The sequence below is a fragment of the Streptomyces sp. NPDC056948 genome (assembly GCF_042674225.1).
Lineage (GTDB): Bacteria > Actinomycetota > Actinomycetes > Streptomycetales > Streptomycetaceae > Streptomyces > Streptomyces purpurascens.
In genome coordinates this window covers 1-55,826 of sequence record NZ_JBHUQX010000005.1, presented here as the reverse complement: position 1 = coordinate 55,826, position 55,826 = coordinate 1, and the positions used below count along the sequence as shown (strand labels likewise).

Genomic DNA, 55,826 nt, shown 5'->3' with positions numbered 1-55,826 from the left:
GTGAAGGAGGCTCCGCCCCCGCCGTGGTTGTGGAGGTCGACGAAACCGGGGACCACGTAGTGGCCGGTCACGTCGATGACCTGGGCGTTTTCCGGGGTGGTGCGGCTGATGCGGGTGCCGTCGATGGTCAGTCGGCCGTTGTGGACGGAACCTGTGGGGAGGACCACGGTTGCGCCGGCCAGGACCGTGGGGGTTCCTGACGTTGCGGGGTGCGGGTTGTGTTGGGCTGGTCGCGCAGTTCCCCGCGCCCCTGGGGCCGTTGCCATCAGGTCGTTACCTCCGAACGGTCGGTGGATGCGAGGAGATCCCAGGCCAGCAGGCCCGCCCCGAGACAACCGGCACCGTCGCCCAGGGCCGCGGGGACGAGGGTCGGCTGTTTCTGGAAGGTGATGCGTTGGCGGACGGCCTCCCGCAGAGGCGCGAACAGCGTCTCTCCCGCCTCGGCCAGGCCGCCGCCGATGATCAGGGTGCGCGGGTCCAGCAGGGTGAGGGCCGTGACCAGGCCGTCGGCGAGGGCGTCGACGGCCTCCTGCCAGACCGCCCGGGCCCGCGGGTCGCCGGATTCGACGGCCTTCGCGCAGTCGGCCGCGTCCGCGTCCGGGTCGCCCGAGGCCGCGGCCCAGGCCTCGGTCACCGCCGCCGCCGACGCGAAGCGCTCCAGGCAGCCGCGCTGCCCGCACGGGCAGGGGGCTCCTGAGGGCCGTACGACGATGTGGCCGATCTCGCCCGCGAAGCCGTGCGCGCCCGACTCGACCCGGCCCTCGACGCCGATGCCGCCCGCGATGCCGGTGCCCAGCGCCACGAACAGGAACCGGTCGGCACCGCGGCCCGCGCCGACCCGGCCCTCGGCGAGAGCGCCGGTGCGCACGTCGTGGCCCAGGGCGACCGGGACGCCCAGCCGCTTCGCGAGCGCGTCGCGCAGGGGGACGTCGCGCCAGCCGAGGTTCGCCGAGTAGACGGCGACGCCCTCCGCCTCGTCGACGATGCCGGGCACGGCCACGCCGGCGGCGGCCGCGGGCGTGCCGAAGTGCTCGGCGCCGTGGGCGTGCAGCTCGGCGGCGAAGTCGAGGATGCCCGCGACGACGGCGTCCGGACCCTGGTCGCGTCCGGTGGCACGGCGGGCCCGGTGCAGCACCTCGCCCCCTGGCCCGGCCAGGGCGGCCTTCATTCCGGTGCCGCCCACGTCGAGGGCGATGACATGTCTCACGGAACACAGTGTGACCCGGGGACCCGCAAGAGGTCTAGTCCACTCACGTGGTGTAGACCTTATTCCGAATATCGAAAGTTTTCGGTGGCGGTGACGCCAGGGTTGGGGAAGTGCAGCGGTGCAGCGGCGGCGGATGGCAGGAACGATCGCGGTGGTGTCCGCACTGGGCATGACGGCGGTCCTCGGCGGCTGCGGCGTGACGGGCGGCTCGGGCGACGTGACCCTGAAGCTGGTCGCCGCCGAGTACGGCGACAGCAAGGCCAACAGCTCGAAGAAGTACTGGGACGAGCTCGTCGAGGAGTACGAGGCCGAGCACCCCGGTGTGCGGATCGACGTCAGCGTCTACTCCTGGAACGACGTCGACCGCAAGGTCCGGGAGATGGTCGCCGCCGGTGACCCGCCGGACATGGCGCAGATCGGCTCGTACGCCGGTTACGCGGCGCAGAACCAGCTCTACAAGGCCGACGAGCTGCTCTCCATACCCGTGCAGGCCGACTTCGTCGGGCAGCTCGCCTCCGCCGGGCAGGTGAAGGGCGTGCAGTACGGCATGCCGTTCGCCTCCTCCACGCGCGTGCTCTTCTACAACAAGACCCTCTTCGCCGAGGCCGGCATCACCCCGCCCAAGACCTGGGACGACCTGGCCGGCGATGCCGAGGCGCTCAAGGCGGAGGGCGTGACCTACCCGTACGCGCTGCCCCTCGGTCCGGAGGAGGCGCCGGCCGAGAGCATGCAGTGGATGCTCAGCGGCGGGGGCGGCTACACCGACACCGTCGACAGCTACGGCATCGACTCCCCGGAGAACGTCGACACCTTCTCCTGGTTGAAGGACGAACTGGTCGGCAAGGGCCTGAACGGGCCGGTCGCGCCCGGGGAGCTCAACCGGGCCGATGCGTACGCCGCCTTCGCCAAGGGCGAGGTCGGCATGGTCAACGGGCACCCGTCGCTGATGAACATCGCCGCGAAGAAGGGCGTCAAGTACGGCATGGTGCCGACGCCGGGCAAGGAAGGCACGAGCAAGTCCACGCTCGGTGTCGCCGACTGGATGACGGCCTTCCGCAAGAACGGCCACCGTGACCAGGTCGGCGACTTCCTCGACTTCGTCTACAGCGAGAAGAACGTGCTGGCCTTCTCCCGCGAGTACGACCTGCTGCCGGTCACCACCTCCGCGTCCGGGACCATGTCCGTCTCCGACCAGGACAAGCACCTCAGGCCGTTCCTGGAGGAACTGCTGACGTCCGAGCTCTACCCGGTCGGCAAGACCTCCTGGGCCGACGTCAGCGCCGAGATCAAGCAGCGGATCGGCAAAGCCGTCGCCCCCGGCGGCAGCCCCTCGGCCGTCCTGGGCCAGCTCCAGGCGGAGGCGTCCCGGGCGGAGAACGCCGAGTAGGCGCTGTCGGTGGCGGGCGCTACGGTGCCGGGCATGGACGAGGACACGGGTGAGCAGGGGCTCGGGCGCCGGGAGCGGGACATCCTCGCGCTCGAACGCCGGAGCTTTCCCGGCCCGGGCGCGAAGGAACGGGCCGTGCGGGAGGAGCTGGGGCTCGCCCCGGTGCGCTACTTCCAGCTCCTCAACGCCCTGCTGGACGATCCCAGGGCCCTTGCCCACGACCCGGTGACGGTAAATCGGCTGCGGCGGGTCCGGGATCGGCGGCGGGCTGAACGCTGAGGGCCGTGGGGTGTTCGACCGTTGCGGGGTGCGGGTGCGCTGTGGTCGCTCGCGCCCACGCGGCGGAGCCGCACATCGATACAGCCCCGCGCCCCTATGGGGCGCCTCTAGCCGAGCCGGTCCGCCAGTGCTGCCAGCAGCCGTACGACGCCCTCCGGGCCGGCCACCACCAGGTCCGCACGCTCCCGGAGCTCGGTCACCTCGTCGCTGCCGCTGCAGACCAGCAGGCCCGGGGTGCCGTCCGCGCGGAGGCGGTCGACTGCGGAGTAGGCGGGCAGATCGCCCAGGTCGTCACCGCCGTAGAGGACGGACCCCGCGCCGATCTCCCGGGCGAACTCGGTGAGGGCGACGCCCTTGTCCATGCCGGGCGGGCGCAGTTCGAGGACCATGCGGCCGGGCTCCACGATGAGGCCGTGGCGGCCCGCCAGGCCGGTGAGCGGCCCGCGCAGCAGTTCCAGGGTGGCCTGGGGGTCGGCGGCCCGGCGCGTGTGCACGGCCAAGGCCCGGCCCTTCTCCTCGATCCAGGTCCCCTGCGACGCTCCGAGCCGTTCGAGCAGTTCGGGCAGCTCCGTGCGGACGCCCGCGACTCCGGGATGCGGGGGCGGGGCGCTGATCTCGCCGGTACGGGCGTCCCACCGCTCGGCGCCGTAGTGCCCCAGCACGACGAGGTGCTCAAGTCCGGGAACGTCGGCGAAGCCGCCGTTGCGCACCGCCACCTCGGCGGGCCGGCCGGTGATCACCGCGACGGCGGCGACCTTCGGCGCGAGCGCGGCCAGCGCGGGCACCGCCTCGGGGTGGGCCCGGGCCTTCTCGGGATCGGCGACGATCGGCGCGAGCGTCCCGTCGAGGTCGAGACCGATCAACGCCTTGTCCGGGTGGGCGAGGAGAGCGTCCAGACCCTCCTGCCCGGCGTTGGTGGCGGGTGTCGGCAGTGCCTGCGGGCTCGTCACCGCTCAGCCCCTCAACGCGTCGAGCTGGTCCACGAACCACTGCGCCGGTGGCAGCGCGGTCGCCGCCGCCGCCAGCCGCTTGGCGCGCTCGGCGCGTTCCTCAGGGCGCATCGAGAGCGCCTCGTGCAGGGCCGCCGCCGTGCCGGTCACGTCGTACGGGTTCACCGTGATCGCGTCCTCGCCCAGCTCCTCGTACGCCCCGGCCTCCCGCGACAGCACCAGCGCGCAGCCGGTGTCGGAGACGACCGGGACCTCCTTGGCGACGAGGTTCATGCCGTCGCGGATGGGGTTGACGAGCGCCACGTCGGCCAGCCGGTACGCGGCCAGGGAGCGCGCGAAGTCGTCCTTGACGTGCAGTACGACCGGCGTCCAGCCCGGCGTCCCGTACCGCTCGTTGATCTCGTCCGCCAGCCGCTGCACCTCGGCCGTGTAGTCGCGGTACACCGCGAGGTCCTGCCGTGACGGGTACGCGAAGGCCACGTGCACCACGCGCTCGCGCCACTCGGCGTGGGAGTCGAGGAGCGTGCGGTAGGCCAGGAGACCGCGCACGATGTTCTTCGAGAGCTCGGTGCGGTCGACCCGGACGATGGTGCGGCGGCCCTCGCCGATCTGCTCCCGCAGCGCGGCCATCCGCTCCTCGACGTCCTTCTCGTGCGACCGCTGCCGCAGGAAGTCCGCGTCGGCCCCCAGCCCGTGCACGCCGACCCGGGTGCCCCCGAGCCCGCCGGCGAACCGCTCGGCACACGTGACGAACGCGTCCGCCCAGCGCTGTGTGAGAAAGCCCAGCCGGTCCGCGCCCAGCATGCCGCGCAGCACCTGCCCGGCCACATCGTCGGGCAGCATCCGGAAGTACTCGGGCGGCGCCCACGGCGTGTGCGAGAAGTGCCCGATCCTCAGGTCCGGCCGCAGCTCGCGGAGCATGCCAGGCACCAACGTCAGGTGATAGTCCTGCACGACCACGGCCGCACCCTGCGCCGCCTCCTCGGCCAGCGCCTGAGCGAACGCCCGGTTGTACCTCTCGTACGACGTCCACTGCCGCCGGAACTCCGCGTCGAAGACCGGCTCCAGCGGCGTCTGGTACAGCATGTGGTGGACGAACCACAGCACCGAGTTGGCGATGCCGTTGTACGCGTCGGCGTGCACGTCGGCCGGGATGTCCAGCATCCGCACGCCGTCCTCGCCGACGCCGCGCCGAACGGCCTCGCGGTCGCCGTCGGACAGCGCCGAGCAGACCCAGAGCGCGTCAGCGTCCGAGCCGATCGCGGAGAGCCCCGAGACCAGTCCGCCGCCGCCCCGCTTGGCGTTCAGCGAACCGTCCTCGCCCACCGCGTACGAGACCGGGCCGCGGTTGGAGGCCACCAGCACCTGTGCAGCACCGTACGTTGAAGCCATAGCCCTCAACCTAGCCCGGCCCGGAAACGCTCAAACGTACGGACCTGCCGTACCCGGCCGAAAACTGTCCCGGTCAGGCGGCCTTCCGCGCCTGGTACTCGGCGATCTCCACCATCGGCGGACGCTCCTCGGTGTCCACGGAGTACGTCCGCGGCTCGAAGCCGTCCCCGCCCCGCTCGAACTGCGTCAGGGACGGCCGGATCAGATGCCCGCGGGCCAGCCGTAGCTGGGCCGTGCGGTAGATCGCGGCGGCCATCCGGCCCAGCGCCTGCCCGTCCTGGTGCCGGTGCTTGCGCACCCCGACATCGACCTGGGCGAGGGCGTCGAGCCCCGCCAGATGCAGGGCGTCGACCAGCATGCCCAGCTCGACGCCGTACCCGACGGGGAACGGAAGCTGCTCCAGCAGCGAGCGGCGGGCCGCGTACTCGCCGCCGAGCGGCTGCACGAAGCCGGCGAGCTGTGGCCAGTGCATGTTGAGCAGCGGCCTGGCCATCAGCTCGGTGACCCGGCCGCCCTGCCCGGCGGCGGCGCCGAGCGGACGGTCGTACATGGCCTTCACCAGATCCACGCCCGGGTCGGTGAGCAGCGGGCCCACGATCCCGGAGACGAAGTCGGACGAGAAGTCCCGCAGGTCCGCGTCGACGAAGCAGACGATGTCCCCGCGGGTGACGAGCAGCGAGCGCCACAGCACCTCGCCCTTGCCGGGCACCGCGGGCAGCCGCGGAAGTATCCCGTCCCGGTGCACCACGGTCGCGCCCGCGGCCGCGGCCACCTCCGACGTACGGTCACTCGAGCCGGAGTCGACGACGACGAGCTCGTCGACGAGCGGCACCTGCCGCATCAGGTCGTGGCGGATGACGGCGGCGATGTCCCCGACCGTCTCCTCCTCGTTGAGCGCGGGCAGCACGACACTGACCGTCTGGCCCGTGCGCTGCTTGGCGGCGAGTATCTGGTGGAGGGGGCGATCGGTCGCGGACCAGGAACGGGTGCTCAGCCAGCGCTCGACTTCTTCCAGCACCGTGGCGGCTCCTCTGCGTACTCTCGGCGGGACGGACTGTGAGCCATCTCGCGGTTCGGACGACTATCTCAACTGTCCTGGTCGTCGGTTACAGTCTTGAACAACGCGGGTGACCATCGCATGTCCGGGGTCAACCCACGTCGACAACCGAATACAGCTCATCCAGAGGGGCAGAGGGATACGGCCCGTTGAAGCCCCGGCAACCCTCCAGTCGGTACTCGTAGGTCACTGTCGACCACATGCGCGAGGCTCCCGGCTCGGGAAGGTGCCAAATCCGTCTCACGGCGAGATGCGTCGTGAGGAAGATGAGGAGAAAGGGCCTCGCCTCACATGGCTGCGCAGACTGTTGCAAGCACCACCGAATCCACCGTAGACCTTGGCCCCGCCGCCGCGCTGAGCTGCCGCGAGTGCGGTCACCGCGTACCCCTCGGCCCGGTCTTCGCGTGCGAGGAGTGTTTCGGCCCGCTGGAGATCGCCTACGACTTCTCGGCCTACGACACCGAAGAGCTCCGCAAGCGCATCGAAGCGGGCCCCGCGAACATCTGGCGCTACGCCCCGCTGCTGCCGGTCCCGGCCGACGTGGCGGACAAGCCGAACATCAACCCCGGCTGGACCAAGCTCGTCAAGGCCGACAACCTGGCCCGTGAGCTCGGCGTCGACGCCGGCAAGCTCTTCGTCAAGGACGACTCCGGCAACCCGACGCACTCCTTCAAGGACCGCGTCGTCGCCCAGGCCATCGAGGCCGCCCGCGCCTTCGGCTTCACCACCCTGTCCTGCTCCTCCACCGGCAACCTCGCCGGTGCGGTGGGTGCCGCAGCGGCCCGCGCCGGCTTCCGCTCCTGCGTGTTCATCCCGCACGACCTGGAGCAGGGCAAGGTCGTCATGGCCGCGATCTACGGCGGCGAGCTCGTCGGCATCGAGGGCAACTACGACGATGTGAACCGCTTCTGCTCCGAGCTGATCGGCGACCCGGCCGGCGAGGGCTGGGGCTTCGTCAACGTCAACCTGCGGCCGTACTACGCCGAGGGCTCCAAGACGCTGGCGTACGAGATCTGCGAGCAGCTCGGCTGGCAGCTCCCGGACCAGCTCGTGGTGCCGATCGCCTCCGGCTCACAGCTCACGAAGATCGACAAGGGTCTGCAGGAGCTGATCAAGCTCGGTCTGGTCGAGGACAAGCCGTACAAGATCTTCGGTGCGCAGGCCGAGGGCTGCTCGCCGGTGTCGACGGCGTACAAGGCCGGTCACGACGTCGTACGTCCCCAGAAGCCGGACACCATCGCCAAGTCGCTGGCGATCGGCAACCCGGCGGACGGTCCGTACGTGCTGGACATCGCCCGCCGTACGGGTGGTGCGGTGGAGGACGTGAACGACGAGCAGGTCGTCGAGGCGATCAAGCTGCTCGCGAAGACCGAGGGTGTGTTCGCGGAGACCGCCGGTGGTGTGACGGTGGGTGTGACGAAGAAGCTGCTCGAGAGCGGCGCCCTCGACCCTGCGAAGACCACGGTCGTCCTGAACACTGGGGACGGTCTCAAGACGCTGGATGCGGTGGCCGGGACCGGGCTGACCGCGACGATTCGTCCCAACCTTGATTCGTTCCGGGACGCCGGACTCGTCTGACCGTTGTTCGCTGCGGGCCGGTGGGGGCTGGTCGCGCAGTTCCCCGCGCCCCTATAGGCCTGCTCTCCCACCGGAGGTTCAAAGCATGAGCGTGACCGTTCGCATCCCCACCATCCTGCGTACCTACACCGGCGGCCAGGCTGAGGTCGCCGCCGAGGGCGCGAACCTCGGTGAGGTCATCTCCGATCTGGAGAAGAACCACACCGGGATCGCCGCCCGGGTGCTGGACGACCAGGGCAAGCTGCGCCGGTTCGTCAACGTGTACGTCAATGACGACGACGTGCGGTTCGAGCAGGGTCTCGAGACGGCGACGCCGGACGGTGCCGGTGTGTCGATCATTCCGGCCGTCGCCGGCGGCTGAACCGGTCGACCGGCTTGATTATTACCATCGGTAACGGCCGTCACTGAGCGTTCATCGAATTGCCCCCTCCGTGAGAGAAGCGGAGGGGGCAATTCTGTGTGATTGAGCGCGGTACAGTTGGGGAACGCGATCCCGATCCCCTGATCGGGCACCCTGAATTCCTGCCGCGAGCCCGACAAGATGTAGCCAAAGTGTGTGCGTCTTTCGCCGCTTTTGTTCCCTTTGCGTGGCCCGACTTGCCCTGAAGTCAGGTGAATTCTCCCCACATTCCGGATCCCGCGCGTCCGGAATTCTCGTCCGATTGACCTGTTGCAGAGGGCAGTTGGACAGATACATTCGGCCGCGGTCGACGCGTTCCGGCGCACGCCCCCAATCCGTGGGGGGTGAGGTCTGACCCGGATCCGCGAAGTGCGGATCTGTGCAAGGGCCAGTAATAGGGGAGTTAGGCATGGCTCAGGGCACCGTCAAGTGGTTCAACGCGGAGAAGGGGTACGGCTTCATCGCGGTCGACGGTGGTGCGGATGTTTTCGTCCACTACAGCGCGATTCAGATGGACGGCTACCGCACCCTTGAAGAGGGTCAGCGGGTCGAGTTCGAGATCTCGCAGGGCCAGAAGGGTCCACAGGCCGACATGGTTCGCGTGGCTGCCTGAACGCGCGACCACGACAAACCGCAAGCGGCAGGTCTTCTCTGAAGGGCCCGTACCCCCCGGGGTGCGGGCCCTTCGGTCTGTCCGAGGGGCCCGCCGGACGCCGTTCGCGGGCGGCTGAGCGGCCCGCCCGATCCCTGGGAGGCGCTTGCACTCGCCATGCCCGAGTGCTAATCATTGCGTTAGCACTCTGAAGGTGAGAGTGACAACGTAAGGACCGGGTCGGTGAGGCCCGCAGGCCGGGTGGGGAAGGAACCACGAGGCTGGCGAGCCGTCCGTCGCGGGCGCGGGCGCGGTCCGAAGTAATCACCCCCAGTCCTGGAGGGACCACTTCACATGGCCAAGATCATCGCGTTCGACGAGGAGGCGCGGCGCGGCCTCGAGCGCGGCATGAACCAGCTCGCGGACGCCGTGAAGGTGACGCTCGGCCCCAAGGGCCGCAACGTCGTCCTCGAGAAGAAGTGGGGCGCCCCCACGATCACCAACGATGGTGTCTCCATCGCCAAGGAGATCGAGCTCGAGGACCCGTACGAGAAGATCGGCGCCGAGCTGGTCAAGGAAGTCGCCAAGAAGACGGACGACGTCGCCGGTGACGGTACGACCACCGCGACCGTTCTCGCCCAGGCCCTGGTCAAGGAGGGCCTGCGCAACGTAGCCGCCGGCGCCAACCCGATGGCCCTCAAGCGTGGCATCGAGCGCGCCGTCGAGGCCGTCTCCGCCGCCCTGCTGGAGCAGGCGAAGGATGTCGAGACCAAGGAGCAGATCGCTTCCACGGCCTCCATCTCCGCCGCCGACACCCAGATCGGCGAGCTCATCGCCGAGGCCATGGACAAGGTCGGCAAGGAAGGCGTCATCACCGTCGAGGAGTCCCAGACCTTCGGTCTGGAGCTGGAACTCACCGAGGGTATGCGCTTCGACAAGGGCTACATCTCGGCGTACTTCGCGACCGACATGGAGCGTATGGAGGCCGTCCTCGACGACCCGTACATCCTGATCGCGAACTCCAAGATCTCGAACGTCAAGGACCTGCTCCCGCTCCTCGAGAAGGTCATGCAGTCGGGCAAGCCGCTGCTGATCATCGCCGAGGACGTCGAGGGCGAGGCCCTGTCGACCCTGGTCGTCAACAAGATCCGCGGCACCTTCAAGTCCGTCGCCGTCAAGGCCCCGGGCTTCGGTGACCGCCGCAAGGCGATGCTGCAGGACATCGGCATCCTCACCGGCGGCGAGGTGATCTCCGAGGAGGTCGGCCTCAAGCTGGAGAACGCCACGGTCGACCTGCTGGGCAAGGCCCGCAAGGTGGTCATCACCAAGGACGAGACGACCATCGTCGACGGTGCCGGTTCGACCGACCAGGTCAACGGCCGCGTCAACCAGATCCGCGCCGAGATCGAGAACAGCGACTCGGACTACGACCGCGAGAAGCTGCAGGAGCGCCTGGCGAAGCTCGCCGGCGGTGTCGCGGTCATCAAGGCCGGTGCCGCCACCGAGGTGGAGCTCAAGGAGCGCAAGCACCGCATCGAGGACGCCGTGCGCAACGCCAAGGCGGCCGTCGAGGAGGGCATCGTCGCCGGTGGTGGCGTGGCGCTCATCCAGGCTGCTTCCGTCTTCGAGAAGCTGGACCTCGAGGGTGACGAGGCGACCGGCGCCAACGCCGTGAAGCTCGCGCTCGAGGCCCCGCTGAAGCAGATCGCCGTCAACGGTGGTCTCGAGGGTGGCGTCGTCGTGGAGAAGGTCCGCAACCTTCAGGTCGGCCACGGCCTGAACGCCGCGACCGGTGAGTACGTCGACATGATCGCCGAAGGCATCATCGACCCGGCGAAGGTGACCCGTTCCGCGCTGCAGAACGCCGCCTCCATCGCCGCGCTGTTCCTCACCACCGAGGCCGTCATCGCCGACAAGCCGGAGAAGGCCGCCGCGCCCGCCGGTGGCGGTATGCCGGGCGGTGACATGGACTTCTGATCGACCCCCTGGGATTTCCCTGGGTTGATCAACGGTCTTGCCGAGGGCGGCACTTCCTGTTCCGACAGGGAGTGCCGCCCTCGGGCGTGTGCGGGATCACAGTGCGGGCGGGATGCGGGGGCGGGGTCGGGTGGTTGCAACGTACGTCCCATGCGTATGCACATACTGTCCGGTATCCGAAGGAGCCCCTGAGTGACCGTCGCCGCCTCCCGCGCCGCCGAAATCCTGTCCCGGCCCGTCACGCTCAACGGCCTGACCGTCCCGAACCGCATCGCCATGGCGCCGATGACCCGCATGTTCTCCCCGGGCGGTGTCCCCGGCGAGGACGTCGTCTCGTACTACTCCCGCCGTGCCGCCGCCGGAGTCGGCCTGATCGTCACCGAGGGCACCTACGTCGGGCACGAGTCGGCCGGGCAGAGCGACAGCGTGCCGCGGTTCCACGGCGAGGAGCAGCTCGCGGGCTGGGCGAAGGTCGCCGAGGCGGTGCACGCCGCGGGCGGCACGATCGTGCCGCAGCTCTGGCACATCGGCATGGTCCGCAACCAGGGTGAGCCGCCGGTCGCGGACGCCCCGGCCGTCGGCCCCTCCGGTCTGCGCATCGGCGCTTCGGAGCCCACCGGCAAGGCCATGACCCAGGCCGACATCGACGCCGTCATCGGCGCGTTCGCCGAGGCCGCGGCCGCCGCCGAGCGCATCGGCTTCGACGGTGTGGAGATCCACGGCGCCCACGGCTACCTGCTCGACCAGTTCCTCTGGGAGGGCACCAACCGCCGCACCGACGCCTACGGCGGCACCTCGGTCGCCCGCGCCAAGCTCTCGGAGGAGATCGTCGCGGCGGTCCGCGAGACCGTCTCCGCCGACTTCCCCGTCATCTTCCGCTACTCGCAGTGGAAGCAGGAGGCCTACGACGCCCGCCTCGCCGAGACGCCCGAGGAGCTGGAGGCCATCCTGGCCCCGCTCGCGGCCGCCGGTGTCGACGCCTTCCACGCCTCCACCCGCCGCTACTGGGTGCCCGAGTTCGACGACTCCGACCTCAACCTGGCCGGCTGGACCAAGAAGCTGACCGGCAAGCCCGCCATCACCGTCGGTTCGGTCGGCCTGAACGGCGTCGACTTCCTCAAGTCCTTCCAGGGCCACGGCGCCGAGGTCAACGACCTCGACAACCTCCTGGACCGCTTCGAGCGCGACGAGTTCGACATGGTCGCCGTCGGCCGGGCGCTGCTCCAGGACCCGCAGTGGGCGGCCAAGGTGCTGGACGGCCGCTTCGAGGACACGGCCCCCTACGACCCGGCCGCGCTGAAGACCCTCAGCTGACCTCGTCACCTGAGGCTCTGGATCTGCTTGCGTCAGTCAAGGACACTGGCCGAGCGCCTGTTCACCGGCATTCCGTGAGGAGATCCAGATGACGACGACCGAGTCCCGCCCGCCGCACGACGGCCCCTCCGAACAGCCCGCACCGGTGGTGCGCACCACCGCCGGTGCGGTGAGGGGCCGCAGGGAGGAGGGACTCGCCGTCTTCCGCGGCATCCCCTTCGCCGCGCCCCCGGTGGGCGAGGCCCGCTTCATGGCACCGCGCCCCGCCCACGCCTGGGACGGCATACGCGACGCCCACGCCTTCGGCCCGCCGCCCCCGCAGGACGTCGGCAGCCTGGGCGGCCCGGGCCTGCTCGACGTACCCGAGGGCGACGAGTGGCTGACGGTCAACGTCTGGACCCCCGAAGCCGACCCGGCGGCGCGCCGCCCGGTGATGGTGTGGATCTACGGCGGTGCCTACAAGCTCGGCCACTCCGGCAGCCCCGGCTACGACGCCCGGCGCATCGCGGCCGACGGCGACGTGGTGGTCGTGTCCCTCAACTACCGCTTGGGCATGGAGGGGTTCGCGTTCATCGAGGGCGCGCCCGCCAACCGCGGCCTGCTCGACCAGGTGGCAGCCCTGGAGTGGGTCCGCGACAACATCGAGGCGTTCGGCGGCGACCCGGACCAGGTCACGGTCTTCGGCGAATCGGCCGGCGCGGGTTCGGTCGCCTCGCTGCTCGCCATGCCACGAGCGGCCGGCCTGTTCCGGCGGGCGATCGCGCAGAGCGTGCCGGGGACGTTCTTCTCCGGCGAACTCGCCCGTGACATCGGTCTCGCGCTCGCCGCCGAGGTGGGGCTGCGCCCCACGGTCGCCGATCTCTCGACGATCGCCCCGCACCGGCTGACGTCGGCGGGCGAGACGCTGAGCGCCAAGATGCTCCAGTACATCGACCGCTGGGGCCAGGCGGCGCCCACGGTCACGCCCTTCTCCCCGGTGGTCGACGGCGAGGTGCTGCCGACCACGCCGTGGCAGGCGCTGGCGGCCGGTTCGGCGAAGGACATCGACCTGCTCGTCGGCCACAACCGCGACGAGTTCCGCCTCTTCATCGCCATGTCGGGCCGACTGGGCCAGATCACCGACGAGCAGGCGACCTCCGCCCTGCGCCTGCTCGCCCCGGGCCCGGACGGAGAGCAGGCCTACCGCGCCGCCTTCCCCGACGCCTCCCCGGGCGAGCTCTACGAACGTGTCCAGACGGACTGGCTGTTCAACATGCCGTCCCTGCACCTGGCCGGGGCGCAGCGCGCCGGCGGCGGCAGCGCGCACGTCTACGAACTGACCTGGCCGGCCCCCGGGAACGGCGGCGCGCTGGGCGCCTGCCACGGCCTGGACATCCCCCTGCTGTTCGGCACGTACGGCGCGGACCTGGGGCTTCTGCTGTTCGCGGGCGTGGAACCGTCCGCCGAGGCGCTCTCGCTGTCGTCCCGTTTCCGTGCGTCCTGGACGTCCTTCGCGCGGTCGGGGGACCCGGGCTGGCCGGCGTACGACGAGCAGGAGCGGCTGGTGCGGGTGCTGGACGCGGAGCCTGAGGTGAGGGCGTACCCGGAGGAGGCGTCGCGGCGCCTGTGGGAGGGCTACGACTTCCAGGCCCTGCCCCTGCTGTGAACTACAGGTTGCCCATCGGCTCGATGTCGACCTTGACCGGCGTACCCCACACCCGCAGCACCTCGTAGTCGGTGAACTCGTGCACCAGCCGGTACGCCATGGCCGACCTGGGCGCCTTGCGCTGGGCGGCGATGTACAGCTCGGCCTCGCGGCGGTCCCGTCGCGGGGTGCCGCAGAGCTGCCACGTCTGGCCGGTCCACAGCTCCGGCAGCCAGCGCTGCTGGGGCTGGGGGCGGTCACCGCTCACGCCGTAGCGGGACTGGACCGGCTCGGTGGGCTGGTGATGCGGGGCGGGCCCGTTGAACTCGTTCCGGCGGGCGGTCCTGCGGCGGGTCTCGCAGAGCAGGCACAGGTCGGGGGCGTTCTCGTCGACCGGGCCGTTCGGGTGCTCGGGGCAGCGGGTGCTGGGCGCGGCGCCCGCGACGCTGTCGTCCAGCAGGTCCAGGGCGCGCTTCAGGTCGGCCTTGACCTCGTGCAGCTTGGCGTCCGGGGTGTCGGAGGTGAGGGCTTCCCCGTGCTCACCGAGGAGACGGAGGGCACGGCCTAGGGCGGTGAGCTGGGCGTGGTTCATGGGTCCCATTGTCGTCAGTCGGCGTAGTCCTTGAGTTCTTCGGTGTCCAGAGTGAAGCCGAGAGGATCGGGCAGTTCGACCGGGGTGCCCCAGGAGTGAGAGGCCTTTTGCTGGTACCGGCCGTCTTCGGGCTCGCTGTACACGACGACCGTGTTGTTGTCGCGGTCGATGAGCAGGTAGACGGGGATCTCGACGGCCGCGTACCCGACGGGCTTGTCGATGCGGTCCCGCTGGTTGGTGTCACGGTCGTGGGAGGTGATCTCGACGACCATGAGGACGCCGTTGGCCGCGGACCACTCACCGTGTCCCTTGAAGTGCCCCCGTCGTACGAGAGCCCCGTCGGCCCGGGCACGGCCCTTGCGGTAGGCCTCGGTCCGGACGCCTCGCTCGTGGTGGAGGCGCAGGTCGGGCCGGTGCTGCAGGCACTGCTCAAGCAGCCACATGTGGATTTCGCTGTGGTTGCCGTCCGGCATGGCCTTGACCTCTAGTTTTCCGTTGATGTACTCGAGCCGCACGGTCTCCGGGGCGCGGCGTTCCAGTTCCTCGAAGTCCTCGACGCTGAGCGGGTCCTTCGTACGGACGCGACCGTCGACGTACTCGAGCCGCACGTGGGCCGGGGCAGCCTCGGCCAGATCCTCGAAGTCCTCGATGGGCATCAGCGGGCGGTCAGCGGTACCAGGGGTCATGGTGCCTCCTTCCTTCCATCGTGCCCTGAGGGAGTGACGTCGCACCGTAGGAGCTGTCATGTCTGTGCCTTCGCCTGGCGTCGTTGGGACATCGCGGCGCGGATCTCGGCCGCGCGGTCGTGGATCGTGGGGGCGGAGAGGGGCGCTGGGGGTTGTGCGGGGGCACGTTCGCCCCGGCAGGCGTTGCAACGTCCCCCTGGCAGGGACTCTGGACGCCCCGGAGCACCGCAGTTCGCGCACTCCAGAACCCGTAGGGGCGGTCGTGGGGGCGGGAGTTTGCCGGTCAGGCGGTTGCGGACCAGGGCGGCCGGGTGATGGACGGGGGTCGGGAGGCCGGCCGTGAGCGCACGCAGTACGTCGTCCTCCGAAGCGCCCCGCTCGAACCACTCCGCCACCAGTGGGGCGAGCATCGCGCAGTCGGCCTGGGAGAGGGACAGGACGGGTGCGGTACGACCGAGGGCGGCGAGGAGGAGGTGGGCCCGGGAGCGGGTGGGACGCTGTTGCTTCGGTACGTCGCCGCGGGTGAAGGCCGCCCACCAGTCGTCGTCCCGGGCGGTGCGGGAGAACCACGAACGGGTGATCCAGCGGGAGCTGCCGTCGTCAGCCGTCACGCACTCCCGGCCTCGGCGCAGGTGACCCGCCTGCTGCATGCGGTTGAGGGCGGTGCCAAGGGCGCACTGGCCGTAGGGGAGCTGTTTGGCCAGTGTCTTTACGGAGATGTCCGCGCCGTCGGGGAGCCGGTCGAGGTAGGCGGCGATGGCGGCTTCGCGGGGTGGGAGGTGTGCGAAGTCGTTTTTGGCGCGGGTGAGTTGGTCTGGGGCGGAGCGCTTGCCGTAGCCGGGGTTCGCCATTGGGTGCGCGGACGGGGTGGCAGCACTAAGCTGGGTCTCAGCCATGGGATCGAACTTTTCCTTCGATCTCGTTTGGTTAAGCCCCCGCAGGTGTTGGCGCACCGGGCGGGGGCTGTTGCGTATGCGAGCACGTTAGAGGCACGTCACTGTGCGTGGCAAGCCGAATGCGTCAAGTCAACACGCGGGGTGGGAGGGCGGGTTGAGGCCCGATACCCGTTCCTTGAAAAGAGAGCTCGAAGCCCGGATCCCGAAGCTCAGGCGGTGCCGTCCTTGAGGTTCGCGATAAAAGCGGCCCACGCCGTGGTCCGGAACACGAGCTTCGGGCCGTGAGGGGTCTTGGAGTCGCGTACAGGTACGAGGGTGGGCTGGTCACCTGCTATTTCCAGGCAGTCGCCGCCGCTGCCGCCGCTGTAGCTGGACTTGTGCCAGGCCGCGGCGTCCAGGCTGTGCTCAGGGATGCTCCACATGGTCGTAATGCTGCGCGATGTCCTCGATGAGGGCCAAGGAGTCGTCCGGGGAGAGGGCGCACGCTGTGAGGAGTTGGAAGGTATGCCGCTGATGCCGGACGGTTGACGGATCGTCCTCCAGACGTCCCGTGCCGACCCCCTCGAAGTAGAGCAGCGGAGGGGCGTCCTCGAAATCCATCAGCTTCAGGGAGCCCTCCATTGACGCATGGGCGCCCGCGCGCAGCGGCAGCACCTGCACGATGACCCGGTTCCGGCGCATCAGGGCGGTGACGTGGCGCAAGGCCTCTGCCATGACCTGCCGGCCACCGGTCTGCCGACGCAGTGCGGCCTCGTCAAGCACGGTCCACAACAGCGGTCTTGTTGGATCGTCGAGGATGCGGCTCCTGTCCACACGTGCCGTCACCAGCTCCTCGATCACGTCCGCCGGTGCTGTGGGCCGGTAGGCGCGGAACACGGCCCGTGCATAGGCGGGAGTCTGCAGCAGCCCGGGAATCAGGAGAGGCGAGTACTGCCGGATCTCCGTAGCCAGCGCCTCTGCTTCCACCGCCTCCGCAAAGTGCTCCGGATACCTGGACTTCGCCGCCGCCCCGCAATTCCGCTGGAAGAAGTCCCCCGTCCCCAACGCCTCGTCCAGCAACCGTGCGTACTCGGCCTGCATCCGCCGCGTACCCGCCTCCAACTGCCCGATGAACGACCCGCTGACAAACAGCCGTTGCCCCAGTTCCTCCTGGCTGAGGCCGGCTTTCTCGCGGGCATGGCGGAGTTCCGCGCCCAGGAGGGCCCGAGGGGAGGAGGACGGGTCGAGGTCCCTGGATCCGGGCATGGGCAACTCCCTGTCGTACACATCGGGTTGTTGGGTCGCCGTATCCGGCCAGGTTAGAGGCGTGTCGGCCACGCTGTGTGGTGAATCGCAAACTCAGCGTGGAGGTAGGCGATCGTGCGCTCGACCGAAGAGCCGTTCGCCCTGGTCGATCTGGGGCGGTGCAACGTACGGACGGCCGAGCATCTGACCGACGTACTGCGCTCGCTGCCCGTGAAAGAGACGCTGCGCGCTCGCGTGAGGCAGGTCGACCGGGAGCCGAAGTCACGGTGAAGTAATGGTGGCCGGCAGGTGTACAACCATTCACCCGGCATCGCCGTCGAACTGGCGTATCGCGCATACAGCGGCGTACGCCCCACCGCACGCCACCCCACAAGACACGTCTTTTCCCCAGAGGAAGCCTCTTCATGACGTTCCGTTGGTGGTGCGGTGTCCTGCGCGTGCGCGGGAAGACCGACCTTTTGCTTGTGTTCCTGTTCGCCGCTGGTTTCGCGGCGTTGCCTGTGTTCGCGTTGATGCCGTCGCTATGGGGTTTCGTGGCCGCCTCGGCCGTGACGTACGCCGTGGACGAGGTGCTGCACACGCGCTCGCCCGCCTTCGTGCGGCGGCTGGCCGCGTTGCAACTGACCCGCACGATGCGGTTCGCCGTGCGCACGGTGATGCTGCTCGCCCTCGCCGACCGGATGAACGCGCCGGCCGCGGTGCTGGTGGCCGCGCTGGCCGTGTTCAGCGCCCACTTCACCCTGGTGATCCTGTACACGGCGGTGCATCACGCCATCCGGCGGCGGCGCACGCTCCCGGTGGTGGTGCGCAACCTCGACATGAGCGGGGCGGGCATCCCGCAGTCCCCGCCCGCCTTCCTCTACCGGCGTTTCCTGCGCAAGCTGCTGCATCTCGACGTGCCCGCGCACGCGGGGCTGCTCGTCGCGCTGGCGGCCGGGGAATGGGTCGCGGCGGGCGTCGGCTTCGCGCTCACGGCCGGGCTGGCCGCGGCGGCTGTGGTGGCGCTGCTGGGGCAGTTGCGCCGGGCCCGCCGGATGCCGTCCGGGGGCGAGGTGATCGGCGAGGTGAACCGGCAGCTCGCCGGGTACCGGCCCGAGGTGGCGCTGTACTTCAGCTTCGCGTCCGTGTCCCGGGACTTCATGTACCAGGTCAACATGTGGATCGAGACGCTGGAGCGGCTCGACCGACGGCCGTTGATCATCCTGCGGGAGCGGGCCTCGTTCCGTTATCTGAGCCGTACGTCGATTCCGGTGCTGTGCGTACCGAAGGCGGACGACGTGGCGCAGCTCGAGATGCCCGAGCTCCGGGTCGTGCTGTATCCCGGCAACGCCGGCAAGAACGTGCACATGCTGCGCGTCGCCGAGGCCAAGCACGTCTTCATCGGGCACGGCGACAGCGACAAGCTCGCCAGCAGCAACCGGGTGAGCAAGGTGTACGACGAGATCTGGGTGGCGGGGAAGGCCGGGCGGGACCGCTACCAGCGGGTGCGGCACGCCATCAGCGACGAGGCGATCGTCGAGGTGGGCCGTCCGCAGCTGTCGTCGATCCGGCTGCACGCGGACCATGTGCCCGGGCCGCTGCCGACCGTCCTGTACGCGCCGACCTGGGAGGGCTGGAGCGACGACGACTGCCACACGTCACTGATCCCGATGGGCGTGACACTGGTGGAGAAGCTCCTCGCGGAGAACATACGGGTCGTCTACAAGCCGCATCCCCTCACCGGCAAGCGCTCCCGCGCGGCGGCCGAAGCCGACCGGGCCGTACGCGAGTTGCTGCGCGCCGACAACGAGCGACGGGACGCCGAGCTCGCCGAGGCCGCGATCGCCGCCGCCCGGCCGCGGCTCGCGGAGATCCAGGCCCGGCTCGGCGAACTGTCCGGGCGGCTCGCCGGCGACGACGCCCAGCAGACCCGTGAGGCGCGTGTGCCCGATGGGGACGGGGAGACCGAGTGGCACGAGCTGCGCGCCGAGTGGCACCGGATCTTCCGGGAGAGCCGGGGCGCTGTCCGGCACCACGTGGTTCTGAAGCAACTGCCCACGCTGTACGAGTGCTTCGACCAGGCCGACATCCTCATCAGCGATGTCTCGTCCGTGGTCGCGGACTTCGTGGCGAGCCTCAAGCCGTACGTCCTGACCAACGCGCACGACCTGCCCGACGAGGACTTCCGGGCCGCGTACACCACTGCGGGCGGTGCCTACCTCCTCGACCGGGACTGCGCCCGGCTCCCGGAGATCCTGCGCTCGGTCCGCGACCCGCGTCATGACCCGATGGCCCCCGAACGCCGGGTCCTGAAGGAGTACGTCCTGGGCCCGGACCACCCCACGTCCATGGAACGGTTCAACGCAGCCGTCAACGCCTTGGCCGACAAGGGTGCGGCGGAGCGGTTCGAGGAGGAGGCTGCCGTCCAGTTCTCCGGCTGATCCGGGTAGATCCAGTATCCCGTAGGTGAAGTGGAGCCTCTTGTAAGGGCGGTGTTCTGCCCCCCGACAGCGCGCGGGCGTGCAAGCATGGAGGCATGCAGCCGGAACGAGCACGGGTGCGCGGAAAGCAGGGCCACTTGGTCGCCCTGCTTGGGTGTCTCATCGTCGTCGCGGCGGGGGACACTGCCACGCCCGGTCCTTCTCCAACTGGACGTCTCTCCTCATCACTGCCCCCTTCATTGACCGCGGATCCGGATGATCGTCATCTCTGGTGAAGCAGTCGCAAACCAAGTCGGCACGGCGCATGGTGATCATTCGCGGTCCGGCCGTGGGCGGGTCTCATTTACTCGGACTATCGTGAGGGTGTCGTGATCGATCAGCAGGAAACAGCCGCAAAGCGCGCGGCACTGCTCGCACTCAAGGTCTTTGGTGGAACTTGCTGGGTCGCAGCGTATCGCGAGGCGATCGCGGAGACCGAGGAAGAAGGTACGGAACTGCTCCCCGAAGCCGCTCTCGCCTTCAATCTGGCATGGGAGGCAATCTATTCCGCCGGGGGCATCTGGACATGGCGGAAACTATCGCTGGAAGATCGCGTTCAGACTGTCATCAACATCTCGTGGTTGGCACATGATGTGAAATGGGCGCAGGCGATTCGTAAGTCTGGCGCCACTGTGCGTCCGGCGCTGATCGCGCTGGCCGTCTCCTATCAGCTTGCTTTCCTTGCCAGGCTCCCCCCGGGTGAGGCGGCCCGGATCTCGGCCCTTTGGCAGAATCTTGGGTTTTCTGCGTATTGCGCACTTACAGACTCACAGAGCAAGGCCAATGAGAGGGTTAGCAGGTTCACCCTGCTCCGCGCCGTCGGAACAGCCGTACCCACGATGACCTCTGGCGTCCTACGCGGAGTGGAGCTCAGATATCTGGTCCCCGGGATGGGGTGCGTCGCCTTCGACCTGATGCGTCTTGTCAAGCATGGGAAGGGGCTGAAGTGGCGGCCCTCTCGATAGTCATTCCGACCCTCAACGAGGAGACCTACCTCGGGCCGCTGCTGGAGTCCCTGGCCGGAGAATCCGGGGATCTGGCCGTCGAGGTGATCGTCGTCGACGCGAGCTTGAATGACTTGACGGCAGAAGTGGCCAGGCGTTATTCGGAGCGGCTTGCCATTACGATCACCAAGTCGCCGACCGCTGACATCGGCACCCAAAGAAATATCGGAGCCGCCTTGGCGAGGTATGAGTATCTGCTCTTCCTCGATGCGGACGTGGTGCTGGGGCCGCAGGTGATCCAACGATGTCTGCGCAGAATGGACCCGCGGGAACTGTGCATGGTTTCGGTACGCCATTCCCCGGACAGAAGTAATGCAGGAATACGCGCCACGCTCCTGCTCATCTATCTGCTGATTCTTCTGGCGCGGCTGTTCGGCTATCCGGTCACGAACGGTGACTTCATGATGACCAACAAACGGACCTTTCGCGCGTTGGACGGCTTTAAAGAAGGGTTCCTTCTCGGAGAGGATACGGATTTCGGGGTCCGCGCCCGAGGGATGGGAGCACGGCACTCCATCGAATGGCGTTCCTATGTCACTGCCAGCTCGCGGCGTCTCAGTGTGGTGCCGGCTCCGAGGCTGGCGTTCATCTGGGCGGCTGCTTATCTGCGCGTCGTGCGAGGGAAAGGGCCGGTGGGAACGCGCGCGAACGACCGTCGATACCCCTACGGGAAGTGGTCCATCAGGCCGCCCTGACAGCGATGCCGTTCAGAGAGACGCGGCTATCCGGCGACGGGCGCGACTCTCCAAGGGGGCGAGGACGAAGAGTTGAACAAGCATCAGAAGCAGCATGATGGCGCTCCACTCGACTCGCACGTAATGCACCGGCGGCACGAAGAACAAGATCCAGAATATGAATGACGTCTGGACGGCGCCCCGTATCACCCAGATGGTGCGAAGCCTGGAGCTGAGTACCGGTCCGATGGCGATGGGGAATATGGCGTCAGTGAATAGAATGCCGGATATCAAGAGGAGTTGATTCACGGACGGGCTGCCGATGGTGGCAGCAAGAAAGTAAAACTGCGCCAATGCCGCAGTCAATGTCATATGGGCCAGAGCTCGTCTGATGGATCTCCCCACAGGGATGAGGAAGTAGAGGCGAACATTGTTGATGTAGAAGAGGCCCATCCACGTGAGAACGGCTAGGAGCTGGCACACCAGGACGACTTGATCAGATTCTATGTGCGCCTCCAAGTCTCCGGAATCAAACCGAATCCGGGGAGGCTCTGCGGTGAATTTTTGGACGCTCGTCTCGAAGGCCCTCTGTACGCAGATCGCGTAAAACGCGGCGATCGCAATCTTGTATGGCTCCCAAAACGCCTCACGTTTAGACCGGTCTGGTTCCGTTTCGGCTTCTCGTTCCGCTACTTCGGGTCGGGAGCCGGGTGTGCGCAGCACGTAGAAGGAAATGATCAGGAATACCAAGACGGCGGCACGTTTCAAGCCTGTCCGGCGGATTGACATGTCCGAAGTGTACTCGGTAATGTCGTTCCTGTAAGCCGGTAACGAGAGAACATGAGTTCCGATTTGAGCTATGATTCTCGATGGGGCGAAGTTCGCGAAGAAGTTCGCCTGAGCTTGCAGAGTCGACTTCGGGAGCTGGGTCTCCCTGAAGAGGTCTATTCCAGGATTTCGCGCAGTGGGCGCTTAAATCGAGCTGTCCTTTTCCTCATGTTGGCGAATCCCGATACAGAGAAGAGGAAGCGCCGGATCGCCGTCGATCTTGCCGTGGCACTGGAGATGATCCACAAGGCGAGTGTGATTCGCGACGATGTAGAGGACGCGGATTTTCTCCGGCGCGGGTTCCCCACCGAGCGGGCGGTCATGGGAGCCCCGGGCGCATTGGCACTTTCGGACGTTCTGCTGACGGGCGGGCTCGCCGTCATTCAACGTCTGGAGCCGGCGGCGATCAAAAGGGTTCTGAATGCGTTGGTGAACATGTCGCGTGGGCAATTCTGTGATCTGCAAGGACCTCTGGCGTCGGAGGATCCATTCGGTATAGCGGAGCTGAAGACCGGAAGCCTTGTGGCGCTGGTGTTCTGGATGGGAGCTCTGCATGCCAACCGCTCTCGACGAGACCGTAGGCTGCTGCACACCATGGGGATGCATTTGGGAACGGCCTTCCAGCTTGCAAACGACATAAATAACGTCACGCGCAACGAAGGGCGAGGAAAGCTGCCCGGATCGGACCTGGCAGAGCACAGGAATTCCGCTATCGCGCTGCTCGTCGATCGGCACGCCGGTGAATTTCCAGACGCGCTCGAGTCTTCGATCCACTTGGCTGTGGAGCGAACTTACTTGGAGATCGCCCGGCGGCTCCGTGAGGCGAAGAGGCTTAGCCTATTATTGAAGTATCCACTTCCGGAGGGAATCCGTTTGCTGGTTTCAGATGAAAAGACAGCACGTTCCTTCGTGGGTGACCAGCAATAGAGACCGGGACAGGACGGATCACCGTCTACGTCCCGAGGAACGTGAGCAGGCGCCGAGTGCCGCCCGCAAGTGCCCGTCGGACTGCTCCAGCAGCCGGGCCGCCGTCGGGCCGTCCACGTCGGCCAGGAGGGTGAGGATCGCGTTCTTCACCTCGCCGTCGGTGGCGGTCAGGGCCTGTTCGATCTCCTTGTCGCCGGCGCCGGTGGCGAGGGCGACGATGCGGTGGGAGCGCGCGCGGAGTTTGTCGTTCGACGCGCGGACGTCGACCATCAGGTTTCCGTAGGTCTTGCCCAGCCGGATCATCGTGATCGTCGAGAGCATGTTGAGGACGAGCTTCTGTGCCGTGCCGGCCTTCAGACGGGTGGAGCCGGTGAGCAGTTCGGGACCCACGACGATCTCGATGACGTGGTCGGCGGTGGCCCCGAGCGGGCTGCCGGGGTTGCAGGCGAGGCCGACGGTCAGGGAGCCGCGGGTGCGGGCGTGCGCGACCGCGCCGATGGCGTAGGGCGTACGGCCGGACGCCGAGATGCCGACCACCGTGTCGTCCGGGGTCAGGCCGAGGTTCTCCAGGTCGGCCCGGGCCAGCTCCCGGGAGTCCTCCGCGCCCTCGACCGAGGTGACCATGGCCTCGGGGCCGCCCGCGATCAGGCCGAGGACCCGGGACGGGTCGGTGTTGAACGTGGGCGGGCACTCGGAGGCGTCCAGGACGCCCAGCCGGCCCGCCGTGCCCGCGCCCGCGTAGACGAGGCGGCCGCCCCGGGCCATCCGCTCCGCCACGGCGTCGATCGCGGCGGCGATCTGGGGCAGCCGCGCCGCGACCGCCCCGGCCACGGTGGCGTCCTCGCCGTTCATCAGCCGCGCGATGTCCAGGGTGGGCAGCCGGTCGATGTCCGCGAGCTCCGGCCGGAAGGCCTCGGTGGTCAGGGACTCCAGCTCGGTTCTGAGGTCCCGGGGGTCGGAGGTGGAGGTCATGACGGCTCTTTCCGTGTCTTCCCGTGTCTTTCGGTGCCGGCCGGGGCCCGCTCAGGAACGATGCCGGTGGGCCAGCGCCTCGTACGACGCCGAGAGCGCCGGCGCCGCCGTCTCGTACGTCCGCTGCGCCACCCCTACGAACAGGCAGTCCACCACAAGGAGCTGACCGGTCCGCGACGACATCGCCGCCGGACGCAGTTCGCTCTCCCGTGCGGTGGACGTGGTGAGGATGTGGTCGGCGTACTGCGTGACCGGGCCGTCGGGGCGGCCGGTGATCGCCACCGTCGTCGCGCCGCGCTCGAAGGCGACCCGCAGCGGCTCTATGACGTCCCCGGTCGACCCCGAGTGCGTGATGGCGATCGCCACGTCACCGGCCCGCAGTTGCACCGCGTTCGTCACGGCCAGGTGCGGGTCGCTGTGAGCGTGGGCCATCAGCCCTATGCGCAGCAGCTTCTGCGTGAGGTCCTGGGCGACCAGACCGGACGCCCCGACGCCGTACACATCGGTGCGGCGGGCCGCGACCAGCGCGGAGACGGCGGCGCCGAGCTGGACGGTGTCGAGGCCGGCGGCGGTGTCGGCGAGGGTCTGCTGTTCGTCGTAGGCGAGCTTCGCGACCACGTCGGCGATCGGGTCGTCCACCGCGATGTCCGTCGTGATGGCCGGGGCCCGGCCGGACTGCTGCTGGGCGGCGAGGCCGGCGAGGGCGAGGCGCAGGTCCCGGTAACCCGGATAGCCGAGCAGACGGGCGGTGCGTACGACGGTCGCCTCGCTGGTGCCGGTGAGTTCGGCGAGGCCGGTGACCGTGAGGGCCGCGCAGCCGGCCGGGTCGCCCGCGACGGCCTCGGCGACGCGCTGCATGGAACGCGTCATGGACGGGCCCAGTGTGCGGACCTTGGCCGCGAGGGCGGCGGGGGCGGGCGGCGTGCCGAGCGTGCCGACCATGGCACTCGGGCCGCCCGTGCCACCGGTGCCGCCCTTGCCGCTCGGGCCGCCGTGTTCGCTGGCGAAAATTTCCTTCACTCTACGAGTCACCACTGAAAGATATTTTCGGCTCGGTGCCGGGGTCAAGAGTGCGCACAATGGGGGGCATGGAGCCCATCACCCCCCTGGAGCAGACGCTGCACGCCGCGCGTGCCCTCGTACTGGCCGACCTCGTCGCGGGACGCGTCGCCGAGTCGGATGTCGTGTCCCTGGTCGAGGAGTCCGTCACGCAGCGGCGGTGGTGGGTCGAGCAGTGGCCGGAGGGCGCGCCGTACGTGGCCGGTCTGGTCGCGCAGGACGTACAGGACGCCCTGCTGGAGCGGTACGGCCGCTGGCCGCTGTGCCCGGTGTGCGGCACCGGCGACCCGCACGCGCTGGACGTCGAACCGGTGCTGGGGCCCGACCCGCACTGGGTGTGCGGCGAGGCGGGCGTGAAGGTCGCGGCGGTGGGGTCGCTGGGCGAGGCCATCGGCGGGGCGTCCTCGTGAGGCCCTGGTGACGATCTACATCGACCCGCCGGCCTGGCCCGGACACGGCCGCATGTGGTCCCACCTGATCAGCGACGTCTCGTACGACGAACTGCACGGCTTCGCCGAACGCCTCGGCGTGCCCCGGCGGGCCTTCGAACGCGACCACTACGACCTCCCCGCCCAGCGGTACGCCGACGCGGTGGAAGCCGGCGCCGTGGAGGTCAGCAGCCGCGAGGTGGTGCGGCTGCTGCACGGGGCCGGGCTGCGACGGCCCAAGGGCCTTTACCGCTCGCCGGGTTCACCCAGCTCGTAGGTCACCTGGTCGGTGTCCTCCGCGACGGCCGTGAAGCCGGCGCGGGTCAGGACGCCCCGCGAGGGCGCGTTGTCCCGCTCGACGTTCGCGACCACGATCCGCACCTCGTCCCGGGCCAGGGCCCACGCCGACAGCGCGCGCAGGGCCTCGGTGGCGTAGCCGTGCCCACGGGCCGCTTCGACCAGGTCGTAGCCGATCTCGACCCGCCCCGCCTCGTCGGGAACGGCGTGGAACCCCATGGCGCCGAGCGCCTGGTCGTCCTCGCGGCGGACCAGCACGTACATGCCCCACTCCGGCCGGTGGACCCCGTCCTCGTACTGCTTGAACACCAGCCCGGCGCCCACCCGGGTGCCCTCGGCCGGGCTCCCTCCGAGCCACTCGAAGCAGCCGCCGTCACCGACCGTGGCAAGGTCGTCCGCCACCGCCGGGGTGACGCCCTCGAGGGTGAGCCGTTCGGTGCCGATCACCAGGTTGTTGTTCCACCGCCACTCGGTGACGGGCGCCCGCCCCGGCAGCTCACCCCGGCCGGTGGCCCACAGCAGGGTCTGCCAGGGGGTCGGTCCGGGCTGGACATGCGGAAAGATCCGCCTGAGGACGAAGTCGCACAGCTCGGGGTCCGCCTCGTACGCCACGCCCAGGCCCTCGGCGATGTCGTGCGTGTGCAGCAGCACCTCGGCCGTGCCCATCGCCGCGAAGCCCTCACGGTTCGCGTTGCGGAACGGATACGGATGGAAGGCCCGCACCTCCCGCGGCGTCGTCCGGATCGCGGCGGCGAACAGGGCCCCCATCGTCCTGATCACCCGCACCGCACCCGCGTTGCCGGCCCCCTCCTCCAGCGACATCTCGAACGGCGTGTACGCGTCGGGCTCCCGCCCCGCCAACTGCCCCGCGTACCCGATGAGATCCTCGGCGATGTGCACGGCCGTCTCCCGACAGCTCCACGCCACCCGCCCGGCCGGCGTCCCCTCCCAGTCCCGGTCGGTGACTTCCCCCAGCAGGCCCACGCACTCGTCGACGGCCTGCTCCACCTGTTCCGCGCCCGTTGTCCACATGGTGGGGAGGTTACGAGGGGGTGGGGGGAGAGAGCGACAGCATTTCCAGCTCGGCGGTGAGGTTGTAGCGGGCCGTCGCCTCCCACTCCTTCGTTCCGTGCGGGGTTCTGAACAGCCTCGGCAGGGCGAGGAGTTGGCGCAGGATCGTGGCGCGGCCCGTGCGGAAGGCGTCGTTCGGGACGAAGTGGTACTCCTCGCGGACGGCGGTGGTGTAAGCCGCGTACGCCGACGGGGGCGAGGCGAGGATCGCGAGGTCGGCGTCGCACAGGACCTGGCCGTCGGGGTCGTCGTCGGCGGGGTCGTGGGTGACGGTGAGGCGGACCAGGCGGGCCACCTCGGCGGTCCTGGCGGCGGGGACACCGGCCTCCGCCAGGGCGCGTTCGGCGAGGCGCGCGGAGCGTTCCTCGTTCTCGGAGCGGTCGGGCAGGTAGACCGCGTCGTGGAACCAGGCGGCCAGCCGCACCACGTCCGGGTCGTGCGCGTGCTGTTCCAGTACGTCGATGTGGTCGAGGACCGCCGTGAGGTGCGCGACCGTGTGATAGCGGCGCTGGGGCTCCTGCCAGCGGGTGAGCAGGTTGTCCGCGTACGGCGCCGGGTCGGGGCCGCCGGCCGGGCCCCGGGCTCCTTCCAGGGCGCGGGCGAAGCGGGTGCGCAGGGTGTCGGGATCGGGATCGGCCATGGAGTCATTCTCCCGCTGACCCGGGGGTGGGACCTAGCGTGGGTGCCATGACGACTCCTGCGGATGTGCACGACGTACGGGACCCCGAGCAGCCCGGCCGGCTGCTCACGATCGAGCGTGACGCGCTGATCCCGCTGCTGCGGGGCAGGGCCGAGGAGGACTTCGCACGGCCCGTGGCCGCGTGTCCGGGCTGGACGGTGCGGGACGTGCTGGCGCACTGCTCGTCCGCGCTCACCCGGGTGGCGGAGGGCCGGTTCGAGGCCGGTGTGTTCTCGCCCGAGTCGAACGACCAGGACATCGCTGAACGGGAGGACTGGAGCAACGGCCGGGTCGTCGACGAGCTGGAGCGCGGGATGAGTGAGGCCGGGCCCCTCATCGCCGGGGCGGGCGGGAAGCTGGACGGTCTCGCGCTCGGGGAGTGGGTGCACGCCGGGGATGTGCGCGAGGCACTCGGGGAGCCGGGGGCGTACGGCGGGGCCGGGCTGCCGGACGCGCTCGCGCTGCTCGCCCGGATCACCCGCGAGCGGGGCCACGTGCCGCTGCACGCCGACCTCGACGACCTGGACGAGCCGCTGCGGCTGGGCGAGAGCGACGGGGAGCGGCCCCCGGGGCGTTTCATCGGGGACGGGCCGACCCTCCTGCGGCTGTACACGGGGCGGTCGGCCGGCGAGGCGACGTACGAGCTGGCCGGGGTGGAGGTGAAGGAGCTGAACATCTTCGGATGAAGACCCCGAGAAGTCCACGAGGGGAGGGGTGAAGAGGCCGACCCACGGGAAGTAGTCTGGATTGGACTAGACCTGTGGGTGGGTTGCGGCCGCCCTCGACGCCGATGAATGCCGATGAATGGGGCCCCATGAGCAAGCGTGCAGTCCTGGAGGTGATCGCCCTCGGGGTCGAGGACGCGGTCGCCGCCCAGGCGGGAGGCGCGGACCGCCTCGAGCTGGTCACCGACATGGCGGCCGACGGGCTCACCCCGTCGGCCGGTACCGTCGCCGGGATCCGCCGGGCCGTCGACGTCTCGCTGCGGGTGATGCTCCGGCTCGCGGACGGTTTCGCGGCGGGGGACGCCGACCGGCTGGTCCGGGTGGCGGCCGAGCTGCGGGAGGCCGGGGCCGAGGAGTTCGTGCTCGGGTTCCTCGACGCGGACCGCGGGGTGGACCTGGCGGCGGTGGAGCGGGTCGTCGCGGTGCTGGACGGCTGCCCCTGGACCTTCCACCGGGCCATCGACCGGGCCGCCGACCGGGACGCCCTGCGCAAGCAGCTCGACGGGATGCCCGGGCTCGACACGTATCTCACCGCCGGGTCCGCCGACGGGGTCGACGACGGGCTTTCCGTACTGCTCGCGGAGGCGGCCCGCCGAGGAGAGCCGGGGTACGAGCAGCACCTGCTGGTGGGGGGCGGGCTGCGGCTCGATCACGTGCCGACGCTGCTGGCGGCCGGGGTCGACGGCTTCCACATCGGCGGGGCGGCCCGGCCGGAGGGCTGGGAGGCGCCGGTGTCGGCGGAGGCCGTCGCGCGGTGGCGGACCGCCCTGGACGCCGCCCCCGTGTGACCCCGGGGAAGCAGGGGATGTGCCCGTGCGTTGTGCTGTCGCATGAGCCTGCGCTTCTCACTGATGGGTCCGGTACGAGCCTGGCGCGACGAAGAGGAGATCGGACTGGGGCCGCGCCAGCAGCGGGCGGTGCTGGCGGCGTTGCTGCTGAACAACGGCATCCGGCTGAGCAACGACCAGTTGATCGGCATGGTCTGGGACGACCCGACGCCGAGCGCGGTGATGGCACTGCGGACGTACGTGTACAAGATCCGCAAGACGTTTCCGGAGCTGAACCTGAAGTCCAGAGACGGCGGGTACACGGTCCGCGCGGAGATCGTCGACGACTGCCGCGGCGAGCCGTTGGAGGGCCTCCGGAGTGCCTACTTCGATGCGCAACGGATGCGGCTCGGCGACTACCGGCTCAAGGCGCGGGAGGACTGCCTCGAACGCGAACTCGACGTGCTGGAGCTGCAGAAGCACGTCGCCGCCTTCCCGCTCAGGGAGCGACCGCGCGCCCTCCTGATGCGCGCGCTCTACCTGGAGGGCAGACAGGGCGAAGCACTCGACCACTTCCACCAGGTGCGCGCACTCCTCATCGAGGAGCTCGGCCTCGAACCAGGGCCGGAGCTGCGCAAGGTCCACGCGCAGATCCTCGACGGCGACCTCACCCTGCCGCGCAGGCCGGAGCAACTGGTGCCGGATCTGGTCGACTTCACCGGCCGCGCCGAGGAGATCGCGCAGGCTCTCCGGACGCTGCCGGGCACCGTGGGCATCACCGGTATGCGGGGCAGCGGCAAGACCGTGCTGGCCACCCGGATCGGCCACCTCGTCAAAGGACGCTTCCCGGACGGGCAGATCGTCGTCAGGGGCAGGGACGTCGCGGGCGAGCTGTTGCGCGCGGTCGGCGTGGAGAACCCCGTCGGCGACAGAGCCGCGCTGTGGCGGGAGAAGGCGCGCGGCAAGCGGTTCCTGGTCGTGGTCGACGACGTGCAGGACGCGGCGGCCGTGCACGATCTCGCCACGCCCGGCTCGGCGATGATTCTCACGAGTGTCCGCCGCTTGCACGAGCTGCCGGGCGTGACCTGGCTGAAGATCGCCGGGCTGACCGAGCGGGAGGCGCGGGAGTTCCTGCGCACGGCCGTCGGCCCGGTACGCGTGGACGCGGAACCCGAGCAGGCCGAGGTGCTGCTGGAACGCCTTTCGCGACTGCCGCACCCGATCAGGGTGGTCGGCGGCAAGCTCAGCTCGCGTCCGCACTGGACGATCGAGATGGTCTTGCGGCAGATGGAGCGGAAGAGCAGGCTCGCCGACGTGATCCCGCCCGACTGCGTCGCGATGATGGCCCCGTTGGTCGCGGCCGAGAAGCAGCTGAGCGATCCGGAACGGCACATGCTCATGTGCTTCGCGCGCCAGGACGCCGAGGTGATCGACAGTCACAAGGCGGCGGAGATGTCCGGGGCCGACGCCGGCGAGATCGAGCTGGTGCTGGAGTCGCTCGCGAGCGTGCATCTGATCGAGCCGTTCGTGCTCGGCCGCTACCGGCTGCCGCGGTTCGTGCGCCTCTGCTTCGCGCAGCGCACGGCGGCTTCCTCACGACCTGACCAGGCCGTATATGCGGAAACTATGCTCTGACGATCCGGCGCGGCCAAGTTGGCAGACATGACAACCAAGGAACTTCAGAACCAGAAGGCACTCGTCACCGGCGCCACGTCGGGCATCGGCCGCGCGATCGCGGTCAAGCTCGCGGAGGCGGGTGCCACCGTCTATGTGACCGGGCGCAGGGCCGAGCTCGGCAAGGAGACCGTCGAGCTGATCGAGCAGGCGGGCGGGACGGGCCACTTCGTCGTCGCGGACGTCGCGAACGTCGACGACGTCCGCAAGCTCGCCGAGGAGGTCGGCGACGTGGACGTGCTCGTGAACAACGCGGGCATCTTCCCGTTCTCGACGACCCTCGAGCAGCCGCTCGACAGCTACGAGCAGGTGTTCGACATCAATGTCCGTGCGACCTACTTCCTGACGGCCGCGCTCGTACCGGCCATGGTGGCCAGGAAGAAGGGCGCGATCGTCAACGTCTCGTCGGTCGCCGGGCAGGTCGGCACCCCGGTCGGCTCCGTCTACAACGCCTCCAAGGCCGCGATGGACGCGCTGACCCGGTCGTGGGCCGTCGAGTTCGGCGCGGCGGGCGTTCGCGTCAACTCCGTGGCGCCCGGCCCGATCCGCACCGAGATGGCCGTCGACACGGTGGGCGAGATGTTCGACGAGTTCAGCCGGAACACTCCGCTCACCCGCGCCGGCGAGCCCGAGGAGATCGCCGAGGCCGTGGCGTTCCTGGCCTCCGACAAGGCCAGCTACATCACCGGCGCGGTGCTCGCCGCCGACGGGGGCTACGTCGCGACCTGAGCGGTCGGGGAGACGCGGGCGCCCGGGCCCTCCCGACGCTTCAGCGAAGGGTGGTCGACGCCAGTTGCGGCGGCAGGCCGGCCGCATGCGTCACGATCAGACCCGACACCGCTCGCGTCAGCGCCACGTACAGCCGCCGCAGGCCGGTGCGTTCGTCGGGTTCGCCGTCGACCACGGCCCGTGGCTCGTCCAGGACCACGTAGTCGTACTCCAGACCCTTCGCGAGCGAGGCCGGGACCAGGGTCAGGCGGGTTTCCCGCGTGGTCTCCTCGCCCGGGCCGAGGTACGGGATCCCGGCCTCCGCCAGGGCCCGTGCCAGCTCCGGGATCCGGGCGTCCGCCGCGATCAGGCCCGTCGAGCCCTCGTTGCGCAGCAGTTCGCGGCAGGCCTCGACCACGTCGGTGGTCGCGGGGGCCGCCCTGACCTCGAAGTGGCCCGGGTTCTCGCGGATCGACACGACCGGGGTGAGACCCGGGGCGATGTCCGGCAGCAGCCGGGAGGCGTAGGTGATGACGTCCGTCGGCACACGGAAGCCTGCCGTCAGCTCCTCCACCACCGCGTCCTGCTTGCCCAAGTGGGTCAGTGCCTCCTGCCAGCTGCGGGTCGCCCAGGGCGTGGTGCCCTGCGCCAGGTCGCCGAGGACGGTCGCGCTGCCGGTGGTGCAGCGGCGGCCGACCGCCCGGTACTGCATGGGGGAGAGGTCCTGCGCCTCGTCGAGGACGACATGCCCGAGGGAGTGCGTGCGCTGGATCAGGTCGGTGGCCTCGTCGATGAGGACGGCGTCGGCCGTCGCCCACTGGGCGGACTTGACGCTGCGCGCCGGTCTCGCCCACAGGACCGCCTTCTGCTCCTCCTCGCCGAGGATCCCCTCCGCGTGTTCGGCGAGGAAGTCCGCGTCCGACAGCAGGCGCAGCACCAGTTTCGCCGGGTCGACGGCCGGCCAGATCACCTTGACCGCCGCCTTGACCGCGCTGTTGCGGGCCACCGCGTCCTGCACCCGGTCGTCCGGCGCCTCGCCCGAGCGCTCCATCTGCACCAGCACGGCGTGCGCGATGCGCTGCGGCAGGGCCTCGCGGGCGGCGCCGTAGCGGATGTCGCGGTCGAGCAACTCGCGGACGATGTCCTCCAGTTCGTACGCCGCGACGCGCCACCGGCGGGAGCCGCGTACCACCATGACCGGCTCGGTGGGCAGGGTGACGTGCGCGTAGAGGGCCCTGCGCAGCACCTGCGCCATGCGGGCGTCGCCCTTGACGACCGCGGCCGTCGCATCGTCCGTGCCCTTGATCTCGACGTGCGCCACCAGGTCCTCGACTGTGGCCTGCTGGACGGTCAACTCGCCGAGCGCGGGCAGGACTTGCTCGATGTAGTGCAGGAAGGACCGGTTGGGTCCGATGACCAGGGTGCCGGTACGGGCGAGGCGCTCGCGATGGGCGTAGAGGAGGTAGGCGACCCGGTGCAGGCCGACGGCGGTCTTCCCGGTGCCCGGGCCGCCCTGCACGCACACCGAGCCGGAGAGCCCGGAGCGCACGATCTCGTCCTGCTCGGGCTGGATCGTCGCGACGATGTCCCGCATCGGGCCGACACGAGGACGCTCGATCTCCTGCTGGAGGAGTCTGCTGGTCTTCGCCGCCTCGGCCGGGTCCGACAGGTGCTCGTCCTCGTACGCCGTGAGGTCGCCGCCCGTGTAGCCGAAGCGGCGGCGCAGCGCGATGTCCAGCGGGTCGTTCTTGGAGGCCCGGTAGAACGGCTGCGAGACCGGTGCGCGCCAGTCGATCACCATGGGGTCGCCCTCGGCGTCGTGCACATGCCGCCGCCCGATGTAGAAGCGCTCCCCGTCCGCCCCTTCGGCCTGTTCGGCGCCCGGGGTGTGCAGATAGTCGAGCCGGCCGAAGAACAGCGGGGTGTCGCTGAGGTCGGCCAGGGCCTTGATGCGCTCCTCGATCTGGTGGGCCAGCACCTCCGCGTTGACCCAGTTCGCGGTGACGTCGTTGATGTCGAGGGCCTCGACGTCCTCGCGCATGGCACGCAGGGCGGAACGGGACGAGGCGAGGTGGGAGCGCTCACGGGAGAGCGGGTCGTCGACGGGCGTGGACAAGGGGGTGCCTCCGGAGGACCTGCTGAAGAGATGGCGGTGAGATGCAGACCGGTTTCCGTCCGGTCGGCGGCACTCCGTGAGGGAGGCGGGCAAGAGCGGAGATCCTAGAGCAGCGGGCGAGACGACCGCCAACGGTTTTTCTCGCGCCTCTTCCTCGTCCCCTAGGGGACGAGGCCCTCCTTCCTGAGGGCAGGAGTCGGTCCGCAGGCGTACGGACGCGGTACGCAGGTTCGGTCCACAGACCGACGCGGGCTTTACGGGTGAAACCGCACCATGGAGACATGAGCGCAGCAACCCTCTCTCCTGCCCCCGCACCGGGCCGGCCGCCGGGTGCCACCGCCGTGACCGGCAGCCACCGCCACCGTCTCGGCGACGCCCTGCGCGCCGTCAAGGTCTTCGCGGGCGCCGCCTTCGACGTGATCGTCCTCGGACAGTACGGCGAGGAGGTCGGCGTGGTCCGCCACAAGTGAGCCGACGGACCTGCCGTTCTCAGCTGTCCGCCAGCAGCTCGTCCGCGTCGACGATCCGGTACGCGTACCCCTGCTCCGCCAGGAAGCGCTGGCGGTGGGCCGCGAAGTCCTGGTCGATGGTGTCCCGGGCGACCACGGAGTAGAAGTGGGCCTGGTGGCCGTCCGCCTTGGGGCGGAGCACGCGGCCGAGACGCTGGGCCTCCTCCTGGCGGGAGCCGAAGGTGCCCGACACCTGGATCGCGACCGTCGCCTCCGGCAGGTCGATCGAGAAGTTCGCGACCTTGGAGACCACCAGCACGCTGATCTCGCCCTCGCGGAAGGCGTCGAAGAGCTTCTCGCGCTGCGCGTTCGACGTCTCGCCCTTGATCACGGGCGCCCCGAGGTGCTCACCCAGCTCGTCGAGCTGGTCGATGTACTGGCCGATCACGAGGATCTGCTGCCCGGCGAAGCGGCGGACGATCGCCTCCGTGACCTTCCGCTTGGTCGCGGTCGTGGCGCAGAAGCGGTACTTCTCCTCCGTCTCGGCCGTGGCGTACGCGAGCCGCTCGGAGTCGGTCAGATTGACCCGGACCTCGACGCAGTCGGCGGGCGCGATATAGCCCTGTGCCTCGATCTCCTTCCACGGCGCGTCGAACCGCTTGGGCCCGATCAGGGAGAACACGTCCGACTCACGGCCGTCCTCGCGCACCAGGGTGGCCGTCAGGCCGAGGCGGCGACGGGCCTGCAGATCCGCGGTGAACTTGAAGACCGGCGCCGGCAGCAGGTGCACCTCGTCGTAGAGGACCAGGCCCCAGTCCCGCGAGTCGAACAGCTCCAGGTGCGGGTAGACGCCCTTCCGCTTGGTCGTCAGCACCTGGTACGTGGCGATCGTGACGGGCCGGATCTCCTTGCGCGTCCCGCTGTACTCGCCGATCTCGTCCTCGGTGAGCGAGGTCCGCCGCACCAGCTCGTGCTTCCACTGCCGGGCGGAGACGGTGTTCGTGACGAGGATCAGCGTCGTGGACTTCGCCTGGGCCATCGCCCCGGCCCCGACCAGCGTCTTCCCGGCGCCGCAGGGCAGGACGACGACGCCGGAGCCGCCGTGCCAGAAGTTCTCGACCGCCTGCTTCTGGTACGGCCGCAGCGCCCAGCCGTCCTCGGCCAGCTCGATCTCGTGCGCCTCGCCGTCGACGTACCCGGCGAGGTCCTCGGCCGGCCAGCCCAGCTTCAGCAGGGTCTGCTTGATCTGCCCGCGCTCGGAGGGGTGCACGGCGACGGTGTCCGGGTCGATCCGGGCGCCGACCAGCGGCGTGATCCGCTTCGACCGCAGGATCTCCTCCAGCACCGGCCGGTCGGTGCTCGTCAGGACCAGGCCGTGCGCCGGGTGCTTGGACAGGGTGAGCCGGCCGTAGCGGTCCATCGTCTCGGCGATGTCGACGAGCAGCGCGTGCGGCACCGGATAGCGGCTGTACTCCACCAGCGCGTCCACGACCTGCTCGGCGTCATGGCCCGCCGCGCGCGCGTTCCACAGACCCAGCGGGGTCACCCGGTAGGTGTGGATGTGCTCGGGCGCCCGCTCCAGCTCCGCGAAGGGGGCGATGACGCGACGGCAGTCGTCGGCCCGCTCGTGGTCGACTTCCAGGAGCAGGGTCTTGTCGGACTGGACGATCAGCGGACCATTCACACGCGGCACCTTTCTGCGGCCAAACGTCCAGTGTGCCTGATCGATGCGACCCGAGGGTGTGATCCGCGCTGCTGAAACGACGCCGGTCCTACAGAATGCCTTTTCATCCCAACGTGTGGTGTGAATTCAGTTTTTCCACCGTGGCCCCGAAGAATGGCGAACCGTGCAGAATACGCCGACGACCACGCTCGGATACGCCCTGTTCGCCACCCGCTGGCTCCAGGCCCCGCTGTACTTCGGGCTGGTTGCCGCCCAGGGCGTCTACGTCTACAAGTTCTTCAAGGAGCTGTGGACCTTAATCCTCATGTGCGTGAGCGGGCACGCCACCGAGACGTACGTGATGCTCGCCGTGCTCAAGCTCGTCGACGTCGTCATGATCGCCAACCTGCTGATCATGGTGATCGTCGGCGGCTACGAGACCTTCGTCTCGCGCATCGGCCTCCAGGGCCACCGCGACCAGCCGGAATGGCTCTCGCACGTCAACTCCAACGTACTGAAGGTCAAGCTCGCCACCGCGATCGTGGGCATCTCCTCGGTGCATCTGCTCCAGATGTTCGTGGACGTCCACCACACCTCCCACCACGCCCTGCTGTGGGGGACGGTGATCCACATGGCGTTCATCGCCTCGGCGGCGATCCTCGCGTACATGTCGGGCCCGATGGCCGCACAGAGCGACCGCGGACACGCCGACCGCGCACACGCCGACCGTGCGCCGGCCGGGCACCCCCAGGCCGTGCGCCCGCAGCCGGGCCAGGAGACCCCGGCGGTCACACTGCCCTCGCCCCGGCAACCGGAGCCGAAGCCGAAGCCGGAGCCGGTGTCCGTGTCGGAGCAGGACGCCGACGCCGAGGCCCGGATCCGCTCGGCCGGCTTCCCCTCCCGCAAGCTGCTGGAGGACTTCGACCAGCAGCATCCCCGGGGCTTCGACCGGGAGACCGTGGCCCGGCTCGGCAAGGCGGACTTCGTCGCCGCCCGGCGCAATGTCGTGTTCGTAGGCCCGACCGGCACCGGCAAGACGCATCTGGCCGTCGCCCTGGGCGTGCGGGCCTGCCAGGCCGGGCACCGGGTGCTGTTCGCGACCGCCGCCGAGTGGGCCGCCCGGCTGTCCGACGCCCGGGCCGCCGGCCGGCTCGACGCGGAGCTGGCCGCCCTCGACGAACACCCCCTCCTGATCGTCGACGAGATCGGCTACACGCCCTTCGACGCGGCCACCGCGGGCCTGTTCTTCCGGCTGGTCGCGCACCGCTACGAGCGTGGCTCGCTGATCGTGACCAGCGACCGCCCGCTCGGCCGCTGGGACGAGGTGTTCGGTACCTCCGCACCCGCGATGGTGGACCGCCTCGCCCATCACGCCGAGGTGGTCCGGCTGGAGGGCGACAGTTACCGGACGCGCCGCGCTACCGCAGCGTGGACAGACTGATGGTGTTGACCAGCGGTCCCTCGACGGAGACGCCTTCGCCCACCAGGGATTCGGCGTGGGCCGCCGGGATGGGCAGCGGCAGCGCGGGCGGGGCCGCCGCGGCCGAGGGCGCGAGCACGCCCACGAGGGCGGCGGCGGAGAGCACGACGACGGGAAGCTTTTCACGCATGGCGGCAGGGCCTTTCACGGGCTGAGCGGTGAGGGACACCGCACCCCGGGCCGGCCCGGAACGCGGGGCCGGCCCCGACGGGTGCGCGGAGACGGATCAGATCTGCGGCGTCTCGATGACGAGGCCGGCGACATCGATGCCGACCGCCGCGGCCGGGGTGGCGAGACCACCGAACATCATCAGGGCGGCGGTGGCCAGGACGGCGGTGACTCGACGGACAGCGCGCATGCTGGGACTTCCTTTCGACAGTGCTCACAGGAACACCCGGTGGCTGCCCCCGGGCACAGCGCGTGATGCGGCACGCCCGGCAAGGTCGCCCAAGGGTGGGACATCCCCGGCGTGGCGTGCATGAACGCCGGTGTGCACCCGAACGGGTGAGAAGCGCCCCCGGCCCGGGCGGGGTCAGCCGGAGTCGTCCGCCAGCTCCGCGACCCCGGTGATCCGGTGCAGCGGATACGTACGGACCTCGTCCGCCGTGTGGTCGTACGCCGTGACGAAGCCGCCCTCGACGCGGATGGGCGCGACGACCCGCTGGCTGGCGGTGCCCTCGGCGTTGACGTAGCCGATCCACAGGGCCTCGCCGGTCAGGACGGCGGCCTGCATGGTGGCGAGGGTCTCGGCGGAACCGGTGCGGGGCAGCTCGCCGTTGGCCTCCGGAGCCGTGCCGGGCTTGCGCGGGGTGGTGGAGGCGAGGTCACCGGCCCGGATGGCGCGCAGCGCCGCCGCGAGGAGGATGTCGTCGGGGACCGGCGGGCCGTCAGGCACCGGCTCGGGTGCCGTACGGGGCGGGGTGCGGTGGGCGAGGGCGCGGGTGATCAGCACATCGCCCTCGGCGGACTCGGCGGCCGGCGCGAACCCCATCGACCGCAGTCCTTCGAGAAGCCCCGCGGGGTCGGCCTGCGCGGCCAGCACGGTCGGGGCGAGCCGGCGCAGGCCCAGGCCCGCGGCCCGCTTGTCGGCGAGGATCTCGTTGAGCACCGCGTCGTCGTCGCAGCGCACATACGCCGAGGCCGCGCCGACGCGCAGATGGCCGTGCCGGCGGGCCACGTCGTCGATCAGATAGGCGAGCGGCTGCGGCACCGGCGTACGGGAGTGCTCGGCGAGGAAGGCGTGCAGGTCGGAGGCGGCCTGCCCGGCGTCGAGCGCGCGCCGCACCGAGCCGGGCGTGAACCGGTAGACGGTGGCCCCGCCCTTGGACTCGACGTCCGCCAGCACGCCGAGCATGTCGGCGAGCGGGCGTCGCAGGGGCCCGGGCGCCACCGCGGTCAGGTCGGCCTGGAGCAGCACGTGGTCCAGCGGCTCGGGGAGCTGGGGCGTGAGGAGCCGGGCCGCGGCGGCGGAGGCGACGGCCTGTTCGGCGGGGGAGAGGGGAGCGACCGGGGCGGGGCGATGGTGGTGGTGATGGACGGGGAGCTTGTCTCCCGGACCTGCCGCTCCGGAGGGCTCCGCCTCGGGGTGCTTCGCGGCCGCCGCCGGTCCCAGCAGGGCCCGGCCATGGGCCGACAGGGCGCCCCGGCCGGTGACGCCCAGTAGCTCCGCCTCGGACAGGGCCCACTGGGCGAGTCGGGTGCGCGGGTCGTCCTCACGCTGGGCGCCGCGCAGGGGCCGCTCCCAGCGCAGCCGGGCGAGCACCGACCCGTCGTCCGGAGCGGCCCCCTCCGGCAGCCCGGCCAGCAGCGCCAGCACCCGGTGCCGTACCTCGGGCGCCGCCGAACGGTCCAGGCCCGGCCCGAGCGTCGACAACGTACGGTCCTTCGCGTCCCGCCCGCCCACAAGACCGGCCGTCCGGGTCGCCGCGAGCCACGCCGTGGCCAGCCGCGACCAGCACTCGGCGGCGGGCGCCTCCAGCCACTCGTCGTAGGCCGGGGTCACCGCGTACCGCTCGTCGGCCTCCCCGTCCGAGGCGATCAGGCCCGCCGCGTACGCCAGTTCCACCCAGAACGCGGCGACCGGCTCGGGCACGTCGAGGGCGACGGCGGTCCGCTTCAGGTCCCGCACGGACAGCCCACCGGCCCGCAGCACCGCGGGCCCGCCCTCGTCCCAGTCCTTCAGCAGCTCCTCGATGGTCGCGAGCGCGGTGTACGCCTGCCCGGCCGCCGTACTGTCCACAACCTGTGGACGATGTACGGCCGTGGCCTCGACCACCGGCGGCACGGGCTCGGGCGTCCGGTGCGCCAGCCCCCGCCGCAGGTGCAGGGCGACCTCCCGCGGCAGGACGACCGTCCCCGGCGCCGTCGGCAGCAGCAGCCCCCGGTCCAGCAGCCATCGGAGCCGCGGCGCCGGGTCGGAGGTGACCTGCCCGTACGGCGGCCCCCACACCAGGCGTTCCAGCACGTCCAGGGAGTCGGCCGGGGCATCGGCGAGCAGCGCGGTCATCCGGGCCCGGTCCGTGAACAGTCCGCTGAGGGCGGTCACCGCGGAGACCGAGTCATGGGTCGAGGACAGCCCGGCGGCCGTGACGATCTCCTGGATCCGCCCCGGGGACATCCCGGCGGTGGCCTCCTGGACCGTGGGGCCGAGACCGGTCGGCGAGGGGTGCTGCGGCGCGGGCGCCAGCAGTTCACGTGCCGTGCGGACCAGCCGCAGCCGGTCGTCGCCGCCCCAGACCAGGGCCTGCTCGCGCAGGATGTCCAGGGCGTGCGGGAGGGCGGCGACGACGGCCGGGTCGGCGTCGTCCCCGGCCGTGAGCGCGAGCAGTTCGTCGTACGTCGCCGGGTCCGCCGCCACGGCCAGCGCCTCCGCCGTCTGGAGCGCGAACCGGTCCAGCCGCTCCAGGGCCCGCACGACCGAGGCACGGGTGCCGGCCCGGGTCGCGAGCTGCGTGAGGTCGGTCGGCACGGGCGTGATGAGATCCGGGCGGCTGCGCAGAAGCGCGCCCAGCGCGGCATCGCCCCGCGCGCGGAGCGCTTCCGCGAGGGAGCGGGGGGCCGGGGGCCTGTCCTCGGTGCTCATCCGGTCCACGGTAGCGGGTCGCCTCAGGCGGCCGGGCCGACTGCGGGCCGGCTCGGCCCCGATCGCAGGACGGGCTTTTGGCCGACCCGCCGGTCCTCGCGATACCGTCGTCCGACGGCGTCAGCCAACGCACCCGCCCCGGAGGGGACTTCGTGGGGATTGAGAGCGACCAGGTCGTTTACGAGTATCTGAGCCGCGTCGGCGACGTGGCCCAGCAGCGGCAGTTGTCGTCGGCCACCCGGATGCGCCTGGTCGCCGACCTGCGCAACGAGATCGACCGGCGCCGCGCGAAGGTCACCGTCGACTCGCCCGCCGCCGTCCGCCGCATCCTGACCCGCATGGGCAGCCCCGACGAGATCGTGGCGGCGGCAGCGGAAGGCACCGGCGGTGCGCAGCGGAGCGCCGCTCCCGCTCCCGCCTCCGTCCCCGTGCAGCGCGACGCCGAGCCGGAGGAGCGGGCGAAGGGGGTGCTGCGGCGTGTCGTCCCGCGGCCCCGCCCGGCGCGGCCCGCCGAGGAGTCGCACCCGGCGCCCTCCGAGGGCCCGGCCCCGCCGCACCTGGCCGCCGGGCACGAGCTCGGGGACAGCGTCGTCCAGCCCGACTGGTGGCGGGTGGACAGCAGCCCGTTCGGTGTGGGCGAGGAGGTGCCGGGCTTCGTGGGCGGCGTGGAACTGCCGGACCTGCTGAAGCCGCCGCAGCCGAGGAAGCCGGAGAAGGAGAAGCCGGCGGCCGAGGAGGACGAGCCGGCCGTCGAGGCCGTCGAGGAAGCGGCCGGGACCGGCACCCGTCGCCGCCGCCTCCCCCGTCTGCCCTCCGGTAGCTGGAGCAACCCGCTGCTCCTCGCCGCCGCGGCTCTGCTCGTCGCGGGCGCCGTGCTCGGCAACTGGTTCGTGCTCCTCCTCGGCTGGCTCATCGCGTACGCCTCGCGCCGTCTGACCCAGGCGGAGACGAAGTGGGCGGTCATGGTCCTGCCGGGTCTCGCCATCACGTCGGGCCTGGTGTGGCTCTGGGGCAGGATGAACGGCCGCTGGGGCACTCCGATCGCCGAGGGCCATATGAACGACGCGGTCTCCGAGACCTGGCCCTGGGTGGTGCGGGGCGCGGCGGTGGCGTCGGCGCTGTTCCTGGTGTGGCGCTCCCAGCGGCAGAAGTAGCCCTCACCCCGGGCACCCGGGACGCCTGCCGGCCGTACGCCCTGGGCACAATGGCCCATATGGCACTCACCGTCGGTTTCGACCTGGACATGACCCTCATCGACTCCCGTCCCGGCATCCGCGCCTGCTACCAGGCGCTGTCCGAGCGGACGGGGACGTACATCGACGCCGATCTGACGGTCACGCGGCTCGGGCCGCCGCTGGCCGAGGAGTTGATCAACTGGTTCCCGGCCGAGGAGGTCGCGGACATGGCCGTCCTGTACCGCGCGATGTACCCGTCGATCGCCATCGCCGCGACCCCGGCGATGACCGGCGCCGCCGAGGCCATCGCGGCCGTACGGGAGGCCGGCGGGCGCGCGATAGTCGTCACCGCCAAGTACGAGCCCAACGCCAAGCTGCACCTCGCCCACCTCGGCATGGAGCCAGACGCGGTGATCGGCGACCTGTGGGCCGAACAGAAGGCGGAGGCGCTGCGCGAGCACGACGCGGGCGCCTATGTCGGCGACCACGTCGGGGACGTGCGCGGCGCCCGGACGGCCGGCGCGCTGTCCGTCGCGGTGGCCACCGGCCCCTGCCCCCCGGAGGAACTGCGCGCGGCGGGCGCGGACGTCGTCCTCGGCGACCTCACCGAATTCCCCGGGTGGCTTTCGGACTACCGCCCCGCCCGCGCCTGACGCCGGCCGGCCGCCACGGAACGCAGTACTCCCGCGCCGGCCATCAGGAAACCGACCGCCATGAGCATGCTCAATCCGAACATGTACGTCGGAAAGGGCGTCGTCCCGAGGAACAGCGGGGCGACCGTGACCAGTGTGGCCACGGCGCCGATGAAGAAGACGATGGCACCGGCACGGACCAGACGGTCACCGGGCGCGGCGGAATTCGTTTGGGTTTTGTCAGGCACCGGACCAGGGTAGTTCCCTGCCCGAAGGAACAACCCGGTGACGTCTTGTCACCGGCCTGAAGAGCATTAGCCTTGGTACCGGCGGGTCCGTGCGGCCCGCCCGAGTGCTATCAAGAGCCGTTTCCAGAAGCAGTTTTCCGACGAGTACGAGGACGAGGACAGACGTGCCTACCGGCAAGGTCAAGTGGTTCAACAGCGAGAAGGGCTTCGGCTTTCTCTCCCGCGACGACGGCGGTGACGTCTTCGTCCATTCCTCGGTCCTCCCCGCCGGAGTCGAGACGCTCAAGCCCGGGCAGCGCGTGGAGTTCGGCGTGGTCGCCGGGCAGCGCGGCGACCAGGCACTGTCCCTGACGATTCTGGACCCGACCCCCTCGGTCGCCGCCGCGACGCGCAAGAAGCCGGACGAACTCGCCTCGATCGTCCAGGACCTCACGACCCTGCTGGAGAACATCACCCCGATGCTGGAGAGGGGCCGTTATCCCGAGCGGACCTCCGGCAAGCAGATCGCCGGACTGCTGCGGGCGGTCGCCGACCAACTGGACGTCTGAGGCTCTGCCTCTCAGGGGAATCGCAGCGCGTTCGGGCCGAGGGGCGGTACGAGTCCCTCGGCCGCCGCGCGTGTCAGCAGTCCGCGTACGGCCGCGTAGCCGTCCTCGCCGAGGCCGGCCGTGAACTCGTTGACGTACAGCCCGATGTGCTGGTCGGCGACGGCCGGGTCCATCTCCTGGGCGTGTTCCATGACGTACGGGCGGGACACCTCGGGGTCGTCCCAGGCGGCGCGCACGGACGTCCGGATGGAGCCGGCGAGCAGCCGCAGCCTCTGCTCGCCCAGCGACCGCTTGGCGATGATCGCGCCCAGCGGGATCGGCAGCCCGGTGGTGTGCTCCCAGTGCTCGCCCATGTCGGCGAGCTTGTGCAGGCCGTAGCCGCCGTACGTGAAGCGCGCCTCGTGGATCACGAGCCCCGCGTCGACCTTCCCGTCCCGCACGGCCGGCATGATCTCGTGGAACGGCATGACGACGATCTCGCCGACCCCGTCGGCCAGGGTGTCGGCGGCCCACAGCCGGAACAGCAGATAGGCGGTGGACCTCTCACTGGGCACGGCGACGGTGCGCCCGGCGAGATCGACATCCGCCTCCCGCGTCAGCACCAGCGGCCCGCAGCCCCGCCCCAGGGCACCCCCGCAGGGCAGCAGCGCGTACTCGTCGAGGACGTACGGCAGCACCGCGTACGACACCTTCAGTACGTCGAACTCGCCGCGCTCGGCCATGCCGTTGGTGACGTCGATGTCGGCGAAGGTCACGTCGAGGGCGGGAGCGCCGGGGACGCGGCCGTGGGCCAGGGCGTCGAAGACGAAGGTGTCGTTCGGGCAGGGGGAGTACGCGATCTGCAACTGGTCACTGGTCATGCCGGTTCCAACTCTCCAGTACGGGCACGAGCTTCCCGAAACCCTCGGTCAAAGCCGCCAGGGCGTCCCCGATGCGCCAGGCGGCGCGGTCACGCGGCCCGACGGGATTGGAGATCGCCCGGATCTCCAGCACGGGCACCCCGTGCGCGCCGGCGGCCTCGGCGACACCGAAACCCTCCATGGCCTCGGCGAGAGCGGTGGGGTGCCGCTCGCGGAGCGCGGTGGCCCTGGCGGCCGTCCCGGTCACGGTGGAGACGGTGAGCACGGCCCCGGTACGGGCCCCGGCGGCGTCGGCGACCCGCCGTACGAGGTCCGCGGGCGGGTGGTGACGTACGGTCCCGAATCCGAGTTCCGTGACCGGCAGGAACCCGTCGGGCGTCTCGGCCCCCAGATCGGCCGCGACGATCTCATCGGCGACGACGAGCGACCCCACGGGCGCCTCCGGCTGGAAGCCGCCACCGATCCCGGCGGAGACGACGAGGTCGTAGGGGGTGCCCTGGAGCGAGGCGGCGGTGAGAGCGGAGGCGACGGAGGCGGCGGCGAGGGCGGGCCCCACACCGGCGTCGATCACATCGAGGACGCCACCGCCGGCGCCGTGGGCCCCGAAGGCCTCAGCCACCGCGTCCCTCTCCACAGGAACAGCGGTGGCCACCAGCACCCGGGCGAGCCCAGCGGCAGCGATCAGGCGTCCTTCTCGAGCTTGAAGTTCCAGAGCCCGGACGTGTCCTTCTCGCCCTCCTTGATGGACACCAGCGTCGAGTCGCCCTGCGCGCCGTACTGGGCATTGAAGAACACGCTGCCCGGGATGGTGCGGTACGTCTTCGTGCTGTTGTCGGTCAGCGGCTGACCGTTCATCAGGATCGTCCAGCCCTTGTCGGCGATCTCCGGGTCGACACCGAAGCGCACGGTCTCGTCCGGGTCGACCGAGATGGTCTTGATGCCCTTGTCCTTCAGGCACTGCGTGAGGTCGGCGGGCTTCAGGGCGTCGCCCTCGCCGCCGCAGGTGGCCTCGGAGTTCACCGAGTCGCTGCCCACGGTGACCGTGGCCATCGGCGTCGGCTTGTCACAGGCCGACAGGACGAGCAGTCCGGCGGATACGACACCGGCGACAGCGACGGCGCGGCGGCGTCGCACTACGGATTGCAACGTGTTCATGGGCGAAGGTTATCCGGCACTCGGGTCGGACCGCCCACGCGGGGTACGGCTCCACGGAGATCCCTCAGGAGATCCATCAGAAGGGCCCTACGCCACACGCGGCCGCGTCGCACCGCCGCGCCGGGCCGAGCCGATCAGCCCCCGTACGGTCGTCAGCCACCCGGCGCCGACGATCGCGGCGCCCACCGCCAGCCCGACCGTGCCGTTGAGCGGCAGCGCGAGGCCGATGGCCCCGCCCAGCACCCAGGCCATCTGCAGCAGTGTCTCGGAGCGGGCGAAGGCCGAGGTCCTGACCAGTTCGGGCACGTCCCGCTGGATCAGCGCGTCCAGGGACAGCTTGGCCAGGGCCTGTGCGAAGCCGGCCATCGCGGCCAGGCAGGCCACCAGGATCGCGCTGAAGAACACCGCGGCCGTGATCGCCACGCCCAGCACACACGCCACCACCGTCACGATGATGATCTCCGGCGCCCGGGAACGCAGCCACGCCCCGACCGCCGTGCCGAGCGCGTTGCCCACGCCCGCCGAGACGCCCACGATCCCCAGGGACACGGCGGCGCTCTGGCCGGAGACCGGGTGCACGCGGAGCAGGAAGGCGAGGAAGAAGATCAGGAAGCCGGTGAGGCAGCGGATGGAGGCGTTGGCGGCCAGGGCGTGCGTGACGGCCGGGCCGACCGTGCGCAGCCCCGGGCGCTTGACGGGCCGGCGGTGCGGGCCGTGCAGATGCTGTTCGTCCGCGGCCAGCAGCGCGGTGTCCTCGCCCTTGGCGGAGTCGACCTTGTGGGGCAGCGTGAACGACAGGATCGTCCCCGCGACGAAGAGCACGAAGGCGCCGTAGAGCGGCCAGCGCGGCCCGATCTGCTGGAGCCCGGCGCCGATCGGGGCGGCGATTCCGGTGGCGAGGAGCCCGCCGAGGGTGACGCGCGAGTTGGCCTTCACGAGGGAGAAGCGAGGTGGCAGCAGCCGGGGCACGACGGCACTTCTGACCACCCCGTACGCCTTCGACGAGACGAGGACGCCGAGCGCCGCCGGGTACAGCTCGATACCGCCGGTGACGACGGCTCCGGACAGGACGATCGCGAGCAGCGCCCGGGCCAGCATCGCGCCGGCCATGGCCGCCCGGCGGCCGTGCGGGATGCGGTCGAGGAGGGGGCCGATCACAGGCGCGAGGAGCGTGAAGGGCGCCATGGTGATGGCGAGGTACAGCGCGACGCGGCCGCGGGCCTCGTCGGTGGGGACGGAGAAGAAGACGGTCGAGGCGAGGGCGACGGTGACCATGACATCGCCGGCGCCGTTCACGCCGTGCAGCTCGATCAGCTTGCCGAGGCCGGACTCGCCGGCGCCGTGCGCGTGGGTGGCCTTGCGGATGCCGCGGGCGGTTCCGGTCACCGGGAAGTGCAGGGCACGGCCGACCGCGCGGAGGGAGCCGCTCATCCGGCCCGGTCCGCTCAGTCGGCTGCTTCCCTTGACGGGCGTCTTCGCGGCTGCCACGACGTCATAGTGCCCCGAGAAGGCTGTGGGTAGTGCCATTACCGCTTGTATAGGGCCTGTGGGGTGACTGTCGTGTGACTGTCCGGTCGCCGGGTCATGGCACCGTCGGTGTACGCGAAGTGGGGCGGAAGGGTAGCGTGCATATCTCAGCCATCCCGCAAAATGGATGAAGGACGTCGACGCGGTCCCCCGGTCCGCTCCGTCCGCCCCCGCGCTGGGAGTGGCGCACTCGTCAGACGGCGTATGGAGAGAAGCGATACCTGTGAGCGCAGCGACAACGCGAAGCCGCACCCCTGACCGTCTGTGCGCCGAGGCCGTCGACCTCGCGCGCGCCGCAGCCGAGGAGGCCGCGGCACCAGGGATCGTCGGCGAGCACGTGGGAACGGTCTCCGAGGGAGACCGCGTTGTCACACACTTCTTCGAGTGCCGAGAGCTGGGGTACCGGGGCTGGCGCTGGGCCGTGACGGTGGCCCGGGCGTCCCGGGCCAAGATCGTCACGGTGGACGAGGCGGCCCTGCTGCCCGGCCCGGACGCGGTGCTCGCACCCGAGTGGGTGCCGTGGAGCGAACGGCTGCGCCCCGGCGACATGGGGCCGGGCGACCTGCTGCCCACGGACGCCGAGGATCTGCGGCTGGAGCCCGGCTACTCGGGCGAGGACGAGCCGGCGCCGAATTCCCCCGTGTCGCACGAGATGGCCGACCTGGTGGAGGCGGAGGACGCGGACGTCACCGCGGGGCCCCCGTCGGGCTTCCCGGTCACCCCGACCCGCGGCTCCATCACAGGACTGGCGGAGGAGCTCGGCATGCGCCGGGCCCGCGTCCTGTCCCGCTACGGCCTGTACACCGCGGCCGACCGCTGGGAGGAGGCGTTCGGCCCCAAGACCCCCATGGCCCAGTCGGCCCCGGCGGCCTGTGTCACCTGTGGCTTCCTCGCCCCCATCGGCGGCTCCCTCGGCCAGGCCTTCGGCGTCTGCGCCAACGAGTTCGCCCCGGCCGACGGCCGCCTCGTCTCCCTCACCTACGGCTGCGGCGGCCACTCCGAGGCCGCGGTCATGCCCCGCCCCCCGCAGCCACCCTCCCCGGTCATCGACGAGACCCGGGTGGACCCGTTCCCGCTGCGTCCTGCGCCGGACTCGGGTTCGGTCGCGGCGACGGCGGACGAGAGCACGGAGGAGCTGGGCCACTCGTAGCCGTGCCCTCGCCCGGCCCGCTGACCGGCTGCGGACCTCGGCCGGGTCGGTGATCACGGGCATGTTGTGCGGTCCCGCGACCAGGGGCCGCAGGGTGAGCAGGGGCCGCAGGGTGAGCAGGGGCCACTGGCGAGGGCCGAAGCGGACCGGGCGCGCTGCCCGTCCCGCGGTGGCGCGGTCCTGGCAGACGACCAGGAGCAGCGGCTGGAGCCGGTGGGAGTGGGGGTGCTCGCGGGAATGGCTGTGCCTCTGGCACATGCCGAGAGGGCTCTGAGTGAGCGTAGAAGCCAACTGCTCATGGGCAGAGCCCAGTTGATGACGCTCACTCGCGTGAGTGAGCGAGCCGGGGCCGGTGACCGGCCCGTTTCGTGGCGCACGCGGGCCGGGGCTGGGAGGGGCGGGCGGCGCGCGCGGCCCCGTCCCCCAAGCGGTACCGTCTCCTCACGTCGACGAGGAGAAGGAACGGCAACGTGAGCAGCAAGTTCGTGCGGCCCGCCGCCGAGGGGGCCGATCCGTTCGGTACCGCGCGTCTGCGGCGCGGTGTCCTCGACGCCTGGGCCACCAGTCCCGCCCGGTTCCGTGAGGACGCCAACGCCGAGGAGGACCTGGTCCTCGGCGGCTACCGGGACCGGCTCGTCGTCGAGCTCGCCCAGAACGCCGCCGACGCCGCGGCCCGGGCCGGAGTGCCGGGACGGCTGCGGCTCACCCTGCGGGACGGTGTTCTCGTCGCCGCCAATACCGGGGCACCCCTGGACGCGGCCGGTGTCGAGTCGCTGTCCACGCTGCGGGCGTCGGCGAAGCGGGAGAGCCAGGAGCAGGCCATCGGACGCTTCGGTGTGGGCTTCGCCGCCGTCCTGTCCGTCACCGACGAGCCCGCCGTCGTCGGCCGGCACGGCGGCGTCCGCTGGTCCCTCGCCGAGGCCCGGGACCTGGCCGCCGAGACCGCCCGGCACAGTCCCGGACTCGGGGACGAGGTCCGGCGGCGCGACGGGCACGTACCGCTGCTGCGGCTGCCGTTCGCCGCCGAGGGCACCGCCCCCGCCCCGTACGACACCGCCGTCATCCTGCCCCTGCGCGACGATCCCGCCGCCGATCTCGCCGAGCGGCTGCTGCACGCCGTCGACGACGCGCTGCTGCTCGCCCTGCCCGGCCTCGAAGAGGTCGTCGTGGAGGTCAACGGGGAGAGCCCGAGGACCATCACCCGCCGTACCGACCAGGCCTTCACCGTCGTCGACGACTCCGAGGGCGGCGTCACCCACTGGCGCACCTCCGTCGCGCACGGCCCGCTCACCCCCGAGCTGCTCGCCGACCGGCCCCTCGAGGAGCGGCTGCGGCCGCGGTGGTCCGTCACCTGGGCCGTGCCCGTCGACAGCGACGGCAGCCCGGCCCGCCCCCGCACCAGCCCGGTCGTGCACGCGCCCACCCCGAGCGACGAGCCGCTCGGTGTCCCGGCCCTGCTCATCGCCTCGTTCCCGCTGGACTCCACCCGCCGGCACGCCGCCCCGGGACCGCTGACCGACTTCCTGGTCCAGCGCGCGGCCGACGCGTACGCCGAACTCCTCGGCGACTGGCGGCCGGTGACCGCCGGGATCATCGGCCTCGTGCCCGGCCCGCTCGGCAAGGGCGAGCTGGACGGCGCCCTGCGCCAGGCGATCCTGGAGCGGCTGCCCCGTACCTCTTTCCTCCCGCCCGCCGCCGAGCCCCAAGAGCACGACGCCGACGACGACGACCTGCCCGACTCCCTCCGCCCTCGTGACGCCGAGATCGTCGAGGGCGCGGGCGCGGACACCGTGCGGGTCCTCGCCGAGGTGCTGCCCACCCTGCTGCCCGGCGGGCTGGAGCGGCGCGCGGAGCTGCGGACCCTCGGCGTCGCCCGCGTCCCGCTGACCGACGCCGTCGACCGGCTGGCCGGGCTCGAGAAGGACCCCGGCTGGTGGCGGCGGCTCTACGACAGCCTCGCCGGGGTGGACCCCGACCGGCTGTCGGGCCTCCCGGTGCCGCTGGCGGACGGCCGTACGACGATCGGCCCCCGGCAGGTCCTCCTGCCCAGCGCGGAGGCCGCCCGTATCGACCCCGAGGTGCTGGCCCGGCTCGGCCTGAAGGTCGCCCACCCGGACGCCGCGCACCCGCTCCTGGAGAAGCTCGGCGCCCTGCCCGCCTCCCCGCGTGCCGTGCTCACCACCCCGCAGGTACGGGCCGCCGTCGCCGCGTCCCTGGACGATGAGGGCGGGGTGAACTGGGAAGAGGACACCCTCGACGCCGACGAGCTGGCCGACACCGTGCTCGCACTGGTGCGGGACGCCGGCCTGGAGCCCGGCGACGAGCCCTGGCTCGGCGCCCTCGCCCTGCCCGACGAGGACGGCGAACCGGCCCCCGCCTGCGAACTCGTCTTCCCCGGCGGCCCCTTCGCCCAGGTGATGCGCGAGGGCGAACTCGCCGCCGTGGACACCGAACTGGCCGGCCGGTGGGGCGAGCAGCCGCTCGCCGCCTGCGGGGTCCTGGTGAACTTCGCGCTCGTCCGCGCCACCGACGTCGTCCTCGACCCGGACGAACTGGAGCCCCGCGAGGGCGACTTCGCCGAGCCCGACGACGCGGGTCTGCTGGACGCCGTCGACGTGTGGTGCGAGGACATCCTCGACCGCTTCCCGGACAGCCCGGTCCCGCCGGTCGCGACGGAGATCATCGCCGTACGGGACCTGGACCTGGTCGACGAGGACAAGTGGGCCCAGGCCCTGGCCCTGCTGTCGCAGCCGCCCTTCCGGGACGCCATCGTCCAGCCCGTGCGGATCCTGCTGCACGACGGGACCCACGAGGTCGTACGGCCGTACGCGGCGTGGTGGCTGCGCGGGAACCCGGTGCTCGACGGCCGTCGCCCGGCCGGTCTGCGGGCCGCCGGCGGTGACCCGCTGCTGCGCGGGCTGTACGACGAGGCCGACGCCACCGGCTTCGAGGACGAACAGGTGCTGCGCGCGCTGGGCGTACGGACGTCCGTCGCCGCGCTGCTGGACGAGCCCGGCGGGGCCGCCGAGCTGCTCGACCGGCTCGCCGAGCCCGAGCGCGAGGTGGCGGACGCCCAGCTCCACGCCCTCTACAGCGCGCTGGCCGAGCAGGACCCCGAGCAGGTGACCCTGCCGGACGAACTGCGCGCGGTCGTCGACGGCCGGGTGGAGGTCGTGGACGCGGCCGACGCCGTGGTCGTCGACTCACCTGACCTGCTGCCCTTCACCTCGGGCGTCCCGCTGCTGCCGGTCCGCCCCTCCCGGGCCGCCGATCTGGCCGAGCTGTTCCAGGTGCGGCGGCTGAGCGAGTCCGTCACCGGGGAGGTCACCTCCGAGGGCGTCGAGCACGACGTACCGGAGCCGGTGCGGGTGCTGCTCGGCCGGCTGACCCCGGCCTCCTACGTCGAGCACGAGGAACTCGTCGTCGACGGCGTGGAGATCGACTGGCGGCTGACCGACGACGGTGTCCTGCACGCCGCCACCCTGGAGGGCGTCGCGGCGGGGCTGGCCTGGGCGGCCGGGCAGTGGCCGCGACGGTTCGAGGTGGCGGCACTGCTGGAGGATCCGTCCCGGACGGAGGAGCTGGAGCGGGACCGGTGGTTCGACTGAGCCCCGAGGGGCTCCGCGGCGACTCGGCGGCTCGTGAAAACTTCCGCACAAACTTTTCACCTGTCGTACAACCAAGCGGATCCCTCGGGCATCTGATCACGTGAGTCAACAGACTCCACGATCACTTGGGCCCCAGGAGCCGACGACGAGCGCCGGGGCCCCTCTCCACCTGGAGAACGCATGCGCATCCGAGCCACCGTGGCCGCCGTCACCGGCGCCCTGGCCCTTTCCGCCTTCGCCGTGCCGGCCGCGCAGGCCGCCGAGCCGAAGGTCCCCGCGGACATCGCCGCCGCCAGCGAGGTCGTCCACGCCGACTCCGGCCGGTCGGCCCTCGCCGCCGCCGTGGACGGCGAGCCGTACGCCCTGAACGCGACCTTCTCCTCGGTCAAGGTCAACAACGGCAAGAACATCTCCGCCGGCACCACCAACGTGGTGAACGTGCCCGTCTCCTTCAAGCTGACGCACGGCGCGGACGTCGACATCCACGCGGCCGACTTCTTCGCGGGCATCGAGCTGTACCGCGGCGCCTCGTTCGAGGATTCGATCTTCTTCTTCGACAGCAACAACGCGAGCTGCACGGACTCCTCCGCGACCGTCGCCAACTGCAAGACCACCGTCTCGATCGACCCGTTCGCGCTGCTGAACGAGGACGCCGGCTCCTGGAAGGCCGCGGGCTTCGCGGTCGCGTTCAACGGCGAGGACCCGGAGAACCCGAACCTGGAGAAGGTCGGCGTCGCGGTGACGGACCCGACCAACTCCTTCAAGCTCCAGCGCTACTCCAAGCTGACGGTCAACGCCTCGCCGGAGCCGGTGAAGAAGGGCAAGACCATCACCGTCACCGGCAAGCTGTCCCGCGCCAACTGGGACGACAACAAGTACCACGGCTACACCAACCAGTCGGTGAAGCTGCAGTTCCGCAAGAAGAACTCCAACACCTACACCACGGTGAAGACCATCAAGTCGAACTCCACGGGTGAGCTGAAGACCACGGTCAAGGCCTCCGTGGACGGCTACTTCCGCTACTCCTTCGCGGGCACGACGACCACCCCGGCGGTCAACGCCACGGGTGACTTCGTCGACGTGAAGTAGCACAAGGCGGCTACGCCGGGAAGCGGCGGTCCACCCACCTCCACGTGAGTTCCAGGGTGGCCGCCGCTGCCACGGCGATGCCGACCGCGATCCACGGCATCGTCATGCCGACCAGCTTCAGCGCGAAGAAGTGCTGGAGCCACGGCACGACGAGGACCAGCAGGAACGCCCCCGCCATCGACGCCACCAGGGCGACGCGCCACCAGGTGTAGGGGCGGGCGATGATCGCCAGGACCCACATCGAGATCAGGAACAGCGTGAGCGTCGCCGCACTGGTCTCCGCGTCCAGCTCGCCCGCGCCCGTGTAGTGCTCCCGGGCGATCAGATAGGTCGCGAAGGTCGCCGCCGCGGCCACCACCCCGCCCGGAATGGCGTACCGCATGACCCGCCGTACGAAATGGGGCCGGGCCCGCTCCTTGTTGGGCGCGAGCGCGAGGAAGAACGCCGGGACGCCGATGGTGAGCGTCGACAGCAGGGTCAAGTGGCGCGGCAGGAACGGGTACTCGACCTGTGAGCAGACCACCAGGACGGCCAGCAGCACCGAGTAGACCGTCTTGACGAGGAACAGGGTCGCCACACGCGTGATGTTGCCGATCACACGGCGGCCCTCGGCCACCACCGACGGCAGCGTGGCGAAGCTGTTGTTCAGCAGCACGATCTGTGCGACCGCCCGGGTCGCCTCCGAGCCCGAGCCCATCGCCACGCCGATGTCGGCGTCCTTCAGGGCGAGGACGTCGTTCACCCCGTCGCCCGTCATCGCGACCGTGTGCCCCCGGGACTGCAGAGCCCCCACCATGGTCCGCTTCTGCTGCGGGGTGACCCGCCCGAACACCGTGTTGTCGTCCAGGGCCCGGGCCATGCCGTCCTCGTCGGCGGGCAGCCGGCGGGCGTCGACGGTGGTGCCGGACAGCCCGAGCTTGGAGGCGACCGCGCCGACCGACACCGCGTTGTCGCCGGAGATGACCTTGGCCCGGACACTCTGGTCGGCGAAATAGCTCAGGGTGTCGGCCGCGTCCGGCCGCAGCCGCTGCTCCAGGACGACCAGGGCGGTGGGCTTCGCCCCCTCGGTCACCCCGGCGTCGTCGAGGTCGCGTTCGACCCGGGCGAGCAGCAGCACCCGCAGGCCCTGCTCGTTCAGCCGCCCGGTCTCGGCGAGGGCCGGGTCGTCGTCGGGCAGCAGGACGTCCGGCGCGCCGAGCAGCCAGGTGCTCGTCTCACCGTCGGCCTCGGCGAACGCGGCGCCGCTGTACTTGCGTGCCGAGGAGAAGGGCAGCGCCTGGGTGCAGCGCCAGTCCTCGCCGTCCGGATAGGCGTCGATGATCGCCTTCAGGGAGGCGTTCGGCCGCGGGTCGGACTCGCCGAGGGCGCCGAGGACCTGTCGTACGTACGTCTCGTCGGCGTCCTGCAGCGGCCGCAGCTCGGTGACGTCCATGCCGCCCTCGGTGAGGGTGCCCGTCTTGTCGAGGCAGACGGTGTCGACCCGGGCCAGCCCCTCGATCGCGGGCAGCTCCTGGACCAGGCACTGCTTGCGGCCCAGCCGGATGACGCCGATGGCGAAGGCGACGGAGGTGAGCAGGACCAGTCCCTCGGGCACCATCGGGATGATGCCGCCGACCGTGCGCGCCACGGAGTCCTTGAAGGGGTTGTCCTTCACGAAGAGCTGGCTGATGATCAGGCCGATCGCGGTCGGGACCATCATCCACGTGACGTACTTGAGGATCGTGGAGATGCCGGAGCGCAGCTCGGACTGGACGAGGGTGAAGCGCGAGGCCTCCTCGGCGAGCTGGGCTGCGTACGCCTCACGGCCGACCTTCGTGGCCTGGAAGGCCCCGCCGCCCGCGACCACGAAACTGCCCGACATCACCTGGTCGCCGGGGCTCTTGACCACCGGGTCGGCCTCGCCGGTGAGCAGCGACTCGTCGATCTCCAGGTTGTCGGCCTCCGCGCAGACACCGTCGACGACGACCTTGTCGCCGGGGGCGATCTCGATCAGGTCGTCGAGGACGATCTCGGAGGTGCTGACCTGGGCGGCGGCTCCGTCCCGGCGGACGGTGGGGCGCGCCTCGCCGATCAGTGCGAGTGAGTCCAGTGTCTTCTTCGCCCGCCACTCCTGGACGATCCCGATGCCGGTGTTGGCGAGGATCACGAAGCCGAACAGGCTGTCCTGGATCGGCGCGACGACCAGCATGATCAGCCACAGCACGCCGATGATCGCGTTGAAGCGGGTGAAGACGTTCGCGCGGACGATGTCGACGGTGGAGCGGCTGCTGCGCACCGGCACGTCGTTGACCTGCCCGCGCTCCACGCGTTCGGCGACCTGAGCACCGGTCAGGCCGGTCACGGGCGAGGTGACCGTCGCCGGCCGCGCGGAGTCGAGCCGGGCACCCGCGTCGAGATGCGTCATGCATTCGACGGTACGTGCGGATTTGCCGCTTCACCTGCCGAATGCGGGGAAGATCCGACCTGGGGAGGATGGGCGTCGTGCCCTGGTCGTACGGCAGTTGTATGCGTCCGTCAGCCCGACCGGCGTGCGGTGAGCAGCAGGTACTCCCACTCCAGGGTCGTGCCGTCAGGGCCCGTTCCCAGGCCGCCGTCGCGGGCGAGAGTCACCAGGTCGCGGTCCAGGGCGGCGACGCGGTCGGGGTCGTCGGCGATGTTCTTGTAGACGGCGATCGTCGGGCCGTAGCGCTCCTTGAAGTAGTCCCGGAACGCCTCGGGCGTCGCGAAGCGGTCGACCCTGGCGGTCCCGCGCTCGGCGCGGATGTCCTTGACCCGGTCGCCGAGGAGTGCGCGCACATGGCCCTCGTCTCCCCACAGCGGGGGCGGCTGGGCGCCCGGCGGGGGCGGTGGCGCGTACGGCTTCATCGTGGCGAACATCCGGCCGATGAAGCCCTGGGGCGTCCAGCTCAGCAGGCCGACGGTGCCGCCCGGCCGGCAGACCCGGACGAGTTCGTCGGCGGCCTGCTGGTGGTGCGGGGCGAACATGACGCCGACGCAGGACAGCACGGTGTCGAATCCCGCGTCGCCGAAGGGCAGCGCTTCGGCGTCGGCCTCCTGCCAGGTGAGGTCCGCGCCCTGCTTCTCGGCCGCGAGCCGGCCCGCGCCGAACAGTTCCGGGGTCAGGTCGGAGGCGATGACGTCCGCGCCGGCCAGGGCCGCGGGGATCGCGGCGTTGCCGCTGCCGGCGCCGATGTCCAGTACACGTTGGCCGGAGCGCACGCCGCATGCCTCGACCAGGACCGCTCCCAGGCCGGGGATGACCTCGGCGGCCAGGGAGGGGTAGTCGCCCTGGGCCCACATCGCCCGGTGCTTGGCCTTCAGGGCCCGGTCTGCCTCGGCCGTGCTGTGCTGCGTCGTCATGGCTGCGCTCCTCACCGGTTCCGGGCGTTCGCCGTCTCCTCTTGAGCGTAGGGAGGGGGCAGGGCTGTGTCCTGCCGGAGCGTGCGGGTGCGCGTCTGCGCCTGCGCGGTGGTGGTGGGTCGGGGACGTGTCGGGGGGTGTCCGTCCTCGGAACGGCGCGATGGGGGCGGATACCGACTCGCTGTTCGTTGACGCGCCAACCGCTGCGGGCGGACACCCCCCGACACGTCCCCTTC

General features: G+C 70.7%; 54 protein-coding genes and 1 riboswitch (1 of these 55 running past the window's edge). Of the genes, 27 read left to right on the top strand and 27 right to left on the bottom strand.

The window, feature by feature from the left end; translation table 11 throughout:
- A protein-coding gene (gene nagA / locus ACFTZL_RS01585) for an N-acetylglucosamine-6-phosphate deacetylase (protein ID WP_382576871.1) crosses the window boundary here: on the bottom strand, nt 1–266 show its beginning. Its footprint begins 946 nt before the window's first position; 266 of the gene's 1,212 nt are visible here — the first part of the coding sequence; it begins with the start codon at nt 264–266; its stop codon lies beyond the left edge, outside the window.
- A complete protein-coding gene (locus tag ACFTZL_RS01580) occupies nt 266–1,207 on the bottom strand; it encodes an ROK family protein (protein WP_382576868.1) in 942 nt (313 codons plus the stop codon). Before ACFTZL_RS01580 ends, nagA begins: the two co-directional genes overlap by 1 nt.
- 133 nt (nt 1,208–1,340) lie before the next feature.
- Here ACFTZL_RS01580 and ACFTZL_RS01575 point away from each other — a divergent pair, with 133 nt between their 5' ends.
- On the top strand, nt 1,341–2,594 hold the full coding sequence (locus tag ACFTZL_RS01575; protein ID WP_382576866.1) for an ABC transporter substrate-binding protein: 1,254 nt from the start codon (nt 1,341–1,343) through the stop codon (nt 2,592–2,594).
- Between the two features lie 33 nt (nt 2,595–2,627).
- Nucleotides 2,628–2,873 (top strand): DUF3263 domain-containing protein, encoded by a 246-nt coding sequence (locus ACFTZL_RS01570; RefSeq protein ID WP_382576864.1) that lies wholly within the window; start codon nt 2,628–2,630, stop codon nt 2,871–2,873.
- Nucleotides 2,874–2,980: 107 nt separating this feature from the next.
- On the opposite strand, the gene otsB is transcribed toward ACFTZL_RS01570, so the two are convergent.
- The 3 genes from otsB to ACFTZL_RS01555 form a co-directional block, all read right to left on the bottom strand.
- Nucleotides 2,981–3,823: a trehalose-phosphatase gene (otsB, locus tag ACFTZL_RS01565; protein ID WP_382576861.1), complete on the bottom strand. Its 843-nt coding sequence runs from the start codon at nt 3,821–3,823 to the stop codon at nt 2,981–2,983.
- A 3-nt stretch (nt 3,824–3,826) separates the two neighbouring features.
- Nucleotides 3,827–5,215, bottom strand: coding sequence for a trehalose-6-phosphate synthase (locus ACFTZL_RS01560; RefSeq protein WP_382576859.1), 1,389 nt, complete (start codon nt 5,213–5,215; stop codon nt 3,827–3,829).
- Between the two features lie 73 nt (nt 5,216–5,288).
- Nucleotides 5,289–6,233 carry a glucosyl-3-phosphoglycerate synthase gene (locus ACFTZL_RS01555; protein ID WP_382576858.1) on the bottom strand — a complete coding sequence of 315 codons (945 nt, stop codon included), beginning with the start codon at nt 6,231–6,233 and terminating at the stop codon, nt 5,289–5,291.
- A gap of 155 nt (nt 6,234–6,388) precedes the next feature.
- Nucleotides 6,389–6,545, top strand: a riboswitch (SAM riboswitch).
- An 18-nt stretch (nt 6,546–6,563) separates the two neighbouring features.
- Here ACFTZL_RS01555 and thrC point away from each other — a divergent pair.
- From thrC to ACFTZL_RS01525, 6 genes are all read left to right on the top strand, one after another.
- A complete protein-coding gene (gene thrC / locus ACFTZL_RS01550) occupies nt 6,564–7,850 on the top strand; it encodes a threonine synthase (RefSeq protein WP_382576855.1) in 1,287 nt (428 codons plus the stop codon).
- An 85-nt stretch (nt 7,851–7,935) separates the two neighbouring features.
- A complete protein-coding gene (locus ACFTZL_RS01545) occupies nt 7,936–8,211 on the top strand; it encodes a MoaD/ThiS family protein (protein WP_190075918.1) in 276 nt (91 codons plus the stop codon).
- A gap of 448 nt (nt 8,212–8,659) precedes the next feature.
- Complete coding sequence (locus tag ACFTZL_RS01540) at nt 8,660–8,863, top strand: cold-shock protein (RefSeq protein WP_003949956.1); 204 nt, start codon at nt 8,660–8,662, stop codon at nt 8,861–8,863.
- Between the two features lie 333 nt (nt 8,864–9,196).
- Nucleotides 9,197–10,819, top strand: a complete 1,623-nt coding sequence (gene groL, locus ACFTZL_RS01535; protein ID WP_382576853.1) for a chaperonin GroEL — start codon at nt 9,197–9,199, stop codon at nt 10,817–10,819.
- Nucleotides 10,820–11,011: 192 nt separating this feature from the next.
- Nucleotides 11,012–12,133, top strand: coding sequence for an NADH:flavin oxidoreductase (locus tag ACFTZL_RS01530; protein WP_382576851.1), 1,122 nt, complete (start codon nt 11,012–11,014; stop codon nt 12,131–12,133).
- Nucleotides 12,134–12,221: 88 nt separating this feature from the next.
- Nucleotides 12,222–13,778, top strand: a complete 1,557-nt coding sequence (locus ACFTZL_RS01525; RefSeq protein WP_382576848.1) for a carboxylesterase/lipase family protein — start codon at nt 12,222–12,224, stop codon at nt 13,776–13,778.
- Between the two features lies 1 nt (nt 13,779).
- Here the strand turns inward: ACFTZL_RS01525 and ACFTZL_RS01520 are convergent, their stop codons facing one another.
- From ACFTZL_RS01520 to ACFTZL_RS01500, 5 genes are all read right to left on the bottom strand, one after another.
- A complete protein-coding gene (locus tag ACFTZL_RS01520) occupies nt 13,780–14,349 on the bottom strand; it encodes a hypothetical protein (protein WP_382576845.1) in 570 nt (189 codons plus the stop codon).
- Nucleotides 14,350–14,363: 14 nt separating this feature from the next.
- Nucleotides 14,364–15,035: a Uma2 family endonuclease gene (locus ACFTZL_RS01515; protein ID WP_382576843.1), complete on the bottom strand. Its 672-nt coding sequence runs from the start codon at nt 15,033–15,035 to the stop codon at nt 14,364–14,366.
- A gap of 56 nt (nt 15,036–15,091) precedes the next feature.
- On the bottom strand, nt 15,092–15,931 hold the full coding sequence (locus ACFTZL_RS01510) for a hypothetical protein (protein ID WP_382576841.1): 840 nt from the start codon (nt 15,929–15,931) through the stop codon (nt 15,092–15,094).
- A gap of 209 nt (nt 15,932–16,140) precedes the next feature.
- Nucleotides 16,141–16,353, bottom strand: coding sequence for a DUF397 domain-containing protein (locus ACFTZL_RS01505; RefSeq protein WP_382576838.1), 213 nt, complete (start codon nt 16,351–16,353; stop codon nt 16,141–16,143).
- Nucleotides 16,337–17,176, bottom strand: a complete 840-nt coding sequence (locus ACFTZL_RS01500) for a Scr1 family TA system antitoxin-like transcriptional regulator (protein WP_382576888.1) — start codon at nt 17,174–17,176, stop codon at nt 16,337–16,339. Before ACFTZL_RS01500 ends, ACFTZL_RS01505 begins: the two co-directional genes overlap by 17 nt.
- A gap of 114 nt (nt 17,177–17,290) precedes the next feature.
- On the opposite strand from ACFTZL_RS01500, the gene ACFTZL_RS01495 reads away from it, so the two are divergent.
- The 4 genes from ACFTZL_RS01495 (at nt 17,291) to ACFTZL_RS01480 (ending at nt 21,334) form a co-directional block, all read left to right on the top strand.
- Nucleotides 17,291–17,446 carry a hypothetical protein gene (locus ACFTZL_RS01495; protein WP_382576837.1) on the top strand — a complete coding sequence of 52 codons (156 nt, stop codon included), beginning with the start codon at nt 17,291–17,293 and terminating at the stop codon, nt 17,444–17,446.
- A gap of 134 nt (nt 17,447–17,580) precedes the next feature.
- Nucleotides 17,581–19,596, top strand: coding sequence for a hypothetical protein (locus ACFTZL_RS01490; RefSeq protein WP_382576834.1), 2,016 nt, complete (start codon nt 17,581–17,583; stop codon nt 19,594–19,596).
- A gap of 368 nt (nt 19,597–19,964) precedes the next feature.
- On the top strand, nt 19,965–20,600 hold the full coding sequence (locus ACFTZL_RS01485) for a hypothetical protein (protein WP_382576831.1): 636 nt from the start codon (nt 19,965–19,967) through the stop codon (nt 20,598–20,600).
- Entirely contained in the window at nt 20,582–21,334 is a 753-nt protein-coding gene (locus tag ACFTZL_RS01480) for a glycosyltransferase family 2 protein (RefSeq protein WP_382576828.1), read from the top strand. Before ACFTZL_RS01485 ends, ACFTZL_RS01480 begins: the two co-directional genes overlap by 19 nt.
- Nucleotides 21,335–21,346: 12 nt before the next feature.
- On the opposite strand, the gene ACFTZL_RS01475 is transcribed toward ACFTZL_RS01480, so the two are convergent.
- The gene (locus ACFTZL_RS01475) at nt 21,347–22,102 is read right to left on the bottom strand and encodes a hypothetical protein (protein ID WP_382576825.1); all 756 of its coding nucleotides are present in this window, start codon (nt 22,100–22,102) and stop codon (nt 21,347–21,349) included.
- Nucleotides 22,103–22,153: 51 nt separating this feature from the next.
- Here ACFTZL_RS01475 and ACFTZL_RS01470 point away from each other — a divergent pair, with 51 nt between their 5' ends.
- Nucleotides 22,154–23,068, top strand: coding sequence for a polyprenyl synthetase family protein (locus ACFTZL_RS01470; RefSeq protein WP_382576823.1), 915 nt, complete (start codon nt 22,154–22,156; stop codon nt 23,066–23,068).
- A gap of 18 nt (nt 23,069–23,086) precedes the next feature.
- Here ACFTZL_RS01470 and murQ read toward each other — a convergent pair whose 3' ends face one another.
- Both murQ and ACFTZL_RS01460 read right to left on the bottom strand, forming a co-directional pair.
- A complete protein-coding gene (gene murQ, locus ACFTZL_RS01465; protein ID WP_382576820.1) occupies nt 23,087–24,040 on the bottom strand; it encodes an N-acetylmuramic acid 6-phosphate etherase in 954 nt (317 codons plus the stop codon).
- A 51-nt stretch (nt 24,041–24,091) separates the two neighbouring features.
- The gene (locus ACFTZL_RS01460) at nt 24,092–25,072 is read right to left on the bottom strand and encodes a MurR/RpiR family transcriptional regulator (protein ID WP_382576818.1); all 981 of its coding nucleotides are present in this window, start codon (nt 25,070–25,072) and stop codon (nt 24,092–24,094) included.
- Between the two features lie 56 nt (nt 25,073–25,128).
- On the opposite strand from ACFTZL_RS01460, the gene ACFTZL_RS01455 reads away from it, so the two are divergent.
- Together ACFTZL_RS01455 and ACFTZL_RS01450 are read left to right on the top strand one after the other, a co-directional pair.
- Entirely contained in the window at nt 25,129–25,509 is a 381-nt protein-coding gene (locus ACFTZL_RS01455) for a hypothetical protein (protein ID WP_382576816.1), read from the top strand.
- Nucleotides 25,510–25,516: 7 nt separating this feature from the next.
- Nucleotides 25,517–25,804, top strand: a complete 288-nt coding sequence (locus tag ACFTZL_RS01450) for a DUF4031 domain-containing protein (RefSeq protein ID WP_382576814.1) — start codon at nt 25,517–25,519, stop codon at nt 25,802–25,804.
- On the opposite strand, the gene ACFTZL_RS01445 is transcribed toward ACFTZL_RS01450, so the two are convergent.
- Nucleotides 25,774–26,832 (bottom strand): GNAT family N-acetyltransferase, encoded by a 1,059-nt coding sequence (locus tag ACFTZL_RS01445; protein ID WP_382576885.1) that lies wholly within the window; start codon nt 26,830–26,832, stop codon nt 25,774–25,776. The two genes, ACFTZL_RS01450 and ACFTZL_RS01445, sit on opposite strands and share 31 nt — an antisense overlap.
- A gap of 34 nt (nt 26,833–26,866) precedes the next feature.
- Entirely contained in the window at nt 26,867–27,535 is a 669-nt protein-coding gene (locus ACFTZL_RS01440) for a hypothetical protein (RefSeq protein WP_382576812.1), read from the bottom strand.
- A 47-nt stretch (nt 27,536–27,582) separates the two neighbouring features.
- Between ACFTZL_RS01440 and ACFTZL_RS01435 the strand changes: the two genes are divergently transcribed.
- From ACFTZL_RS01435 to ACFTZL_RS01420, 4 genes are all read left to right on the top strand, one after another.
- A complete protein-coding gene (locus ACFTZL_RS01435; protein ID WP_382576809.1) occupies nt 27,583–28,260 on the top strand; it encodes a maleylpyruvate isomerase family mycothiol-dependent enzyme in 678 nt (225 codons plus the stop codon).
- Between the two features lie 128 nt (nt 28,261–28,388).
- Complete coding sequence (locus ACFTZL_RS01430) at nt 28,389–29,087, top strand: copper homeostasis protein CutC (RefSeq protein WP_382576807.1); 699 nt, start codon at nt 28,389–28,391, stop codon at nt 29,085–29,087.
- 63 nt (nt 29,088–29,150) lie between these two features.
- Complete coding sequence (locus tag ACFTZL_RS01425; protein ID WP_382576805.1) at nt 29,151–30,701, top strand: BTAD domain-containing putative transcriptional regulator; 1,551 nt, start codon at nt 29,151–29,153, stop codon at nt 30,699–30,701.
- Nucleotides 30,702–30,728: 27 nt separating this feature from the next.
- Nucleotides 30,729–31,469 carry an SDR family NAD(P)-dependent oxidoreductase gene (locus ACFTZL_RS01420; protein ID WP_382576802.1) on the top strand — a complete coding sequence of 247 codons (741 nt, stop codon included), beginning with the start codon at nt 30,729–30,731 and terminating at the stop codon, nt 31,467–31,469.
- Nucleotides 31,470–31,509: 40 nt separating this feature from the next.
- Here the strand turns inward: ACFTZL_RS01420 and ACFTZL_RS01415 are convergent, their stop codons facing one another.
- On the bottom strand, nt 31,510–33,564 hold the full coding sequence (locus tag ACFTZL_RS01415) for a HelD family protein (RefSeq protein ID WP_382576800.1): 2,055 nt from the start codon (nt 33,562–33,564) through the stop codon (nt 31,510–31,512).
- Between the two features lie 281 nt (nt 33,565–33,845).
- Here ACFTZL_RS01415 and ACFTZL_RS01410 point away from each other — a divergent pair, with 281 nt between their 5' ends.
- Complete coding sequence (locus ACFTZL_RS01410; protein WP_382576798.1) at nt 33,846–34,034, top strand: hypothetical protein; 189 nt, start codon at nt 33,846–33,848, stop codon at nt 34,032–34,034.
- A 19-nt stretch (nt 34,035–34,053) separates the two neighbouring features.
- Here the strand turns inward: ACFTZL_RS01410 and ACFTZL_RS01405 are convergent, their stop codons facing one another.
- Nucleotides 34,054–35,697 (bottom strand): DNA repair helicase XPB, encoded by a 1,644-nt coding sequence (locus ACFTZL_RS01405; protein WP_382576795.1) that lies wholly within the window; start codon nt 35,695–35,697, stop codon nt 34,054–34,056.
- Between the two features lie 163 nt (nt 35,698–35,860).
- Here ACFTZL_RS01405 and istB point away from each other — a divergent pair, with 163 nt between their 5' ends.
- Nucleotides 35,861–37,117: an IS21-like element helper ATPase IstB gene (gene istB, locus ACFTZL_RS01400; RefSeq protein WP_382576793.1), complete on the top strand. Its 1,257-nt coding sequence runs from the start codon at nt 35,861–35,863 to the stop codon at nt 37,115–37,117.
- On the opposite strand, the gene ACFTZL_RS01395 is transcribed toward istB, so the two are convergent.
- The 3 genes from ACFTZL_RS01395 to ACFTZL_RS01385 form a co-directional block, all read right to left on the bottom strand.
- On the bottom strand, nt 37,095–37,286 hold the full coding sequence (locus ACFTZL_RS01395; protein ID WP_382576791.1) for a hypothetical protein: 192 nt from the start codon (nt 37,284–37,286) through the stop codon (nt 37,095–37,097). The genes istB and ACFTZL_RS01395 overlap by 23 nt on opposite strands.
- A gap of 96 nt (nt 37,287–37,382) precedes the next feature.
- Nucleotides 37,383–37,514, bottom strand: a complete 132-nt coding sequence (locus ACFTZL_RS01390) for a hypothetical protein (RefSeq protein ID WP_311126344.1) — start codon at nt 37,512–37,514, stop codon at nt 37,383–37,385.
- 174 nt (nt 37,515–37,688) lie between these two features.
- Complete coding sequence (locus ACFTZL_RS01385) at nt 37,689–40,238, bottom strand: helicase-associated domain-containing protein (protein WP_382576789.1); 2,550 nt, start codon at nt 40,236–40,238, stop codon at nt 37,689–37,691.
- A 152-nt stretch (nt 40,239–40,390) separates the two neighbouring features.
- On the opposite strand from ACFTZL_RS01385, the gene ACFTZL_RS01380 reads away from it, so the two are divergent.
- Together ACFTZL_RS01380 and ACFTZL_RS01375 are read left to right on the top strand one after the other, a co-directional pair.
- Entirely contained in the window at nt 40,391–41,392 is a 1,002-nt protein-coding gene (locus ACFTZL_RS01380; RefSeq protein WP_382576786.1) for a hypothetical protein, read from the top strand.
- A gap of 50 nt (nt 41,393–41,442) precedes the next feature.
- The gene (locus tag ACFTZL_RS01375; protein WP_382576784.1) at nt 41,443–42,066 is read left to right on the top strand and encodes an HAD family hydrolase; all 624 of its coding nucleotides are present in this window, start codon (nt 41,443–41,445) and stop codon (nt 42,064–42,066) included.
- Here the strand turns inward: ACFTZL_RS01375 and ACFTZL_RS01370 are convergent.
- Nucleotides 42,045–42,293, bottom strand: a complete 249-nt coding sequence (locus ACFTZL_RS01370; RefSeq protein ID WP_184599437.1) for a hypothetical protein — start codon at nt 42,291–42,293, stop codon at nt 42,045–42,047. The two genes, ACFTZL_RS01375 and ACFTZL_RS01370, sit on opposite strands and share 22 nt — an antisense overlap.
- Before the next feature lie 164 nt (nt 42,294–42,457).
- Here ACFTZL_RS01370 and ACFTZL_RS01365 point away from each other — a divergent pair, with 164 nt between their 5' ends.
- Nucleotides 42,458–42,841 carry a cold-shock protein gene (locus tag ACFTZL_RS01365; protein ID WP_382576782.1) on the top strand — a complete coding sequence of 128 codons (384 nt, stop codon included), beginning with the start codon at nt 42,458–42,460 and terminating at the stop codon, nt 42,839–42,841.
- A gap of 11 nt (nt 42,842–42,852) precedes the next feature.
- Here ACFTZL_RS01365 and ACFTZL_RS01360 read toward each other — a convergent pair whose 3' ends face one another.
- The 4 genes from ACFTZL_RS01360 to ACFTZL_RS01345 form a co-directional block, all read right to left on the bottom strand.
- Nucleotides 42,853–43,701: a 1,4-dihydroxy-6-naphthoate synthase gene (locus tag ACFTZL_RS01360; RefSeq protein WP_382576780.1), complete on the bottom strand. Its 849-nt coding sequence runs from the start codon at nt 43,699–43,701 to the stop codon at nt 42,853–42,855.
- Nucleotides 43,691–44,413, bottom strand: a complete 723-nt coding sequence (locus ACFTZL_RS01355) for a futalosine hydrolase (RefSeq protein ID WP_382576882.1) — start codon at nt 44,411–44,413, stop codon at nt 43,691–43,693. Before ACFTZL_RS01355 ends, ACFTZL_RS01360 begins: the two co-directional genes overlap by 11 nt.
- Nucleotides 44,383–44,856, bottom strand: a complete 474-nt coding sequence (locus ACFTZL_RS01350; RefSeq protein ID WP_382576777.1) for a DUF2771 domain-containing protein — start codon at nt 44,854–44,856, stop codon at nt 44,383–44,385. Before ACFTZL_RS01350 ends, ACFTZL_RS01355 begins: the two co-directional genes overlap by 31 nt.
- 87 nt (nt 44,857–44,943) lie before the next feature.
- Nucleotides 44,944–46,344 (bottom strand): MFS transporter, encoded by a 1,401-nt coding sequence (locus tag ACFTZL_RS01345; protein ID WP_382576879.1) that lies wholly within the window; start codon nt 46,342–46,344, stop codon nt 44,944–44,946.
- A gap of 262 nt (nt 46,345–46,606) precedes the next feature.
- Here ACFTZL_RS01345 and ACFTZL_RS01340 point away from each other — a divergent pair, with 262 nt between their 5' ends.
- The 3 genes from ACFTZL_RS01340 (at nt 46,607) to ACFTZL_RS01330 (ending at nt 52,230) form a co-directional block, all read left to right on the top strand.
- Nucleotides 46,607–47,533: a DUF3027 domain-containing protein gene (locus tag ACFTZL_RS01340; RefSeq protein ID WP_382576774.1), complete on the top strand. Its 927-nt coding sequence runs from the start codon at nt 46,607–46,609 to the stop codon at nt 47,531–47,533.
- A 470-nt stretch (nt 47,534–48,003) separates the two neighbouring features.
- Nucleotides 48,004–51,141: a sacsin N-terminal ATP-binding-like domain-containing protein gene (locus ACFTZL_RS01335; protein WP_382576772.1), complete on the top strand. Its 3,138-nt coding sequence runs from the start codon at nt 48,004–48,006 to the stop codon at nt 51,139–51,141.
- Nucleotides 51,142–51,321: 180 nt separating this feature from the next.
- Nucleotides 51,322–52,230 (top strand): hypothetical protein, encoded by a 909-nt coding sequence (locus tag ACFTZL_RS01330; protein WP_382576770.1) that lies wholly within the window; start codon nt 51,322–51,324, stop codon nt 52,228–52,230.
- Nucleotides 52,231–52,240: 10 nt separating this feature from the next.
- Here ACFTZL_RS01330 and ACFTZL_RS01325 read toward each other — a convergent pair whose 3' ends face one another.
- Complete coding sequence (locus ACFTZL_RS01325) at nt 52,241–54,634, bottom strand: HAD-IC family P-type ATPase (RefSeq protein WP_382576768.1); 2,394 nt, start codon at nt 54,632–54,634, stop codon at nt 52,241–52,243.
- A gap of 110 nt (nt 54,635–54,744) precedes the next feature.
- The gene (locus tag ACFTZL_RS01320; protein ID WP_382576765.1) at nt 54,745–55,590 is read right to left on the bottom strand and encodes a class I SAM-dependent methyltransferase; all 846 of its coding nucleotides are present in this window, start codon (nt 55,588–55,590) and stop codon (nt 54,745–54,747) included.
- Between the last annotated feature and the right edge of the window lie 236 nt (nt 55,591–55,826).

What these genes read in the sequence shown, in the direction of transcription:
- ACFTZL_RS01505 (WP_382576838.1), bottom strand. Translation starts at nt 16,353, where the DNA reads ATGTGGAGCATCCCTGAGCACAGCCTGGACGCCGCGGCCTGGCACAAG.
- ACFTZL_RS01410 (WP_382576798.1), top strand. Translation starts at nt 33,846, where the DNA reads ATGAGCGCAGCAACCCTCTCTCCTGCCCCCGCACCGGGCCGGCCGCCG.
- groL (WP_382576853.1), top strand. Translation starts at nt 9,197, where the DNA reads ATGGCCAAGATCATCGCGTTCGACGAGGAGGCGCGGCGCGGCCTCGAG.
- ACFTZL_RS01435 (WP_382576809.1), top strand. Translation starts at nt 27,583, where the DNA reads ATGACGACTCCTGCGGATGTGCACGACGTACGGGACCCCGAGCAGCCC.
- ACFTZL_RS01325 (WP_382576768.1), bottom strand. Translation starts at nt 54,634, where the DNA reads ATGACGCATCTCGACGCGGGTGCCCGGCTCGACTCCGCGCGGCCGGCG.
- ACFTZL_RS01440 (WP_382576812.1), bottom strand. Translation starts at nt 27,535, where the DNA reads ATGGCCGATCCCGATCCCGACACCCTGCGCACCCGCTTCGCCCGCGCC.
- ACFTZL_RS01545 (WP_190075918.1), top strand. Translation starts at nt 7,936, where the DNA reads ATGAGCGTGACCGTTCGCATCCCCACCATCCTGCGTACCTACACCGGC.
- ACFTZL_RS01575 (WP_382576866.1), top strand. Translation starts at nt 1,341, where the DNA reads ATGGCAGGAACGATCGCGGTGGTGTCCGCACTGGGCATGACGGCGGTC.
- ACFTZL_RS01320 (WP_382576765.1), bottom strand. Translation starts at nt 55,590, where the DNA reads ATGACGACGCAGCACAGCACGGCCGAGGCAGACCGGGCCCTGAAGGCC.
- ACFTZL_RS01385 (WP_382576789.1), bottom strand. Translation starts at nt 40,238, where the DNA reads ATGAGCACCGAGGACAGGCCCCCGGCCCCCCGCTCCCTCGCGGAAGCG.
- ACFTZL_RS01420 (WP_382576802.1), top strand. Translation starts at nt 30,729, where the DNA reads ATGACAACCAAGGAACTTCAGAACCAGAAGGCACTCGTCACCGGCGCC.
- ACFTZL_RS01425 (WP_382576805.1), top strand. Translation starts at nt 29,151, where the DNA reads ATGGGTCCGGTACGAGCCTGGCGCGACGAAGAGGAGATCGGACTGGGG.
- ACFTZL_RS01350 (WP_382576777.1), bottom strand. Translation starts at nt 44,856, where the DNA reads ATGAACACGTTGCAATCCGTAGTGCGACGCCGCCGCGCCGTCGCTGTC.
- ACFTZL_RS01490 (WP_382576834.1), top strand. Translation starts at nt 17,581, where the DNA reads ATGACGTTCCGTTGGTGGTGCGGTGTCCTGCGCGTGCGCGGGAAGACC.
- ACFTZL_RS01395 (WP_382576791.1), bottom strand. Translation starts at nt 37,286, where the DNA reads ATGCGTGAAAAGCTTCCCGTCGTCGTGCTCTCCGCCGCCGCCCTCGTG.
- ACFTZL_RS01375 (WP_382576784.1), top strand. Translation starts at nt 41,443, where the DNA reads ATGGCCCATATGGCACTCACCGTCGGTTTCGACCTGGACATGACCCTC.
- ACFTZL_RS01430 (WP_382576807.1), top strand. Translation starts at nt 28,389, where the DNA reads ATGAGCAAGCGTGCAGTCCTGGAGGTGATCGCCCTCGGGGTCGAGGAC.
- ACFTZL_RS01510 (WP_382576841.1), bottom strand. Translation starts at nt 15,931, where the DNA reads ATGGCTGAGACCCAGCTTAGTGCTGCCACCCCGTCCGCGCACCCAATG.
- ACFTZL_RS01520 (WP_382576845.1), bottom strand. Translation starts at nt 14,349, where the DNA reads ATGAACCACGCCCAGCTCACCGCCCTAGGCCGTGCCCTCCGTCTCCTC.
- ACFTZL_RS01560 (WP_382576859.1), bottom strand. Translation starts at nt 5,215, where the DNA reads ATGGCTTCAACGTACGGTGCTGCACAGGTGCTGGTGGCCTCCAACCGC.
- ACFTZL_RS01570 (WP_382576864.1), top strand. Translation starts at nt 2,628, where the DNA reads ATGGACGAGGACACGGGTGAGCAGGGGCTCGGGCGCCGGGAGCGGGAC.
- murQ (WP_382576820.1), bottom strand. Translation starts at nt 24,040, where the DNA reads ATGACCTCCACCTCCGACCCCCGGGACCTCAGAACCGAGCTGGAGTCC.
- ACFTZL_RS01455 (WP_382576816.1), top strand. Translation starts at nt 25,129, where the DNA reads ATGGAGCCCATCACCCCCCTGGAGCAGACGCTGCACGCCGCGCGTGCC.
- ACFTZL_RS01515 (WP_382576843.1), bottom strand. Translation starts at nt 15,035, where the DNA reads ATGACCCCTGGTACCGCTGACCGCCCGCTGATGCCCATCGAGGACTTC.
- ACFTZL_RS01500 (WP_382576888.1), bottom strand. Translation starts at nt 17,176, where the DNA reads ATGCCCGGATCCAGGGACCTCGACCCGTCCTCCTCCCCTCGGGCCCTC.
- ACFTZL_RS01330 (WP_382576770.1), top strand. Translation starts at nt 51,322, where the DNA reads ATGCGCATCCGAGCCACCGTGGCCGCCGTCACCGGCGCCCTGGCCCTT.
- ACFTZL_RS01540 (WP_003949956.1), top strand. Translation starts at nt 8,660, where the DNA reads ATGGCTCAGGGCACCGTCAAGTGGTTCAACGCGGAGAAGGGGTACGGC.
- ACFTZL_RS01475 (WP_382576825.1), bottom strand. Translation starts at nt 22,102, where the DNA reads ATGTCAATCCGCCGGACAGGCTTGAAACGTGCCGCCGTCTTGGTATTC.
- ACFTZL_RS01470 (WP_382576823.1), top strand. Translation starts at nt 22,154, where the DNA reads ATGAGTTCCGATTTGAGCTATGATTCTCGATGGGGCGAAGTTCGCGAA.
- ACFTZL_RS01390 (WP_311126344.1), bottom strand. Translation starts at nt 37,514, where the DNA reads ATGCGCGCTGTCCGTCGAGTCACCGCCGTCCTGGCCACCGCCGCCCTG.
- ACFTZL_RS01525 (WP_382576848.1), top strand. Translation starts at nt 12,222, where the DNA reads ATGACGACGACCGAGTCCCGCCCGCCGCACGACGGCCCCTCCGAACAG.
- ACFTZL_RS01360 (WP_382576780.1), bottom strand. Translation starts at nt 43,701, where the DNA reads ATGACCAGTGACCAGTTGCAGATCGCGTACTCCCCCTGCCCGAACGAC.
- thrC (WP_382576855.1), top strand. Translation starts at nt 6,564, where the DNA reads ATGGCTGCGCAGACTGTTGCAAGCACCACCGAATCCACCGTAGACCTT.